This window comes from Proteobacteria bacterium CG1_02_64_396, from assembly GCA_001872725.1.
GTDB lineage: Bacteria > Pseudomonadota > MNWR01 > CG1-02-64-396 > CG1-02-64-396 > CG1-02-64-396.
In genome coordinates, this window is the sequence record MNWR01000102.1 from 1 (window position 1) to 56898 (window position 56898).

At 63.4% G+C, this 56898-nt stretch carries 55 protein-coding genes and 1 pseudogene; 37 read left to right on the forward strand and 19 right to left on the reverse strand.

What is annotated here, in order from left to right:
* On the forward strand, positions 1–184 hold a 184-nt coding region (locus AUJ55_11905), incomplete at its 5' end, for an IS5 family transposase (protein OIO54231.1).
* A 783-nt stretch (positions 185–967) separates the two neighbouring features.
* Positions 968–1273, forward strand: coding sequence for a hypothetical protein (locus AUJ55_11910; GenBank protein ID OIO54232.1), 306 nt, complete (start codon positions 968–970; stop codon positions 1271–1273).
* Positions 1274–1495: 222 nt separating this feature from the next.
* On the opposite strand, the gene AUJ55_11915 is transcribed toward AUJ55_11910, so the two are convergent.
* Positions 1496–2734, reverse strand: a complete 1239-nt coding sequence (locus AUJ55_11915) for a peptidase M48 (protein ID OIO54233.1) — start codon at positions 2732–2734, stop codon at positions 1496–1498.
* Between the two features lie 298 nt (positions 2735–3032).
* Between AUJ55_11915 and AUJ55_11920 the strand changes: the two genes are divergently transcribed.
* The 7 genes from AUJ55_11920 (at position 3033) to AUJ55_11950 (ending at position 9125) form a co-directional block, all read left to right on the forward strand.
* Complete coding sequence (locus AUJ55_11920) at positions 3033–3674, forward strand: demethoxyubiquinone hydroxylase family protein (protein ID OIO54234.1); 642 nt, start codon at positions 3033–3035, stop codon at positions 3672–3674.
* 316 nt (positions 3675–3990) lie between these two features.
* Positions 3991–4572, forward strand: a complete 582-nt coding sequence (locus AUJ55_11925; protein OIO54235.1) for an electron transport complex subunit RsxA — start codon at positions 3991–3993, stop codon at positions 4570–4572.
* 48 nt (positions 4573–4620) lie between these two features.
* Positions 4621–5220: an electron transport complex subunit RsxB gene (locus AUJ55_11930; GenBank protein OIO54236.1), complete on the forward strand. Its 600-nt coding sequence runs from the start codon at positions 4621–4623 to the stop codon at positions 5218–5220.
* Positions 5221–5224: 4 nt separating this feature from the next.
* Positions 5225–6760 (forward strand): hypothetical protein, encoded by a 1536-nt coding sequence (locus AUJ55_11935; protein ID OIO54237.1) that lies wholly within the window; start codon positions 5225–5227, stop codon positions 6758–6760.
* Positions 6757–7854: a hypothetical protein gene (locus AUJ55_11940; protein ID OIO54238.1), complete on the forward strand. Its 1098-nt coding sequence runs from the start codon at positions 6757–6759 to the stop codon at positions 7852–7854. The genes AUJ55_11935 and AUJ55_11940 overlap by 4 nt, the downstream gene beginning before the upstream one ends.
* On the forward strand, positions 7851–8450 hold the full coding sequence (locus AUJ55_11945) for a hypothetical protein (GenBank protein OIO54239.1): 600 nt from the start codon (positions 7851–7853) through the stop codon (positions 8448–8450). The genes AUJ55_11940 and AUJ55_11945 overlap by 4 nt, the downstream gene beginning before the upstream one ends.
* A 12-nt stretch (positions 8451–8462) precedes the next feature.
* On the forward strand, positions 8463–9125 hold the full coding sequence (locus AUJ55_11950; protein OIO54240.1) for an electron transport complex subunit RsxE: 663 nt from the start codon (positions 8463–8465) through the stop codon (positions 9123–9125).
* A gap of 108 nt (positions 9126–9233) precedes the next feature.
* Here AUJ55_11950 and AUJ55_11955 read toward each other — a convergent pair whose 3' ends face one another.
* Together AUJ55_11955 and AUJ55_11960 are read right to left on the reverse strand one after the other, a co-directional pair.
* On the reverse strand, positions 9234–9446 hold the full coding sequence (locus AUJ55_11955; GenBank protein ID OIO54241.1) for a DNA gyrase inhibitor YacG: 213 nt from the start codon (positions 9444–9446) through the stop codon (positions 9234–9236).
* Complete coding sequence (locus AUJ55_11960; protein OIO54242.1) at positions 9443–9841, reverse strand: hypothetical protein; 399 nt, start codon at positions 9839–9841, stop codon at positions 9443–9445. The genes AUJ55_11955 and AUJ55_11960 overlap by 4 nt, the downstream gene beginning before the upstream one ends.
* Before the next feature lie 53 nt (positions 9842–9894).
* On the opposite strand from AUJ55_11960, the gene AUJ55_11965 reads away from it, so the two are divergent.
* Entirely contained in the window at positions 9895–10473 is a 579-nt protein-coding gene (locus AUJ55_11965) for a hypothetical protein (GenBank protein OIO54243.1), read from the forward strand.
* 232 nt (positions 10474–10705) lie between these two features.
* Here the strand turns inward: AUJ55_11965 and AUJ55_11970 are convergent, their stop codons facing one another.
* From AUJ55_11970 to AUJ55_11980, 3 genes are read right to left on the reverse strand one after another with little or no spacing between them, the layout of a single operon-like run.
* A complete protein-coding gene (locus AUJ55_11970; GenBank protein ID OIO54244.1) occupies positions 10706–12310 on the reverse strand; it encodes a hypothetical protein in 1605 nt (534 codons plus the stop codon).
* Between the two features lie 12 nt (positions 12311–12322).
* Positions 12323–12823 (reverse strand): 2-amino-4-hydroxy-6-hydroxymethyldihydropteridine diphosphokinase, encoded by a 501-nt coding sequence (locus AUJ55_11975; GenBank protein OIO54245.1) that lies wholly within the window; start codon positions 12821–12823, stop codon positions 12323–12325.
* A 4-nt stretch (positions 12824–12827) separates the two neighbouring features.
* The gene (locus AUJ55_11980) at positions 12828–13193 is read right to left on the reverse strand and encodes a dihydroneopterin aldolase (protein OIO54246.1); all 366 of its coding nucleotides are present in this window, start codon (positions 13191–13193) and stop codon (positions 12828–12830) included.
* 491 nt (positions 13194–13684) lie between these two features.
* Between AUJ55_11980 and AUJ55_11985 the strand changes: the two genes are divergently transcribed.
* The 12 genes from AUJ55_11985 (at position 13685) to AUJ55_12040 (ending at position 27448) form a co-directional block, all read left to right on the forward strand.
* Positions 13685–15409, forward strand: a complete 1725-nt coding sequence (locus AUJ55_11985) for a proline--tRNA ligase (GenBank protein OIO54247.1) — start codon at positions 13685–13687, stop codon at positions 15407–15409.
* 10 nt (positions 15410–15419) lie between these two features.
* Positions 15420–15899, forward strand: coding sequence for a hypothetical protein (locus AUJ55_11990; protein ID OIO54248.1), 480 nt, complete (start codon positions 15420–15422; stop codon positions 15897–15899).
* A 25-nt stretch (positions 15900–15924) separates the two neighbouring features.
* Positions 15925–16422, forward strand: coding sequence for a hypothetical protein (locus tag AUJ55_11995; GenBank protein ID OIO54249.1), 498 nt, complete (start codon positions 15925–15927; stop codon positions 16420–16422).
* A 39-nt stretch (positions 16423–16461) separates the two neighbouring features.
* Entirely contained in the window at positions 16462–17070 is a 609-nt protein-coding gene (locus AUJ55_12000; protein ID OIO54250.1) for a hypothetical protein, read from the forward strand.
* Entirely contained in the window at positions 17071–18234 is a 1164-nt protein-coding gene (locus tag AUJ55_12005) for a hypothetical protein (GenBank protein OIO54251.1), read from the forward strand.
* A gap of 21 nt (positions 18235–18255) precedes the next feature.
* Complete coding sequence (locus AUJ55_12010) at positions 18256–19374, forward strand: DNA protecting protein DprA (protein OIO54252.1); 1119 nt, start codon at positions 18256–18258, stop codon at positions 19372–19374.
* A 70-nt stretch (positions 19375–19444) separates the two neighbouring features.
* On the forward strand, positions 19445–21784 hold the full coding sequence (locus AUJ55_12015; protein OIO54253.1) for a DNA topoisomerase I: 2340 nt from the start codon (positions 19445–19447) through the stop codon (positions 21782–21784).
* Positions 21778–23148, forward strand: a complete 1371-nt coding sequence (locus AUJ55_12020; protein OIO54254.1) for a methylenetetrahydrofolate--tRNA-(uracil(54)-C(5))-methyltransferase (FADH(2)-oxidizing) TrmFO — start codon at positions 21778–21780, stop codon at positions 23146–23148. Before AUJ55_12015 ends, AUJ55_12020 begins: the two co-directional genes overlap by 7 nt.
* On the forward strand, positions 23141–24472 hold the full coding sequence (locus AUJ55_12025; protein ID OIO54255.1) for a hypothetical protein: 1332 nt from the start codon (positions 23141–23143) through the stop codon (positions 24470–24472). The genes AUJ55_12020 and AUJ55_12025 overlap by 8 nt, the downstream gene beginning before the upstream one ends.
* 192 nt (positions 24473–24664) lie before the next feature.
* Positions 24665–25597 (forward strand): hypothetical protein, encoded by a 933-nt coding sequence (locus AUJ55_12030; protein OIO54284.1) that lies wholly within the window; start codon positions 24665–24667, stop codon positions 25595–25597.
* Between the two features lie 3 nt (positions 25598–25600).
* Complete coding sequence (locus AUJ55_12035; GenBank protein OIO54256.1) at positions 25601–26227, forward strand: hypothetical protein; 627 nt, start codon at positions 25601–25603, stop codon at positions 26225–26227.
* Positions 26228–26326: 99 nt separating this feature from the next.
* Entirely contained in the window at positions 26327–27448 is a 1122-nt protein-coding gene (locus AUJ55_12040; GenBank protein OIO54285.1) for a succinyl-diaminopimelate desuccinylase, read from the forward strand.
* 1387 nt (positions 27449–28835) lie between these two features.
* Here AUJ55_12040 and AUJ55_12045 read toward each other — a convergent pair.
* Positions 28836–29615, reverse strand: coding sequence for a hypothetical protein (locus tag AUJ55_12045; GenBank protein OIO54257.1), 780 nt, complete (start codon positions 29613–29615; stop codon positions 28836–28838).
* Positions 29616–29654: 39 nt separating this feature from the next.
* Here AUJ55_12045 and AUJ55_12050 point away from each other — a divergent pair, with 39 nt between their 5' ends.
* The 3 genes from AUJ55_12050 (at position 29655) to AUJ55_12060 (ending at position 31758) form a co-directional block, all read left to right on the forward strand.
* On the forward strand, positions 29655–30125 hold the full coding sequence (locus tag AUJ55_12050; protein ID OIO54258.1) for a tRNA-specific adenosine deaminase: 471 nt from the start codon (positions 29655–29657) through the stop codon (positions 30123–30125).
* A 185-nt stretch (positions 30126–30310) separates the two neighbouring features.
* Positions 30311–30943 (forward strand): hypothetical protein, encoded by a 633-nt coding sequence (locus tag AUJ55_12055; GenBank protein ID OIO54259.1) that lies wholly within the window; start codon positions 30311–30313, stop codon positions 30941–30943.
* Entirely contained in the window at positions 30943–31758 is an 816-nt protein-coding gene (locus tag AUJ55_12060) for a hypothetical protein (protein ID OIO54260.1), read from the forward strand. The genes AUJ55_12055 and AUJ55_12060 overlap by 1 nt, the downstream gene beginning before the upstream one ends.
* Positions 31759–31791: 33 nt before the next feature.
* On the opposite strand, the gene AUJ55_12065 is transcribed toward AUJ55_12060, so the two are convergent.
* From AUJ55_12065 to AUJ55_12075, 3 genes are all read right to left on the reverse strand, one after another.
* Positions 31792–34179 carry a hypothetical protein gene (locus tag AUJ55_12065; GenBank protein OIO54261.1) on the reverse strand — a complete coding sequence of 796 codons (2388 nt, stop codon included), beginning with the start codon at positions 34177–34179 and terminating at the stop codon, positions 31792–31794.
* Between the two features lie 143 nt (positions 34180–34322).
* A complete protein-coding gene (locus AUJ55_12070; GenBank protein OIO54262.1) occupies positions 34323–35078 on the reverse strand; it encodes a hypothetical protein in 756 nt (251 codons plus the stop codon).
* Between the two features lie 122 nt (positions 35079–35200).
* On the reverse strand, positions 35201–36145 hold the full coding sequence (locus AUJ55_12075) for a hypothetical protein (protein ID OIO54263.1): 945 nt from the start codon (positions 36143–36145) through the stop codon (positions 35201–35203).
* Positions 36146–36194: 49 nt separating this feature from the next.
* Here AUJ55_12075 and AUJ55_12080 point away from each other — a divergent pair, with 49 nt between their 5' ends.
* Entirely contained in the window at positions 36195–38096 is a 1902-nt protein-coding gene (locus AUJ55_12080; GenBank protein OIO54264.1) for an ABC transporter ATP-binding protein, read from the forward strand.
* A gap of 178 nt (positions 38097–38274) precedes the next feature.
* On the opposite strand, the pseudogene AUJ55_12085 reads toward AUJ55_12080, so the two are convergent.
* Positions 38275–38513 (reverse strand): annotated as a pseudogene (locus AUJ55_12085) (antitoxin).
* 89 nt (positions 38514–38602) lie between these two features.
* Between AUJ55_12085 and AUJ55_12090 the strand changes: the two are divergent.
* Complete coding sequence (locus tag AUJ55_12090; GenBank protein OIO54265.1) at positions 38603–38968, forward strand: hypothetical protein; 366 nt, start codon at positions 38603–38605, stop codon at positions 38966–38968.
* A gap of 232 nt (positions 38969–39200) precedes the next feature.
* Here AUJ55_12090 and AUJ55_12095 read toward each other — a convergent pair whose 3' ends face one another.
* The gene (locus tag AUJ55_12095) at positions 39201–39389 is read right to left on the reverse strand and encodes a hypothetical protein (protein OIO54266.1); all 189 of its coding nucleotides are present in this window, start codon (positions 39387–39389) and stop codon (positions 39201–39203) included.
* Between the two features lie 421 nt (positions 39390–39810).
* Here AUJ55_12095 and AUJ55_12100 point away from each other — a divergent pair, with 421 nt between their 5' ends.
* Positions 39811–40623, forward strand: a complete 813-nt coding sequence (locus AUJ55_12100; protein OIO54267.1) for a prolipoprotein diacylglyceryl transferase — start codon at positions 39811–39813, stop codon at positions 40621–40623.
* A gap of 88 nt (positions 40624–40711) precedes the next feature.
* Complete coding sequence (locus AUJ55_12105) at positions 40712–41209, forward strand: hypothetical protein (GenBank protein OIO54268.1); 498 nt, start codon at positions 40712–40714, stop codon at positions 41207–41209.
* 222 nt (positions 41210–41431) lie between these two features.
* Here the strand turns inward: AUJ55_12105 and AUJ55_12110 are convergent, their stop codons facing one another.
* Genes AUJ55_12110 through AUJ55_12120 form a run of 3 tightly spaced genes read right to left on the reverse strand, consistent with a single transcriptional unit; the run spans position 41432 to position 45669 of the window.
* The gene (locus AUJ55_12110; protein OIO54269.1) at positions 41432–42547 is read right to left on the reverse strand and encodes a hypothetical protein; all 1116 of its coding nucleotides are present in this window, start codon (positions 42545–42547) and stop codon (positions 41432–41434) included.
* Complete coding sequence (locus AUJ55_12115) at positions 42544–44307, reverse strand: hypothetical protein (GenBank protein ID OIO54270.1); 1764 nt, start codon at positions 44305–44307, stop codon at positions 42544–42546. The genes AUJ55_12110 and AUJ55_12115 overlap by 4 nt, the downstream gene beginning before the upstream one ends.
* A gap of 51 nt (positions 44308–44358) precedes the next feature.
* Positions 44359–45669, reverse strand: a complete 1311-nt coding sequence (locus AUJ55_12120) for a hypothetical protein (GenBank protein OIO54271.1) — start codon at positions 45667–45669, stop codon at positions 44359–44361.
* 437 nt (positions 45670–46106) lie between these two features.
* Between AUJ55_12120 and AUJ55_12125 the strand changes: the two genes are divergently transcribed.
* Together AUJ55_12125 and AUJ55_12130 are read left to right on the forward strand one after the other, a co-directional pair.
* Positions 46107–46940, forward strand: coding sequence for a hypothetical protein (locus AUJ55_12125; GenBank protein OIO54272.1), 834 nt, complete (start codon positions 46107–46109; stop codon positions 46938–46940).
* 62 nt (positions 46941–47002) lie between these two features.
* Positions 47003–48034 carry a hypothetical protein gene (locus tag AUJ55_12130; protein ID OIO54273.1) on the forward strand — a complete coding sequence of 344 codons (1032 nt, stop codon included), beginning with the start codon at positions 47003–47005 and terminating at the stop codon, positions 48032–48034.
* 155 nt (positions 48035–48189) lie between these two features.
* Here the strand turns inward: AUJ55_12130 and AUJ55_12135 are convergent, their stop codons facing one another.
* From AUJ55_12135 to AUJ55_12150, 4 genes are all read right to left on the reverse strand, one after another.
* A complete protein-coding gene (locus AUJ55_12135) occupies positions 48190–48597 on the reverse strand; it encodes a hypothetical protein (protein OIO54274.1) in 408 nt (135 codons plus the stop codon).
* A 9-nt stretch (positions 48598–48606) separates the two neighbouring features.
* A complete protein-coding gene (locus AUJ55_12140) occupies positions 48607–49026 on the reverse strand; it encodes a hypothetical protein (protein ID OIO54275.1) in 420 nt (139 codons plus the stop codon).
* 159 nt (positions 49027–49185) lie between these two features.
* Positions 49186–49701, reverse strand: coding sequence for a cupin (locus AUJ55_12145; protein OIO54276.1), 516 nt, complete (start codon positions 49699–49701; stop codon positions 49186–49188).
* A 275-nt stretch (positions 49702–49976) separates the two neighbouring features.
* Positions 49977–50345 carry a hypothetical protein gene (locus tag AUJ55_12150; protein OIO54277.1) on the reverse strand — a complete coding sequence of 123 codons (369 nt, stop codon included), beginning with the start codon at positions 50343–50345 and terminating at the stop codon, positions 49977–49979.
* A 206-nt stretch (positions 50346–50551) separates the two neighbouring features.
* Between AUJ55_12150 and AUJ55_12155 the strand changes: the two genes are divergently transcribed.
* The 6 genes from AUJ55_12155 to AUJ55_12180 all read left to right on the forward strand — a co-directional run bounded on the left by AUJ55_12155 (position 50552) and on the right by AUJ55_12180 (position 56650).
* Positions 50552–51229: a DNA-binding transcriptional regulator gene (locus AUJ55_12155; GenBank protein OIO54278.1), complete on the forward strand. Its 678-nt coding sequence runs from the start codon at positions 50552–50554 to the stop codon at positions 51227–51229.
* Positions 51230–51445: 216 nt separating this feature from the next.
* The gene (locus tag AUJ55_12160) at positions 51446–52558 is read left to right on the forward strand and encodes a DNA alkylation repair protein (protein OIO54279.1); all 1113 of its coding nucleotides are present in this window, start codon (positions 51446–51448) and stop codon (positions 52556–52558) included.
* Positions 52559–52590: 32 nt separating this feature from the next.
* Complete coding sequence (locus tag AUJ55_12165) at positions 52591–52953, forward strand: hypothetical protein (protein OIO54280.1); 363 nt, start codon at positions 52591–52593, stop codon at positions 52951–52953.
* 113 nt (positions 52954–53066) lie between these two features.
* Positions 53067–54821, forward strand: a complete 1755-nt coding sequence (locus AUJ55_12170; protein ID OIO54281.1) for a hypothetical protein — start codon at positions 53067–53069, stop codon at positions 54819–54821.
* A 93-nt stretch (positions 54822–54914) separates the two neighbouring features.
* A complete protein-coding gene (locus AUJ55_12175) occupies positions 54915–55325 on the forward strand; it encodes a hypothetical protein (GenBank protein ID OIO54282.1) in 411 nt (136 codons plus the stop codon).
* 332 nt (positions 55326–55657) lie between these two features.
* A complete protein-coding gene (locus AUJ55_12180; protein ID OIO54283.1) occupies positions 55658–56650 on the forward strand; it encodes a hypothetical protein in 993 nt (330 codons plus the stop codon).
* The last annotated feature ends 248 nt before the right edge of the window (positions 56651–56898 follow it).

Here is a 56898-nt window from a genome sequence, read left to right on the forward strand (position 1 = left end):
CCAACGGGGCCGGGATCTGTACGCGCTGCGAAAACAAACCGTCGAACCGGTTTTCGGCATCATCAAACAGGTGATGGGATTCCGGCAGTTTTCGCTGCGCGGCCTGGCGAAGGTCAGTGGCGAATGGATCCTGGTGGCGTTGGCCTGGAACCTGAAACGGATGAATGTGCTGCGCATGGCCTGAATAAGGCTCGCTGTCCACGGGGCAACGCCGTTTCAGCCCCTCAATCGCGCACAAAACAGCCCCCCGTTCACTCAGCCCTGCTCGCCGACTCGGGTACGACAATCAACGACGGTTTAGCGCTCCCCCAATAGGGGGATGGGGCAAGTCCGACAGACTCCTAGGAGTCTGTCGGACTTGAGGTTCGGCCACGGGGAGGCCTCCTACGCGCAATGGCTTTTGCGTCGGTCCAGGCCTTGAAGCCCCCATCCCGGCGTCATCCCCGCCTGCGCGGGGATGACGCCGTGGGGGGGGCGGGACGCAATCGCGCCGGGGGCGGCGCTCCTACCACATTGCCTGCGCGGGGATGGCGCTTCGAGGGGGGTGGGGTGGTGGACCGGTAAGTCCGACAGGCTCCTAAAAACAGCGCTCCGACTTGCCACGAACGCTCGATCCTATGGTAGGAGCCCGGTCTCCGGGCGATTCACGGTCAACGCAGGATTGGATTTGGAGGGAAAGACCATCCGCAAGAGCGGTTCGACGGAGGTTGGGGCACCGGCTGCATCGCCCGCAGACCGGGCTTCTACTCCTGCCACAGGCCGCTTTCCCCAAAAAACCCGATCATCCCGAGCTTGTCGAGGGATGGCGCGAACAACCCCCGCCCCCATTCCACCCTCGCTTTTATAATCTGCGTTCATCTGCGTCATCGCTGAAAAAAGCTTTTGAAATCCCCCCCATACCCCTTCCCGCCCATTCGGGGCAAAATCCCCCCACGACGTTTGATCCTCAACCTCCAGCGAGACCGCCATGCGCCACGTCCACGAAGAACCCAACACCCCCTACGACCTGGCCGCCCAACAATCGGTGGAGCTGGCCAACCAACTCGCCGACGCCGACCAGGAGGCCGACATTTGGGACATCGCCGACGGCCTGTTGGCCGGAGCGATCCATTACTGGCTCTACAGCCGCCAGCCCTGCGAAGACCCCAAATGCAACGAATGTCTGCACACCGCCGAGGAGCGGATGGGTGATTTGATGCAGATGGCCAAAGAGATGGCCGAGAACAGCACCTATTACCACACCCCGAACGACCGCAACGTCGGGCGAGCTTGAGGGGGTTGATCGCAAAAGGGAAAGGCGTCATTCCGGAGCCCCGAAGGGGAATCCTGAATCCACCCGAAACCCCGCCTGCACCACAAGATGATCCCACCCCACGTCGAGGCGGCGTTGCAGGAGCACACCGAGTATGTGCTGCGCGGCCAGGGGCGCTCGAATACCCCTATCGGGGGAGCGACGAGGTATTGCAAGGCGGCCCCTGAAGCGGCGGAGTTTTCCTTACTCCCCCTCCAGCCGCGCCACTCGAATCGGCGCGGGCGGATGGCTGTCGTGAAACGCCGAATAAAGGGGATCGGGGGTGAGGGTGGCGGCGTTGTCGGCGTAGAGCTTGACCAGTGCGGTGACCAGGTCGTGGCGGTCGGTTTGCTGTCCGGCGTAGCGGTCGGCCTCGAACTCGTGTTGGCGCGAATAGAGCGCCATCAAGGGATCAAGGAAGAAGCTGAAGACCGGCATCGCCAGCAAAAACAGGGCGATGGCGCCATGGGGGGAGGGGGTGGCGACGCCAAGACTGGCGTAGAACCAGGGTTCTGCAGCCAGCCAGCCCAGAATCCCCAGTGCCGCCAGCGAGGTGAGCCCCGTTAGCACCAGACGACGGCGGATGTGGTGCAGTTTGAAATGGCCCAGCTCGTGGGCCAGGACCGCCTCGATCTCGTCGGGGCTCAGCCGTTCGATCAGGGTGTCGTAAAAGACGATCCGCTTGCTTTTGCCGAAGCCGGTGAAGTAGGCGTTGCCGTGGCTGGAGCGGCGGCTGCCGTCCATGACGAAAATCCCCTGGCTGGTGAAACCGCTGCGGGCCAGAAGCGCTTCGATCCGGCGTTTGAGTTCCCCATCCTCAAGGGGGTTGAACGTGTTGAACCAGGGGGCGATGAAGGTGGGGTAGATCCAGATCATCAACACGATGAACCCCATCCACACCCCCCATAGCCACAGCCACCACAAGGGGCCGGCGGCGCTCATCAGCAGCAGGGCGACCCAAGCCAGCGGCAGGGTGACCGCCAACATCACCACCGCGTTTTTCAGGGTGTCGCTCCAAAACAGGGCCGGTGTGGTGCGGTTGAAGCCGAAACGGCTTTCGACCTTGAAGGTCTTCCACCAAGTCATCGGGATCTCCAACACCGTACCGATCAGCGCCAGCGACATCAGCACCCCGGTCCCGGTGACGACCGGCCCCAGGGCAAAGGTGCGCCAAAGTTGGTCGAGGCTGTTCAGCCCGCCCCCCAACGTCCACCCCAGCACAATCAACGCGCCGATGCCCACCTCCCACATCGACATTCGGGTGTTGACCCCGGTGTAACGGGCCGCCTTGGTGTGCTCGGCGAGCGAGATCGCCCCCTCGAAACGGGGAGGGACTTGGCCTGCATGGCGGGCGACAAAACCGATGTGGCGCAGCGCCAGCCACCACTCCACGGTGAGGGAGAGGGCGAGGAGGGCGAGGAAGATCGAGGTGAAAAGGGACATGGGTTTAGCTGTTCCTTTGATGTGCACGGCTTGATGTGGCTTGCCGCACACTGCGACGATTCGGTTATGGGGGGCTACCCTCACCCCGACCTGTCCCCCGTTGGGGGCTTCCTGCCGGTGAGAGGGACAGGTGGGGTTCGGCGGTGCTATCTGCGCCAGCATTGCATCTGGGCCAGGGAAAACGCCGGGGATTGTGGCCCAAATCCCTTCATGCCCCAAATCGGGATTCCCCCCTTGTCCATCCCCAATCTATGGTAACTTCTGCCCCTCGACCGCATTTCGCAAAACCGAGGTGGCCATGAAACGTAGACCCTCCCTTGCCGACCGCTTGATCCCCCATCTCGACCGCGCCCTGCGCACCCTCACCGCGTCGCCGATCCACCACCGCCCCGATCCGGGGGCTGAGGTCGAAGATCCCCAGCCGATGACCGAGGCCGAAAAGCGGCACGTCATCGGGTTGATGCGGGTCAACTATGCCGGAGAGGTGGCGGCCCAGGGGCTCTATCAGGGGCAAAGCCTGACCGCCAACCACCCAGAGCTGGTCGACAAACTCCATCACGCCATGAACGAGGAGGAGGACCATCTGGCTTGGTGCGCCGACCGGGTGCACGAGCTGGGGGGGCGGGTGTCGCTGCTGAATCCGATTTGGTACGCAGGATCGGTGGCCCTGGGGGCGGCGGCGGGGATTGCTGGGGATCGCTGGAACCTCGGCTTTTTGGCCGAAACCGAAAAACAGGTGGTCGATCACCTTCAGGGGCACTTGGAGACCATGCCCGATCAGGCGATGCGCGCCAAGGCGGTGGTCCAGCAGATGCAGGTCGACGAGGGGCATCATCGCGACATGGCCTTGCACCACGGCGGGGCGGAGCTCCCCGAACCGATTCCGTCGCTGATGAAACTCAGCAGCAAATTGCTGACTAAGGGCTCGTACTGGATTTAAGCCCGTGATCGCTTTGGGACCGGGAAGGGGGCTGAACAGCCGCGCTGCCAAAGGGGAAATTCCCTTGACAGCCCCGGTATTTCCGCCCCCTTTTCTTGACCGGTTTTACCCCTGACCGCTAGGATCCCGCCCTCTCAAACAGGGGGGCGTTGGCTTTATGACAAAGCCGTGGTCTTGTCGCCTTTTCGACCGAGGCCGCTTGGAAAAAACCTTTCAAAAATAAGGGCAAAGCGGTTGGTTGCCGGTTGGCCTTACCTTTGCGACGTTGTGATTGCTTCCGTTACTGCTCAACTTGAATTTTTGAATAGGGTCGCTTGTGACCGAGATCGTTCTCATCCTGGTATCGACCGTCCTGGTCAACAACTTCGTGTTGGCCAAGTTTCTCGGCGTCTGCCCTTTTCTTGGGGTCTCCAAGAAGGTAGAGACCGCTGCCGGAATGTCGCTGGCGGTGCTTTTCGTGATGACCCTGGCTTCGGTGATGTCGTGGGTGATCCAGCACTGGCTGCTCGTCCCCTTCGGGCTTGAGTACCTGCAAACGATCTCCTTCATTTTGGTGATCGCCAGCCTCGTGCAGCTCACCGAGATCGTCATCCACAAGGCCTCACCCGTTCTTTATCAATCCCTTGGGATCTTTCTGCCCCTCATCACCACCAACTGCGCGGTGTTGGGCGTGGCGATCCTGAACATTCAGCAGGAGCACACCTTCTTGCAGAGCACCTTTTACGGGGTCGGTGCCGCCCTGGGCTTTGCACTGGTGTTGGTCCTCTTTGCCGGACTGCGCGAGCGGATTGATCGCGCCGACATCCCCCGGGCCTTTCAAGGGCCCGCCATCACCATGGTGACTGCCGGGTTGATGTCGGTGGCGTTTCTCGGCTTCGCCGGTTTGGTCAAGGCTTGAATTTCATGAACCTTCTCAATCTTTCATATAAATCCTGTGGAGTTCCCCATGCTGTCCGCGATCCTGACGTTGGGGGGGCTTGCTCTCCTGGCGGGGCTGGGACTCGGATACGCCGGCAAGCGGCTTCGCGTCGAGGAAGACCCTCTGGTCGAAAAAGTCGACGCGATTTTGCCGCAGACCCAATGCGGTCAATGCGGCTATCCGGGTTGTAAGCCCTACGCAGAGGCCCTCGCCAACGGCGAGGCCGACATCAATCTCTGCCCCCCTGGTGGGGAGCGGGTGATTCGCGAGCTGGCCGAGCTGCTGGGGGTCGCCCCCAAGCCCTTGGATGGGGCGGAGCCCGTCCCCAAGGTCGCGGTCATCGACGAGTCGGCGTGCATTGGCTGCACCCTTTGTCTGAAGGCCTGCCCAGTCGATGCCATCGTGGGGGCGGTCAAGCAGTACCACACCGTGGTGCGCGGCGCCTGCACCGGGTGCGAGCTGTGCCTGGCCCCCTGTCCCGCCGATTGCATCACCATGCAGCCCCTTCCCCCCGACGTGCGCCAATGGCGCTGGAGCAGCCCCGACAAGGTGCCGCCCTCCGCCCCCTCTGCCGAGGAGAACCAAGCCTCGGACGACGCCCCCTCCGCATCGAAAAAGGCGGCTTGATCCCATGCTCGTAAAGCTCGTCAAAGGGGCGTTGGGACACACCTTTGCCCGGGGTGGGGTGCACCCTCCGACCGAGAAAAAGGCGACCCAAGGTTCCGCCATCGAAACCCTCGATCCGCAAGGTGAGGTGATCCTTGCCCTAAACCAGCACATCGGCTCCCCGGCGTTGCCGGTCGTGGCGGTGGGGGACCGGGTCTTTGTGGGGACAACCGTGGCCCGCGCTACCGGTTTTATCTCCGCCCCGCTGCACAGTTCCGTTTCGGGGACTGTTACCGCCATCGAAAACCGTCCCTCGACCCACGCCTCGGGTTTGGCGGTTCCCTGCATCGTCATCGCCTCCGACGGGCAATTCACCCCCGATCTCGGACTCAAGGCGCTGGGCGATTGTGGCAAGCTGGGCCGTGACACCCTGCGCGAGGCGGTGCGGCTGGCCGGTTTGACCGGATTGGGCGGCGCCTCCTTCCCCACGGCGGTGAAGCTTTCCCCCCCCTCGAACCATCCGGTCGAAACCCTGGTGCTTAACGGGGTCGAGTGCGAGCCGTTCCTGACCTGCGACCACCGTTTGATGCTGGAGGCCCCCGAGGCGATCATCGCCGGGGGACGGGCGATGGCCCGCGCGGTTGGGGCGGCCAACATCGTCATCGCCATCGAAGCGAACAAGCCCGACGCCATCGCGGCGATGAAGCAGGCGGCGGCCCCCTACCCCGAGATCGGCGTCGAGGTGTTGCCGGTCCGGTATCCGCAGGGTTCCGAAAAGCAGCTGATTCAGGCGCTGTTCGGGCTTGAGGTCCCCAGCCACGGGTTGCCACTCGACGTCGGGTTGGTGGTGCAAAACGTTGGGACCGCCTGGGCGGTCCACCATCTGCTGACCACCGGCGAACCGTTGGTCAGCCGGGTGGTGACGGTGACCGGCCCGTTGGTTCCGCGGCCGAAGAACCTGCGGGTCCGTTTGGGCACCCCGCTGCGTGAAATCCTGGCCGCCTGCGGCGTCGACGAGAAGGTGATGAACCGCGCCACCGCGATCCTGGGCGGTCCGATGATGGGGACGATCCTGCTCAATCCCGATGCTCCGTTGGTCAAGGGGATCGGCGGCATCCTGGTCATGGACGGCTCCGTGCAGGAGCGCAATCCCGACCCCTGCATCCGCTGCGCCCGCTGCGTCACGGCCTGCCCGACCGGGCTGCTGCCCAACGAATTGGGATGGTTTGCCAAGACCGATCAATTCGAGCGCAGCCAGGAATACGACCTGTTCGATTGCATTGAATGCGGTTGCTGCGCCTTCGTTTGCCCCTCCCGGATTCCGTTGGTCCACTACTTCCGCTACGCCAAGAGCCAGATCTGGTTTGCCGAGCGCGAAAAGCGCAAAGCCGACGAGGCCAAGGAGCGCTCCGACGCCAAGAAGGCACGCATCGAGCGGGAGGAGGAGGAAAAACGGCGCAAGCGCGAGGAGGTCAAGGCCAAGATGGCGGCGGCTAAGCAAGAGGCCGACGCGACCAAGGTGGCACAGGCTGCCGAAGAGACGAGTGGAGAGCAGGCATGAGCGGCCGGGTACTGGCATCCCCCTACATTCACTCCGGCGCTGCGGTCGACACCATCATGTATTGGGTGGTGGGGGCTTTACTCCCCGCCGCCGCCTGGGGTGTTTACTGCTTTGGCTGGCCCGCCTTCTGGACACTCTTTCTCGGAATCGGTAGCGCCATGGTCGCCGAATGGCTGACTTTGCGCGCCATGGGGCGCCCCAATCGGGTGCGCGATGGCTCGGCGGCCCTGACCGGTCTGTTGCTGGCGATGACCCTGCCCCCCTACGCCCCCTGGTGGCTGACGGTGCTCGGCTCGGTGGTCGCCATCGTCATCGGTAAGCAGATCTACGGCGGTCTGGGTTACAACCCCTTCAACCCCGCCCTGATTGCCCGCGTGATTTTGCTGGTGTCGTTCCCGGTCCACATGACGACCTGGCCGACCCCCATTTTTCTGCTCGACGCCGGGCTCGACCCCTACAACTTCATGCAGGGTCTGGCGGTGACCTTCGGTTCGATCCTGCCCCAAGGGGTCACCTGGGATACCGTCACCTCGGCCTCGCTGTTGGGGCAATACCGCACCGAACTCTCGGCTGGGGCAACGGTGGGTGAGGCGCTGACGGCGGGGTCGGGGTATCCCGGCTACAGCTGGGTCGATCTGATGTTGGGCCGCTCGGCGGGGAGCTTGGGCGAGGTTTCGGCCTTGCTCCTCTTGCTCGGCGGCGCGGTTTTGCTATTCAAACGAATCATCACCTGGCACATCCCGGTGGCGATGATCGGCGCGACCGTGGGGATGGCGGCGATCTTTTGGACCCTCGATCCCACCCATTACCTCGACCCCATGCTGCATCTGTTTTCGGGCGGTTTGATCCTCGGCGCCCTCTTCATGGCTACCGACATGGTCACCAGCCCGACCACCCCCAAGGGGCAGCTCATCTTCGGGGCGAGCATCGGCATCCTGACCTACGTCATCCGCACCTGGGGCGGTTACCCCGAGGGGGTGTCGTTCGCCATCGTCATCATGAACATGGCAGTCCCCTTCATCGATCAGTACACCCGTCCCCGTGTCTACGGTCATGGCCGTAAGGTCCAGGGTTTTAAGGGGGGCGCACGATGAAGGATGTGGCGAAGATGGCCCTGATTCTGGGCGCGGTGGGTGTGGTGGCGACCGGCATTTTGGCGGGGGTGGAGCAGGCGACCCGCGGGCCGATTCAAGAGGCGGTGCGGCAAGAGATCCTGGCCGGACTGACTGTGGTGCTTCCCCCCTTCGACAACGCCCCCGATCAAGACACGGTGGAGCTGGCGATTGGCGATCCTGCCGGAGGCACCCGCACCGTTTATCGGGCGCGCATCGGCAAAGAGGTGGTCGGTGCCGCCTTCGTCGAGACCGCCCCCGACGGTTATTCGGGACGGATCGACATCCTCATGGGGGTAACCGCCGCTGGGGTGCTCAGCGGTATCCGGGTGGTGCAGCACGCCGAGACCCCCGGCCTGGGCGATAAGATCGTCCTCGATCATGCCTGGGTCGACTTCTTCAAGGGCAAAGCGCTCGGCAATCCCGACGAAGCGCACTGGAAGGTGAAAAAGGATGGGGGGATCTTCGACCAGTTCACCGGCGCGACCATCACCCCCCGTGCCGTGGTCAAGGCGGTGAAACACGGACTGGATGAGTTTCAGTCGCATCGACTGACCATTCTGGGCATTCACAACTAACCGAGGTCCGAGATGGAAGATAAAAGCTACTCCTCCATTGCCGCCGACGGTTTTTGGAACAACAACGCCGTCTTTGCTCAGCTTTTGGGAATGTGCCCCCTGCTGGCGGTGACCAGCACCGCCGAGAATGGCATTGCCATGGGGCTGGCCTCGATGGTGGTGTTGATCGGGGCCAATTTCGTGGTTTCGCTGATCCGCCACTGGATTCCCCGCGAGGTGCGGATTCCCGCCTACATCGTGGTGATCGCCAGCTTCGTCACCGTGGTCGACCTGACCATGAACGCCTACGTCCACGACCTGCACAAAACCCTGGGGCTCTTCATCCCGCTCATCGTGGTGAACTGCGCCATCCTCGGGCGGGCCGAGGCCTTTGCCAGCAAGACGACCCCGGCGCGAGCCGCCTTCGATGGGGTGATGACCGGGCTGGGGTTCACCTTCGCCCTGTTCGTGCTTGGGGCGGTGCGTGAGGTGATCGGAATGGGGACGATCTTCGGAGTGTCGATCTTCGGGGGCGATTACATTCCGGTGCTGATGATGATCCTGCCCCCCGGCGCCTTCATCGCCCTGGGTTTCATTCTGGCTGGGGTACGGATCATCAACGACCGGCGCGAGGCCAAGAGGCAGGCCAAGCCGCATCCGGTCGAAAACCTACAGGTGCAAGAGGCAAGCGCCTAATTGAAGCGTGATCCCCGCGAAAGCGGGGATCCACCTCCAGGACGGCTCATTGAGTTTGGGTGGATTCCGGGTTCCCCTTCGGGGGCCCGAATGACGCCAACTCGGTGGTTAGTGAAGAACCTTTCCCTCGGGGGACTCATCCCCATCCCACACCGCTTCATCCTCCAGCTTCTCGCCGGGAATCCGGTGCTCTTCGGTCACCCAGGCCCCCAGATCGATCATCTTGCAGCGCTCGCAGCAAAAGGGGCGGAAGGGGTTGTCTTGGCTCCACTGGGCCGGACCGCCGCATTGGGGGCAGCGGACCACTTTCGGTTGACTCATTGGCCGTCGTCCTCCTCGCCGTGAAAGAAGGCCTCGAAGTAGAAATCCCGACCGATCAACGTTTCAATGGCCCCCATGCGGGCTCGTACCCCCTCCTCAATGATTTTGGCCAAAGCGGCGGCCTGGTCGCCGTCGACCAGAAATATGGCATCGAACCACTCCTCGTCGAGTTCGAGCATCGCCTGTTCCATGGCAGTAGGGGGGGCGATGTAGACAAACCAGCTGGCGACCTGGGGATCCTCAGGGTCGACCTTGCGCAGCACGGCGTGGCCCAGCCAGGCTAGGCGTGCGGCAATGTTGAAGTCGGCGATCTCCAGCTTTTTGCCTTGGGTCCAGCGTTTGAGTTGGTTTTTGAGCGTCGCCAGATCGGCGACCGGGGGGAAAAGCGAACCCATGGGGGACTCCTTGAGAATAAGCGTCAAACGAAAGCCCCACGTTGGGGGCGGCATTGAATAACCCGGGCACCCAACCTGTGATCGCCGGGGTGATCCTATGTGGCGGGCTGTCGCGCCGGATGGGACGCGCTAAAGCGGGGGTCGAGCTGGGTGGGCGCTCATTGCTCGCCCACGTTGCCGACCGTTTGAGGCCCCGTGTCGACCGGGTGATCGCCGTGGCCGCCCCTCACACACCGGTGCCCAACGACGCCCATCTCGACCAGGTGTTGATCGACGCGATCCCCGACCGGGGTCCGGCCCGCGCCCTGCTGGCCGCAGCTCGGCGCATCGAGGCCGATTGGCTGCTGGTGGCGGCGGTTGATCTGCCCTTGGCCGATCCTACCGTGTTTTCGTCCCCCGAGGGCGAGGTGGCCCAGGTGGCGGTGATCGACGGCAAAACCCAGCCCTTGTTCGCCCTCTACCCCCGTACAGCGTTGCTCGCCATCGACCTGCCCGGCCCCGAGCGGATGATGGCGCTGCTGGAGCAAATCCCCTGGCAGCCGGTGCCGGTTTCAGGGCCGCGTTGGGAAAATCTCAATGACGAGGCGGCCCTGGCACGGTTGGTTGCGGCGTTGCCTGGGGTGACCGACTGATCGGCCCGAGGGCGGGCCTCCTACAAATTTTTGCAGACATTGAAACCGGGCCCGTGGGGGCGGACAGTCCGGATCATCCTGATCCTGTCGAAGGGCCGCGAATGAAGAGGCAACCCCGGTTCCCTTCAGCCCAACCCATCTCCGACCGCACAACGCAGCTTCGCTTCGGCGACAGAGGTCGCCTCCCACAGCCCAAGGCGAACCGCTTTGCTCTTGCCAAACGCCTGTACTCCTAAGTCCAGGCGATAGCCTGGGCAAATCGCCCCGGCCTCGCCTCGGTCATCCGCCCCTCCTGCGCCACCCGTTCCCCCCCGATCCAGACCCCCTCAATCCCCACCGGCGCCTGGAAAGGGTCGCTGAAATCGCTGCGGTCGGCGACGGCGTCGGGATCGAAGAGCACCAGATCGGCCCGCAGCCCCACCGCCAGCCGTCCCCGGTCGTGCAGTCCGAAGGCGCTTGCCGGTCGATGACTCATCTTCGCCACCGCCTCCTCAAGGGTGAACCACTGTTCTTCGCGCACCAGCTTGCCGAGCACCCGGGGGAAGGTGCCGAAGGCGCGTGGATGGGGCCGTCCTCGCCCCAGCGGCCCCTCGGGGACGATGGGACGGGTGGCGGCGTCGGAGGCGACGAAGGCGTGGGGCGATTGCAGCACCAGGCGCAAATTCTCTTCACTCATGGTGAAGAGGAAGATGGCGATGAAGGTCCCCTCTTCGATGAGCAGGTCGATCAGAAAATCGAGGGGCGCTTGCCCCCGGCTGGCCGCAGCCTCGGGCAGGCGCATCCCGATAAAAGGGCGATTTTGCTCGGTGACCAGATCGGCGATCACCACCGCCGCCCAGTAGTCATCCCCCTTGGGGGCGAGTTCTTCTCGCATCCGGTTGCGGGCGCTGGCGTCGCGCAGCCGGGCAAGCTTTTCTTCCTTGGTTCCCGCGTTGGCCCAGTCCGGGAGCATCACCATGGCGGTGGTGTTCGAGGCGGTGTAGGGGTAGCGGTCGATGTGGACCGCGACCCCTTGTAACCGGGCCTGCTCGACCCGCTCTAAGGCGGTGGCCATCTTGTGCCAGTTGTGGGGGCGGCTGGTTTTCAGATGGCTGATCTGCAAGGGGCAACCGGCCTGCGCGGCCACCGCTATCACCTCGTCGATCGCCTCGATCAGCGCGTCGCTTTCGGAGCGCATGTGGGCGGTCAGCACCCCTCGGCCGCGCAGGCAGCGGGCCAGCGCCACCAGCTCCTCGCGGTGGGCATAAAGGCCGGGGGCGTAGATCAGCCCCAGCGACAGTCCCACCGCCCCTTGGTCGAGCGCTTCGATCAGCAGTCGCTCCATCGTGTGCAGCTCTTCATGCGTCGGAGGACGGTCGTCCCGCCCCATCACCGAGGCACGCAGACTGCCGTGACCGACCAGCAGCGCCAGGTTCATGGCGGGCCGCAGCGATTCGAGGTGGGATCCGTATTCGGCCACCGTGCGGAAAGGGGTGTCGATGCCCAAATGGGTCGAATAATCGTTGCGCCGCTCCTCCCATTCCCTGCCGAGCAGCGGGGCGGCGCCGTAGCCGCAGTTGCCCGCAACCTCGGTGGTCACCCCTTGCAGCACCTTGCTCGCCCCACTGGGGTCGGCCAGCAGGTGGTATTCCGAGTGGCCATGCACGTCGACGAAGCCGGGGGCTAGGGTCAGACCTTGGGCATCGCAGCGCTCAGCGGCCAGAAGATCGCCAGGGGGGTGCCCCTCGCCCATGGCTGCGATCTTCCCACCGTGGACCCCCAACCATCCAAAACAGGCCGGGGTGCCGGTGCCGTCGAGGATCTGGGCGTTGAGGATGAGCAGGTCAAGGGCGGGCATCGGATCCACCAGTCAAAGGGCAAGAGGCTCGGGAAGATGCAGAGGATCACCGAGGCGCAGCGATTGGGTGCGGATGGGGACCATGGCGTAGGGGGGCTGGCGCTCGGGATCGAGCAGAGCCAATGGCCAGCGCACGAAGGGGTAACGCTGCAAGTCGCGGTGGGGCAGTCCCGAGTCGATCAGGTCGCCGAGCAGCAGCAGGTCAAGATCGAGGCTGCGCGGGGCGTAGCGCTCCCCGTCGCGGCGACGTCCCACCAGATGCTCGATCCGCCGTAGCGCCGCCCGAACGGTCGTGGGATTCCACGCGGTGGTGAAGCGCAGCACCGTGTTCCAGAAGTCGGGTTTGCCGTCGGGTTGGTTGTCGGGCCCCAGGGAGGCGGTGACGAACATAGGGGCGACTTCAAGATCGGGCCAAAGACGGCGCAGAGTGGCCAAAGCCAAGGGGACGTGGCGCTGCGGGTCGACATTGCTGCCCAGGGCGACGTAGGCGATACGGGGGATGGGTTCGAACAACCGGTCAACCCTCCGCTCGGCTGCGCTGGATCCGCACCCCGACGTTCTCGGCACCACGCACCGCCCCCGGCTTGGAGAGCTTGAGTTGCAGCCACGCGACGTTGAATTCGCTCAAGACGGTGGCGGCGATCTCCTCGGCCAGCTTTTCGACCAGGAAGAACTCGGCCTCCCGCACCAGGGCGATGATCCGCTTGGAGACCTTCTTGTAGTCCAGGGCGTCGACGATGTCGTCGGAGGCGCCGGCGGGGCGATTGTCCCAGGCCATCTCTAAATCGATGCGGACGTGTTGGCGGATCTCTCGCTCCCAGTCGTAGATGCCGATGACGGTATCGACCACCAATCCTTCGATTAACACGATGTCGCGGGGCATGGGGGCTCCTGTTGGGGTTGAATTGACTGGCAGTAGCCCAGAGGGTAGCGGGGGGCGGCGGGGGGGTGCAACGGCGCTAGAGGTAGGGTCTTTCGGATTTCGTTACCGGGTGGGAGTGTGCTCCGCCAAGTATCCAACAATTTCTGTGGAAAACTTTGTGGAAAAGGGGTGGGTAACGGGAGAAGTCCCTTGCAGGGGTGGGGTGTCTTTCTTGTGCACACAGTTAGGGCAAATATCTTATAAGTCATTGTAATATATTATGTTTCTAAATATTACAAGAGTTTAACCAGTCTGGCTCTTCCATGGGGGTGGGGTAAGTGCCCTAAGTGAAGGCGGTTGTTGATTTCTTCGCTTCACGGCAGTGGTTACGGGTATTTCCGACCTGCAAGTCCGAGTTAGGCGGTCCTCAAGTCAGGTTTCATTGTCTGTCCCCATCGGGCAAGATTGGGGCGCTTTTTCTTTTCCCTCTTTGGTTTGCGACGGACACCCTCATGCAGCTCTCGACCCTTCTGGTCCCCACCCTCAAAGAAACCCCTGCCCAGGCCGAATTGGCCAGCCACCGTTTGATGCTTCGCGCCGGTCTCATCCGCCAGGTCACCTCGGGGCTGTACACCTACCTCCCCCTGGGGCTCAAAGCGCTGCGGCGGATCGAGCAGGTGGTGCGCGAAGAAATGGACGGCATCGGCGCTCAAGAGGTGTTGATGCCGATGGTACAACCGGCGGAGCTGTGGCAAAGCTCGGGGCGTTGGGAACAGTACGGCAAGGAGCTGCTGCGTTTTAAAGACCGTCACGACCGGGAGATGGCACTCGGCCCCACCCACGAAGAGGTGGTGACCGATTTGGTCGCCTCGCAAGTACGTTCCTACAAGCAATTACCACTGGTGCTGTATCAAATTCAAACCAAGTTTCGCGACGAAATCCGTCCCCGCTTCGGGGTGATGCGGGCCCGCGAGTTCGTGATGAAGGACGCTTACTCCTTCCACGCCACCTCTGAGGATGTCGCCGCCACCTACCGAGCGATGTACGACGCCTACGGCCGCATCTTTACCCGGTTGGGGCTGCGCTTTCGGGCGGTGGAGGCCGACACCGGCTCCATCGGCGGCAGCGCCTCCCATGAATTCCAGGTCTTGGCCGAGGCGGGGGAGGATCTTCTTGCGGTCTGCGACGCCTGCGATTACGCCGCCAACGTGGAGCAGGCGGTGGGTCGTCCCCGGGTTGTCGCGCCTTTGGCGGGGGAGGGGGTGCAAAAGGTGCCGACCCCCGGCAAAAGCTCGATTGAGGATGTGGCGGCGATGCTCGGGGTCGATCCGGCCCAGACGGTGAAGGCGCTGGTGTTGCAAGGGGACGACGGCAAGGTGCGGCTGGTTTTCGTGCGCGGCGATCATCAGCTCAACGAGATCAAGCTGGGCAAGGCGACCGGGGTCGACGATTGGATCATGGTCGACGGGGAGCGGGTGGCTGAGCTGACCGGCCAGCCGGCCGGTTTTATCGGCCCCCAAGGTTTGAAGGGGGGGATCGAGGTCTGGGTCGACGAGGCGGCCGCCGCCCTGCCCCGGTTCGCCGCCGGGGCGGGGGAGGTCGACCACCACGTCCGCGGTCTGAGCTGGCGGGACGAGGGGATTGCCCCCCACCACGTGGCCGATCTGCGTCAGGTGGCCCAAAATGACGGTTGTCCCCGGTGTCGTGGCGAGCTCAATCTGGTGCGCGGCATCGAGGTGGGGCATGTCTTCCATCTGGGCAACAAATACAGTGCCGCCATGGGGGCGACCTTCCTCGACGGCTCGGGCGAGGCCCAGGTGATGGAGATGGGCTGCTACGGCATTGGGGTCTCCCGCTTGATCGCCGCTGTGATCGAGCAACACCACGACGAAGACGGCATCGTCTGGCCGGTGGGGGTCGCCCCCTACCGGTTGCATGTGGTTGTTCTGGATGGGGAGGACCCCGAGGTCGCCGCCGCCTGGGCCAGCCTTGAGGGGCAGTTGCAACACGCTGGGATCGAGCCCTTGGTCGACGACCGCGACCTGCGTCCGGGGATCAAATTCAAAGAGGCCGATCTGCTCGGGATGCCCTACCGTTGGGTTCTGGGCAAACGGGGGATCGGCAAGGGGATTGTCGAGGTGGCCCATCGTGACGCCAAGTTGAAGGAAGAGGTCAAGTTGGAGGAGGCGGTGACCCACCTTGCCGCGCTGCTGGCACCCCAAAACGAAGAACCATAAGGAGGTCATCATGAACGTCGATCTGCGTCAGACCTTTTACGAACACATCGCGGTGGCGACCGACTTTTCGCCCCACGCCGATCTGGCCCTCTCTTATGCCATCCGCACCGCCAAGCTGCACGGCGCGGCGCTGGACATCCTGCACGTGGTGCAGGATCTGATCGTCTACCCCGAGGATCCCAGCATGATGGTCCCCCTGGGCGACATGGCCGATCAGCTGGCCAAGATCGCCGAGGCGCAGATGGGGCGGTTGCTGGCCCGATCCGACATGGAGGGGCTTGAGGTTCATCCCCACATCATCCGCACGGTCGATTCCCCCTATGTGGCGTTGGTCGAGGGAGCGACCGAGGCGGGGGCCGATTTGCTGGTGATGGGCAGTCACGGTCGCGGCGGCCTTGCCCACATTCTGCTCGGCTCCACCGCCGAAAAGGTGGTGCGCAAAGCCCCCATGCCGGTGTTGGTGGTCAAAATGGCGGAGGACGAGGACTGACCCTGTGATTCTCTGTCGAGGGATCATGGGCCTTGCCACGGTGTTGCTCGCCGCAATTCTGTTGCTGGGCGCCGCTTCGGCCCAGGCCGACGAGGCCATCCCGCTGACGGCCAGTGACCGGGTTTTTATCGCCTCGGTGGCGACCGACGCCAGGGTGTTCCACGCCGCCGAACCCGAGGGGCTGGCGATTCAGATTCTTCAGGCCGCCCGACGTCACAGCCTCGACCCCTATCTGGTGGCGGCGGTGATTCGGGTCGAGAGCGGTTACAACCCCTATGCAGTCTCCAAGGCTGGGGCGCTGGGGCTGATGCAAGTCATGCCCTTCTGGCGCGAGGTGCTGGCGGTTCCTCGGGCCAATCTGATGAAACCGGCAGTGAACCTCGATGTGGGTTGTCAGGTGTTGGCCCGGTATCTCAAGCAATACGGGGGCAAGGTAACCCGTGCCTTGGGGGCCTACCACGGCTCCTGGCCCTCCCGGGTGTATCCCCAAAAAATCGAAAAAGCCTATGCGGCCCTTTATTGATCGGGGCCGTCGACCCAAAACCACAGGTTTGAACGCTCCATGACCGAGTCCCTTGAACTGTTGTCGATTGCCCTGGCCGCCTACCTGCTCGGCTCGGTTCCTACCGGGGTGGTGGTGGCCCGCGTTATGGGCATGGGCGACCTGCGTCAAAGCGGTAGCGGCAACATCGGGGCGACCAATGCCCTGCGGGTGGGTGGCAAAAAGGCGGGGGCGCTGACCCTGATCGGCGACATGCTCAAAGGGGCTGCGGCGGTGCTGCTGGCGCTCGGGCTGAGCGATCATCCCTTGGCGGGGGTGGCGGCTGCCGGTGCGGCGGTGCTGGGGCACCTGTTCCCCGTTTTTTTGGGATTCAAGGGGGGCAAGGGGGTGGCAACAGGGCTGGGGGTCTTTGCGGTCCTCCATCCGTTGGCGACCGGGGCGGCGGTGGCCTCCTGGCTGGCGACCTTCATGGCGACCAAAATCTCGTCGCTGTCGGCGCTGGTGGCACTGCTGGTGTTACCGGCGGTGGTGTGGTTTTCGGGGGCCGAGCCCGCCATGCGCTGGTTGGCGGTCTGCCTATGTCTGCTGATCGTATTTAAACACCACAGCAACATCAGACGACTCATTCAAGGGACCGAGCCTAGATTCGGTCGCAAAGGGGAGGGGTGAATGTTGGGGATGCGAAAGCCAAGGCGGGGGATGGGGGCGGCGCTGCTCGGTGCCAGCTTGTGTTGGATGGCGGCGGGGGCACAGGCCGACGAGTCCAATCGGGCCGTGGAGGGCGACACCCTACAGGTCGAAGACATGCAGGTGCCGGTCGGGACCGTCTATACCGTGGTGAAGGGCGACACCCTGTGGGGGATCGCCGCCAAGTTCATGAAGGATCCCTTTCGCTGGATGGAGATCTGGGAAGGCAACCACCAGATCACCAACCCCGATCTGATTTACCCCGGCGATCAAATCGCTCTGATTCGGGGGGCGGATGGCCGATTGCATGTGGTGGTGCAGCCAAAACCCACCCAGATTGTGGCCCCGCCGCCGCCCCCACAGCCCAGCTACGCCGATAACGTCGAGGTTCTTGGGCCGCAGGTGGTTGAAGAGGAGGTCGTCCGCCACGATAAGCTTCAGACCAAGGACCGAGCCCTGATGCTCCCCTTCCTGGAGCGTATCGATCTGGTTACCCCCGAGATGTTCGGTTCTGCGGGCGCCATCGCCCGTAGTTACGACGGTCGGATCACCATAGCCACCGGCGACAAGGTTTACGTGCGCCTGGACAACGAAACCCCCCAGGGAACCCGGTTCATAGTGATGCGCCGCGACCGGGAGGTCACCGACCCCGAGACCGGCAAGGTGATTGGTACCGTGGTGCTCAACCTGGGGACCTTGGTGACCGACTCCGAATCGGAGCGGGGTTTTCAACGAGCCGAGGTCACCAACGCCTTTGCCGATATCCACCCCGAAGACCGTTTGATCCCCTACCGCGATCCGATCACCACCTTGACTCCGGTCGACCCCCCCGTCCGGGTGGTGGGCCGCATCGCCGATTTCATGGATCCGGTGAACGAGGCGGGTCAAAACCAGATCGTTATCCTCAATCGGGGAATGGGCGCTGGGCTGGTTTTGGGGGAATACCTCAAGCTGATTCGCCCCGGTGGCACCTTCACCGATCCGGTGACCGACCGGGTGCAGATGTTGCCCAACGAAATCATCGGCACCTTGATGGTGGTGACCCTCAACGAACGTAGCGCGTTTGCCATCGTCGTCGAGACCAAGGAGCCAGTGCGGCGCAGCTACGGCTTCTTGGGCGAGCCCCCCCCGCCACAGCGCCCTTAATCCCCTTCTAGAGTCGCCCCGATGGCCCCCCCGATGCTGCCCCTTTTGGCGCCTGCCCAGGGCACCAGCCGCCGTTTGGCGTGGATCGCCCTGTCGGCGCGGGGGATGGCCCCCGCCACCTTAGCCAAGGGGTTGGCCGCCGAGGGGGGCGATCCGGTGCGGCTGTTGCAGGCTGGCAGCCATCCCCGCTTGCCCCTGAGTTCGCCTGGGGGGGACGGCTGGAAGCTGGCGGCGGGCAGCATTCTCATGTCCTGCCAAAAACAGGGGATCGAGATCATCACCCCCGAGGACGGCGACTGGCCCGAATCGCTGCGCCAACTGCCCGACCCCCCCGCCGCTTTATATGTACGTGGCCCCCTCGCTTTGCTGCACCGCCCCAAGCGGGTGGCGCTGGTCGGCTCGCGTCGGGCCGGGGCGGTCGATCTGAACGGAGTGCGCCGTCTGGCCGAGGGGCTCTCAAGGCAGGGGGTGACGGTGGTCAGCGGGTTGGCGATGGGGGTCGATGCCGCAGCCCATGCCGGCGCCCTTGGGGGCAGCGGCGGTACCATCGCGGTGCTCGCTTCGGGGGTTGAAGCCCCGACACCACGCTACAACGAACGACTCGCCCAACGCATGCTCGACAGCGGTTCCCTGCTGTGCTCGGAACACCCCCCCGGCACCCGTCCCCAGAAGATCTACTTCCCTTGGCGCAATCGATTGATCGCCGCCCTGAGCCGGGGGGTGGTGATGGCGGCGGTAGGGGAGCAATCGGGGGCTTTGATTACCGCTCGGCTCGCCCTCGATCTGGGACGAGAGGTGATGGTGGTGCCCGGTCCCCCCGACGCTGCCCATGCGGGGGGGCACCGTTTGATTCGCCAAGGGGCCACCCTTGTGACCCAGGTGGGGGAGATTCTCGAACAGCAGGGCTGGCCCCTGGAGGACGACCCTCTGGCCCAACCGGCGCTGCCCATGGCGAGCGATCCCCAGATCCTGAAGGTCATTTCGATCCTCGAAAGCGGCCCCGCCGGGATGGACCGTCTGGCCCTGGGCAGCGGTTTGACACTCCCGGAGCTTTCCACCATTCTCGCCCACCTTTCGTTGAGCGGTCATATCGATCTGCTTCCCGGGGACCGCTATGGACTTGCGGCGGGGCCGGTTTAGGAGCCCTTGAGTTTCTCAAACCAAGCCAGCAATCCCCTCCACCCCTCGCTTTAGACCGTTCGAGATCCCCATGGCAGGACCACTGGTTCTGGTCGAATCGCCCGCCAAGGCGAAGACCATCGAAAAATTCCTGGGTCACGGCGCTAAGGTTTTGGCGACCTACGGCCACGTGCGCGCCCTGGCTCGGCGCAACGGATCGGTCCGTCCCGACGAGGACTTCGCCGTTCGGTACGAAATCCTCAAAGACTCCCAAACCCAGCTCGATCGGATCGCCAAGGAACTCAAGGGGCGCGAGCAGCTGATTCTGGCCACCGACCCCGACCGCGAGGGGGAGGCGATTGCCTGGCATGTGGCCCAGTGGCTTGAAGAACAGGGGCTGCTTGAGGGGCGCGACGTCAAGCGGGTCTCCTTCAACGAGATCACCAAGAAGGCGGTGCAAGAGGCGATGGCCGCCCCCCGCGAGGTGGCGGTCGATCTGGTCGACGCCCAGCAGGCCCGCTCCGCCCTCGATTACCTGGTCGGCTTCACCCTCTCCCCCCTGCTCTGGAAGAAGGTCACCCGTGGCCTGTCGGCGGGTCGGGTGCAGTCGGTGGCGCTGCGCTTGATCTGCGACCGCGAGGCCGAGATCGAGGCCTTCAAGCCCCGCGAATACTGGACCATCGACGCCCAGCTCAAGGCGGGCAAGGCCAAACCCTTCCCGGCCAAGCTCAGCCGCTTGGGTGAAGACAAACTCGACAAATTCAGCATCAACAACGGCGACGCAGCGCAGCGCGCCGTGGTCGAGGTGCAGGCGGCGCCGCTGACGGTGCTGACGGTCGAAAAGAAAGAGAAAAAGCGCAACCCCGCCCCTCCCTTCACCACCTCGACCCTGCAACAAGAGGCCAGTCGTAAGTTGGGAATGAGCGCCAAGCAGACGATGCGGGCCGCCCAAGAGTTGTACGAAGGGGTCGACATCGGCGGCGAGACGGTCGGTTTGATTACCTACATGCGAACCGATTCGACCACCCTGTCGCAGGAGGCGCTCGACGGCATCCGCGCCCTGATCGGCGACCGCTTCGGCCCCCCCTATCTGCCCAAAAACCCCAAGATCTACAAGACCAAAGCCAAGAATGCCCAGGAGGCCCACGAGGCGATTCGCCCCTCCGATGTGGCCCGTACCCCCGACGATCTCAAAGGGGTGCTGGGGCGTAATCCACTGCGGCTCTACACCTTGATTTGGCAGCGGGCGGTCGCCTGTCAGATGAATGCGGCGGTGTTCGACGTGGTGGGGGTCGACATCGGCCACGACCGCGCCGTGCTGCGCGCCTCGGGTTCAACCCTGCGTTTCGACGGCTTCCTCAAGCTTTACGAAGAGGGGCGCGATACCCCCAGCGAGGATGAAGAGGACCAACAACGCCGCCTGCCCCCGCTTGAGGTGGGTCAAACGGTCGATCTGGTCGAGCTGCTCCCCAACCAACATTTCACCGAGCCTCCGCCACGCTTCAACGAGGCGACTCTGGTTAAGACGCTGGAGAGTTACGGCATCGGCCGCCCCTCCACCTACGCCACGATCATGTCGACGATTCAAGAGCGGGGTTACGTCAAGCTGGAGAGCCGCCAGTTTCAACCGACCCAGATCGGCAAGGTGGTCAGCGACTTCTTGGTCGCCCACTTTCCTCGCTACGTCGACTCCTCCTTCACCGCCCATGTCGAAGACGACCTCGATGCCATCAGCCGGGGCGAGCGGCCCTGGAAGGGGGTACTCAAGGAGTTCTGGGATCCCTTCGCCGAGGCGGTGAAGGCGACCGACAAGGGGGTGAGCAAGGCCGAGGGGTTGACCGAGAGCTCCGACCGTCCCTGCCCCCAATGTGGCAAACCGTTGGTGATCCGGGTCGGGCGGTATGGCCGTTTCTACGCCTGCACCGGCTACCCCGAGTGCAAATTCAAAGAGACGATCCGCGAAGAGGGTGAAGAGCCCTCGGCCCCAGAAATCTTGGAGGGGACGCAGTGCCCCACCTGCGGCAAGCCGTTGGCGATGCGCAAGGGCCGTTTCGGTCTGTTCAAGGCCTGCTCCGACTACCCCACCTGCAAGACGGTGGTACGCGATCCCAAACCCGAGGCCCGCGATACCGGCATCGTCTGCGACGAGTGCGGCGAGGGACATTTCGTCGAGAAAACCTCGCGGCGCGGCAAAATATTCTTTTCGTGCAACCGTTACCCCAAGTGTAAAAACGCCTTGTGGAACGAGCCGATTCCGGTGCCGTGTCCCAAGTGCAAGGCGCCTTACCTGACCGCCAAGCGGCTCAAACGGGGCGACGAGGCACTGTGCGCCAAAGAGGGGTGCGACTTCAAAGCCCCCCTGGCCGAGGTCTATCCCCAAGGGGTGAATCCCGCCGGGGTCACACCTAAGACGGGAGCTTCTGAATCTTGAGTCGGGTGACGGTGGTCGGCGGGGGTCTGGCCGGAAGCGAAGCGGCCTGGCGCCTGGCCGAGGCGGGGGTCGAGGTACGGCTGATCGAGATGCGCCCGGTGGTCTCAACCGCAGCCCACACCGGGTCGGGATTGGGCGAACTGGTCTGCTCCAATTCGCTGCGCGGGACCGGTCGGGCCAGCGCCGTCGGGGTGCTCAAAGAAGAGATGCAGATGATGGGCTCCCTGGTCATGCAGGCGGCCCAAGCGACCCAGGTTCCGGCGGGCGGCGCCTTGGCGGTCGACCGGGAGGCCTTCTCGGCCTGGATCACCCAAAAACTCGAATCCCACCCCCGCATCGCCATCGAGCGGCGTGAGGTCACCGCCATCCCCGAACACGGCAGCGACGCCCCGGTGGTGCTCGCCTCCGGCCCGCTAACCTCAGCCCCTCTGCACGCCGCCATCGAAACCCTCACTGGCGAGCCCCACATCGCCTTCTTCGACGCCATCGCCCCCATCGTCGATGCCGAGACGGTCGACATGAACGTCTGTTGGTGGGGCAGCCGCTACGGCAAGGGGGGGGACGATTACCTCAATTGCCCGATGGATCGGATGCAGTACGAAACCTTCGTCGACGCCCTGCTCGAAGCCGAGAAGGTGCCGCTGCACGAATTCGAGGACACCCCCTTCTTCGAGGGGTGTATGCCGGTCGAGGTGATGGCCGAGCGGGGGCGGGAGACGCTCCGTTTTGGCCCCATGAAGCCGGTGGGACTGACCAACCCCCGCAACGGCCAGATCTACCATGCCGTCGTGCAACTGCGCCAAGACAACCGGCGTAAAAGCCTGCTCAACATGGTCGGTTTTCAGACCAAGATGACCTACCCGGCCCAGCAAAGGGTGCTGCGCACCATTCCGGGGCTGGAGAACGCCGAGTTCTTCAGAATGGGCTCAGTGCACCGCAACACCTTCATCCGCGCCCCCCGTTTGCTTGACGCTGCCTTGAGCCTCAAGGGGCATCCAGGGCTACATTTTGCCGGTCAGATCACCGGGGTTGAGGGGTATGTGGAGTCGGCGGCGACCGGAATGTGGGTTGGTGAGGTGTTGGCCCGCCGCTTGAGTGGACAAGGCGAGACCGAACTGCCCCCCCCCACCACCGCCCTGGGTTCGCTGCTGCGTCACCTGCTCGAATCGGAGCCCGATCACTTCGCCCCCTCCAACGTCCATTTTGGCCTCTTCGCCCCCCTGGAGGGAATCAAGGGGCGGCGTGGGGTGCGCCGGGCCGCCATGGGGGATCGGGCCATCGCCGAGTTCGCCCCCTGGTTGGGGATCGAGCCGCCTGCCGAGACCTCCGAGGCCGTCCCCGACGAAAGATCGGGCGATGTCTGATTCCCTGCGGCCCCGTTCCTACCTGCACCGCATCCCCGGTTCCACCCCCCCCAGCCGCTGGAATCGCCTGAAGGCAGCCGTCGCTCATCTGCGCCGCATGCCCCGCAAGGTTTCGGTTGCGCTGGTGGTGTTGATAGGGTGGATCACGATTCAGACAGCGCTCCCCTCCGCCCCCGAACCCAAGGCCAAGCGTTGGGTGAGCGACCTTGAAATCGGAGCGGTCGATCCCGAAACAGCCATGAATGTGAGGGGGGGCGACTTGGTGGTGGCGCTCAACGCGGGGCAAAACCTGGAGCAGCTCTTTTCGGCTCAGGGGTGGAGCGTCGCCGAATCCTACGCGGTGGCCAAAGCGGCTAAACCGCTGCTGGCTGTGGGCCGCTGGCAGGCGGGGGTGCCGATCACCGTGGGGCTGGAGGGCAGCCTCCCCGCCTCGTTTCGCTACCCCGACGGGACCCGCGATCTTCTGCTGGAGCGGCACGACGAGGGGTGGCAGGGTCAATGGCAGGAGCACCCCCTTGAGTTACGGGTGACGGCGGCCAGTGGCGAGATCCGCTCTTCGTTGTGGGAGGCTGCCCAAGAGGCCGGATTACCCGAAAACCTGATTATGGAGATGGCCGAGCTTTTCGCCTGGGATATCGATTTCTCAAGGGATTTGCGCCCCGGCGACCGGTTTTCGCTGCTGTTCGAAGAGCGGTTCGATCACGGTAAATCGGCGGGGGCTGGCCCTATCTTGATGGTCCGCTTCACCAACGAGGGACAGACCTACACGGCGGTTCGGTTCGAGGCCAGTGCCGGACAACCCCAGTATTTCACCGAGGAGGGCAAACCGATTGTGCGCGCCTTCCTGCGGGCGCCCCTGAAGTTTTCCCGCATCTCCTCCTCGTATGGCATGCGTTACCACCCCATTCAAAAGACATGGAAACAGCACACCGGCATCGACTACGCCGCCGCCAGCGGCACCCCGGTGCGGGCTGTGGGGGATGGTCGGGTCACCTTCCGGGGCTGGAAGGGGGGGTACGGCAACTTCGTGGTCATCCGCCACAACGCCACCTACGAATCGGCCTACGGCCACCTGCGCGGTTTTGCCCGTGGTTTGTCGGTAGGCGACCGGGTGCAGCAGGGCGAAATCATCGGTTATGTCGGCATGACCGGATTGGCCACCGGCCCCCATCTGCATTTTGAATTCCGCAAGAACGGCACGTTTATCAATCCCCGCAGCATCAAGCCCCCCCCGACTGCCGGGCTCGTCGGCGAACGGGCCCAACACTTCGCCCAGCAACGCGAACACCTGGGGCGAATCCTCGAAAGCCAGCTCGGCGGCTGATGAAAAAAGGTGTATTTTCGAAAAAACAACCTTTTTGTAACGTAGGTTGCAGTTCCCTCTTGATGAATAACTTCAATGCAGTTAGTTTGTTCATTGAGGGGGGAGGGATAACCGATGCAGCTGCGCCAATTCACCAGAAAAACCACCCAATCCGTCGAGGGCATCATGGTCGCACCGCGATCGTGGGATGAAATGTCGGGGGTCTACCCCAACGCCACCGAAACGCAGCCGACCCTGTTGGCCGTCGGGGGTGGCAAGGGGGGGGTCGGCAAGACCCTGGTGACCACCAGTATCGGGATCGCTATGGCCCAACAGGGCAAGCGCGTGGTCCTGATCGACCTCGATTTAGGGGGGGCGAACCTTCATTCCAGCCTCGGGGTACGCGACAGCCGCGCCAGCCTCAACGATCTGTTCGGCAGCGCCGAACAGCTGGGCGATTTGGTGATCGAGACCGGGATCGAGGGGCTGGGGATGGTCAGCGGTGCCCACGACGCCCTGAACATCGCCAATCTGCCGTTCCAGCAAAAAGAGAAGCTGGTGCGCCATCTGCGCAAGGTCGATGCCGACTACGTCATCCTCGACCTGGGGGCGGGGACCACCTACAACACCCTCGACTTCTTCATTGCCGCCGACATCGGCATCGTCACCACCATCCCCGAACCGACCTCCATCGAGAACACCTACTGTTTTATCAAAAGTGCCTTTTTCCGCCTGCTCAACGCCCCCGGCCAGCCTCAAGATGTGCGTCAGGTGATTCAAGAGGCGTTGCTGCGTCGCCACGATGATGCGCTGAGCATCCGTAGCGCCTCCGATCTGGTGCGGGAGATCGAGCGGATCGATCCGGTCTATGGCCGTACCTTGAAGATCCGGCTGCGCCAGCTCGATCTGCGTTTGGTCCTCAATCAGGTGCTCGATACCGCCGACATCCAACTTGGCCGTTCGATGGAGATGGTGACCCGCCGTTATTTCGGGCTGGAGATGCCGGTGCTTGGTTGCATCCTGCACGACCGCTCGGTGCAGCGTTCGGTGCGGGCGCAGCGCCCCTTCATGTTGGAATACCCCAATTCGCGGGCGGCAGCGACCTTCGAACAGATCGCCCGCAGCGTGATGCAGGGCGAGGAGTAAGACGTGTCCTCGAACGAAACGACACCAACCCACTACGAGCTGCTTGGGGTCTCCCGCAAGGCCAGCGGTGTCGAGGTCGCCTCGGCCTACCGTGCCGCCAAGCAGGCCTGGGATCCCCAATCCCTGGCGGTCTATTCCCTTTATTCCCATAACGAGTTGTCGGCGATCAACCATCAGCTCGACGAGGCCTACCGTACCCTCTCCGACCCCTTTTTGCGCGCCCGCTACGACGCCGCTCTGGCGGGACAGGAACCCACCGGCCCGGCCGCGATGGGGACGCCCACCCTCTCCGAGGTCTCGCCGGGGGAGGAGCAAATGGCCCAAGAGGAGGCGCCCCACGAGCTCGATCCCGCCCTATTGGAGGAGATCGAGCAGACCGATTGCTTCGACGGCCCCCTTCTGGCCCGCATTCGGCAAGCCAAGGGGATCTCCATCGAAGAGATCGCCGACCGCACCAAGATTGGCCGCAATCATCTGCGCGAGATCGAGGCCGAGCAGTTCAGCCGCCCCATCGCAGCCGTCTACCTCAAGGGTTACCTCAAGCAGTATGCCCTGGTCATCGGTCTAGACCCCGACAGGGTGCTATCGACCTACCCCTCGCTCCAAAATCACGGCAATTGGGTGGGGTGACGCCGACGGGCCTGTTTCCCCGCAAGGGTCGGGGTACACTGCCGCCCCCAGGTCACCATCGAGGAATTCCCCCTTATGAACTGCGCCCCCACGGCCTCCATGCCCGATTGTTGCGATCCGGTTGCCCTTGCCCAAGCGCTGATCCGCTTTGCCTCCGTCACCCCCGAAGACCACGGTTGCCAGGCGGCGTTGGCCGATTGGTGCATCACCCTCGGTGGTCGGGTGGAGTGGATGCCATTTGGCAACATCACCAATCTGGTGGTCCGCTTCGGCGCCGCCGAAAACCCCCGTTTCTGCCTGGCCGGGCACACCGACGTGGTGCCGGTGGGGCGTCCCGAATCGTGGACGGTTGCCCCCTTTGGTGGGGAGGTGATCGGGGGATTTCTCTACGGGCGTGGGGCGGTCGACATGAAGGGGGCCATCGCAGCCATGGTGGCCGCCATCGCCCGCGAAAAACGGGGGGGGGGTGACCCTGAGGTGATCCTGGTGATTACCGGCGACGAAGAGGGGGACAGCGTCGACGGCACCGACAAGATGCTGCACGCCCTGGCCGCACGGGGCGCGCTGCCGGAGCAGGCGGTGGTGGGGGAGCCGACCAATCCCACAAAATTGGGGCAGACGATCAAGAACGGACGGCGCGGCACCGTCAACGGCACCATCACCATCCTGGGGATGCAGGGGCATGCCGCCTATCCGGCCCAGGCCGACAATCCCATCCACCGGGGTCTTCCTGCGCTGCATGAGCTGGCGAGTTTAAAACTCGACGACGGCTACCCCGGGTTTTCTCCGACCTCGATCCAGATCACCAACCTCAACGCAGGCGTCGGGGCGAGCAACGTCATTCCGGGGCGGATGAGCGCCGTGGTCGACATCCGCTATAGCCCTGCCATCAATTTTGCCGGGATCGAGACGGCGATTTGTCAGGTGCTTGAGCGTCATAACCTGCGCTACGAGCTTGAGTTGGTCCACCACGGCGTCGCCTTCGCCACCCCCCCCGGCCCTTTGGTCGAAAAGGTGCGGCAAGCGGTTGTTCGCCATACCGGCATGGAGCCGGAGCTTTCCACCTCAGGCGGCACCTCCGATGCCCGATTTTTCAAGGTTTACGGGGTCGAGGTGGTCGAGTTCGGTTTGGTGGGGCAGAGCATGCACCGGGCCGACGAGCGGACCGCTGTGGATGACCTGGAGCGACTGACCGAGATCTATCGGGCGTTGTTGCGGTAGGAGATTTTCAGAGGCGGGGGTCGAAAACCAACCGTAGGCGCCACGAGGCTGCGTGGCTTTCGCCCCCCTTTCATTTCAGGCGCTTACGCCCTTGATATGCGCACGCATCCAGCGCTCGTCGGGGATCTTAGGGAAGCGCCGATTGATGTGGCGCTTCCGAGTGGCCCAAGGATGGGCTGCCAAAATAGCGCTGTCGTAGGAGGCGATAGCGCTGTCGTAGGAGGCGACCCCGTCGCCGAAGCCCTGCTGAAAAAGGCAGTATGCCTCTAATCAGCGCTTCCTTAGAGATGCCCGCTGGGTTCCCCCGCTGGGTGAAGGGGCAGGGTTGGGGGGCGTGGGTAAGTTGAGATGCGCCTGTTCTCAGAAGATTGCGACGGCGTTTGGCGCATGACAGTGTCGGCGATGATCGACCCATGCCGTTGTTGGGCGCAAAGTAACGCGGTCGGCTTGGAGCGTTAGCATCCCCCTTGGCGGGGGTGTGGCTCCTGGGGTCGGTGGCCCTTGGCTCGCTCGACCTTGAAATGCCGCCCCCGACTGCAACCTTATTGAAGAGCCGAAGTTGTAGGCTCGGACCCCGTTCGCGAACGGCGGGCCAAGGGTTGCCCACAGGCACGGATGTTCGGTGACAGGAGCGGTGGGATTATGCGGCAGGCAGCAAGGAGGACACATTCCAGATGGTTTCAATCCACACGGACTTAATCCTGGATTGCAATAATGACGAAGTTTTCTCGCGTAGGACCTTTTGCTTTTGTGGCCCTTATGAGCGCGTGGACTGCTATTTTTAGTGCGGCTATCGTTGCCATATATTATGTAAAAACGGCAGATCTTATGATGAAAATATCAATACCAACATTTGCTACTATCGTTGTGCCCATAATCATGGGATGCGCCATTGGCTATGGCGGTGCAATTGTAGTGACTGCTTGCACCGGAAACAAAATAGCCAACAACTTGATAATTGTAATGTCGGGAGGACTGGGGAGCATGATTACCCCGTTAATAATTTGGTGGCACCTCTAGGAGTCTGTCGGACTTGAGATCGTCCTACTCGGCAATTGCTCCTGCATTGCTCTACCTCCTGCATCCATGCGGTCGTGCGCCGGCGGGTAATCGGTCCAAATTTCCCCGGTTTTTCGTCACATAGCCACCACTATGATCCTCAAAACCGTGAAAATTTGGCCTCGATTCCCCACTCGGCTCGCTACGGACGCTCAAGCCCGACAGACTCCTAGGAAGCGCTGATCGAAGTGGTGCCCTCTCGATGGAGAAACAATAAATAATCGACGTTCCAGTCGTGGCTGAGTGGCCTAGGCATCTTTCTACTTCAACGAATAAAAAAACCGGCACTAAGGCCGGTTTTTTTTGTTACAAACGCCCCCTCAAACCGCTATTTATCTGCCAACCACTTCATCAACTCCTCTACCGTAAAATGACCCGCATGAATCCGTCCATCGGGGGCGATCAGGGTGGGGGTGCCCATGATCTCTTGGCTGTCGGCAAATGCCACTACCTTGTCGATGGGGGCGGTGCAGCCGGGGCGGGGGGCGGGGGGATTCTTGCCGAGTAGCATCCAGTCTTCGAACGCTTTCAAGGGATTGGGGGCGCACCAGATGGCGCGGGCATGTTCGGGCGCCTCCGGGTGAATCTGCTCGATGGGGCGCAGCAAAATGTGAACCCGAACCTGCTTGGCCTTGACCAGCTCCTGCTCCAAAGCCTTGCAATGGGGGCAGTCGGGGTCGGTCAGCAGCGCCACCTCAGGAGCATCTTTGGGGCCCCGGTCGATGGCGGCATCGAGTGGTACTGTCATCCATGCGACCCGTTTGATCTCCTCTCCACGGCGGCTGGTGATGTCGATTTTCTCTTGGGTGTCGACGATCCGGCCCAAGAAGAGGTAGCGACCCGTTTGGTCGCAATAAGCCAGTTTGCTCCCCACCACCAGCTCGAAAATCCCGGGTACCTCGGGCATTTCGCGGATTGTGTCGATCTTCAGATCGGGTAGGGCGGCCCGGATGCGCTGCTCGGTGGCTTGATCCACCGCTTGGGCAATGCCGTGTATCGACATGAGCAGAACAAGGGCTGCGAGCAGGGTGCGTAGGGGGCGGGGGGCGAGAGGCATGACTTCTCCATGGTCGTTTTTGGATTGAAAATCGGTCGGCCGTGCCATCATACCGATCTTTGCCCCCCTCCATACCCCTGGAAACCCGCCATGAGCCACGAAACCTTCATGCGCCGCGCCATCGAGTTGTCGAAGCAAAGCCTGTCGCTGCAAGGCAACGGTCCTTTCGGGGCGGTGATCGTTCGGGAGGGGGTCATCGTTGGGGAGGGGGTCAATCAGGTGGTGACTACCCCCGATCCCACCGCCCATGCCGAGGTGGTTGCCATCCGCGCCGCCGCTGCTGCGCTCAACCGCTTTGATCTGAGCGGCTGCACCCTCTACACCAGCTGCGCCCCCTGCCCGATGTGCCTGGCCGCCGCCTGGTGGGCCCGGATCGAGACGATCTACTACGGGGCCGAGCCGGAGGATGCGGCAGCGGTGGGGTTCGACGATGCAGCGTTTTTCGAGCAGATGCGTCTGCCTGCCGCTGGTCGGGCTGTCCCGGCCATTGGGCTGTTGCGGGGCGAGGCCCAAAGGGTGCTCAAGGCCTGGGGCGAGGCCGAGGAGCGGGTTCTGTATTGACAGCGGGTACGAATGAGAGCCTCTAAGGAAGCGCCGATTGAATAGCGCTTCCGAGCGACCCAGGGGTGGGTCGCCACAATAGCGCTGTCGTAGGAGGCGACCTAAGTCGCCGAAGCCCTGCTGAAAAAGGCAGGAGGCCTTTGTTCAGCGCTTCCCAAGTTTCAATCCGGCCATTTGGAGCCTTCATGAATGCCCTTCCCCCCGTCCGTGCGACGGTGTTTTACGACGTGATTTGCCCCTTTTGTTACATCGGTGACCGCCGTCTGGGACAGATGCACGACTACTTCGACCTAAGCGTCGATTGGCGCCCCATCGAGATTCATCCCGACACCCCCGAGGCGGGGCGGGCGGTGGCCGATTTGGGGTATCCCCTTGAGCAACTTCAGGCGATGCAGGCCCATCTGGCGCGGATGGGGCGGGAGGAGGGGATCGACCTGATGCAGCTGGAGCGGGTCTCGAATTCCCACCGCGCCTTGCTACTGCTGGAGGCGGCGCGGGATGAGGGGGAGGGGTTCTTTGCCGCGCTGCAAGAGATCCTCTTTCACGCCTTTTTTACCCTGGGGCGCGACATCGGTGATCCTGCGGTGCTCAAAACGTTGGCCGCCCAGGCGGGACTCCCCCTCGAAACGGTCGAATTGGCCTGGAACGATCCCATTTATGAGGAACGACTGGCCGAAAACCAGCAGTGGGCCAAGAAGATAGGGGTACGCGGAACCCCTACCGTCATCTTCAATGACCATTTGGCGGTGGCGGGGGCGGTCCCCCTGAAAACCTTGATGCAGGCCGCCGCCGAGGCGCTCGGCCAGACGGCCAACTGATGGGGTTGTCTCCGGCGGTTGTGGGCGGCTATGAACCCTGGAACACCCTGGGGCGGGGTCGGATGCTTCATTTTGGGGATGACGGCGACACCAGCGTCGAGGTACGGGAGGAGGGGCGCTACCGCTGGCTGACCTTCTCGGGGGGGGCGCCCCAAAGTGCGTTGGACCGGGAGGAGCCGGGGCGGCTGGTCTTCGAGCACCTGCACTGGCTCCAGGGGTGGATGCTCTTTCGCGACCTCCCCAAGCGGATGTTGATTCTGGGGCTCGGGGGGGGCGATTTGGTCCGCTTTGCCCTGACGGCGCTGCCCGAAACCGAGATCGTTGCAGTCGAGTGGAGCCAGCCGGTGATCGAGGCGGCCCATCAGTTTTTTCATGTGCCCCGCGTTGAGCCCCGGTTGCGGGTGGTGCAGGCCGATGCCTTTGGCTGGGTTGAGCAATGCCAAGAGCGGTTCGACGTGGTGCTGATGGATCTGTTTGCAGGCGACCTAAGCCCGGTCGACCGCTTGAGCGTCACCTGGTTGACGGCGCTGCAAACGATTCTGACCCCCGATGGGGCGGTGGCGCTGAATTTGATTCCGGGGCGGGCGGGCGACACCCAGACGGTGGCGCGGCGGCTGCGCATTGTGTTTGGGGGCGAGGCCTACACCCTGACCGCCCCCCGCAGCGGGAATCTGGTCATGCTCGCCTTCCCCTGGCTCGCACGGCGGGCGGCGCAGTCGATGGAGCGGCGGGGCAAGGTGTTGCAGGTGCGGTTGGGGATCGACTTCAAGGCGATGGTGCGAAGGTTGCGGGCCGACAACCCCGGACTGAGCTGAGGTTGTGATGGGTCGTGGTGGAGGGGCGCTGGGTTAATCCACCGGCCAAACAAAGTGCTCTTCTTGGAACAATCGAACGCAGGCCGCCACCACCTCGGCGTCAAAGAGGGTGCCTGCCCCCTTTTGAATCTGCTCCAGCGCCGCCACCTGTCCCAAAGAGGGGCGGTAGGGGCGGTGGGACGAAATCGCCTCGACCACGTCGGCCACCGCCACAATGCGGGCCTCTATGATGATCCGATCCCCTTTTAAGCCTTGCGGATAACCGCTGCCGTCGAGCCGCTCGTGGTGTTGCCGGGTGATGTCGGCGATGGGCCAGGGGAAGTCGATCCCCTTGAGGATCTGATACCCCGCCTCGGGATGAGCCTGAACCAGTTTTACCTCCAACTCGTTTAAGCAGGCCGGTTTGCTCAGGATCTCGGCGGGGATCTGAATCTTGCCGATGTCGTGGATCATCGCCCCGATCCGAATCCCCTCCTGTTGTACCTCATCCAATCCCAACTCTTGAGCAATGGCACCGGCCAGCGCAGCCACCCGCCGTTCGTGACCGGCAGTGTAGGGGTCGCGCAGCTCCACCATGGCCGAGATCGCCGCCACGGTGCCGTCCAAGGTTTGGTCGATACGGGCCAGGGTTTGCTCCAAGGCGTGTTTGCCGGCGACCTCGGCGGCCCGCAGCCGCTGTCCGGCGATGCCGAACGCCAGGTTGTTGGCCAGTTCTTGCAGCAGGGGTTTGGTGTTGGGGGCGAAGGGGTCGGGGCTATTCGATAGCAACACCAGGGTGCCCAGCTCCTGCCCGTTGTGGCGCAGCGGCAGTAGCCCCAATGCGCCGTGGGGGCGTGCGGGGACGAGACAGGTGGCAAACCCCTCTTGCAACGGGGAGGGGTGACAGTTGTGCAGAAGCCGGGCCGCCTGCTGGGGCTCGATTCCGGCGGCGGTGCGCACCACGCCCCAGAGGGGCTCGGCCCCGTCGTTCGAGGGGGGGACGGGGGCACAGACCCAGGCGGCCTGAAAAACATTGGATTCGACCACCACCCGACAAACCGTGGCGATCAGGGCCGATTCATCCTCGGCCTGGACCAACGCGAGGTTGCTGCCGCTGAGGATCCGTAGCGCCAGGGTCAGTCGGTCCCGTTCATGCTCGGTGGCGAGCCGTTCGGTAATGTCTTCGCTGTAGGCCACCCCCACCGATTCCGAATCGGGCAGGTCGAGGGGGGCGCCGCTGACCAGGATGTGGCGCACCAGCCCATTTTTACAGCGGATGGAAACCGGGACGTCACTCATTGGCTCACGCCCCATCAATACCGCCTTCATCGCCTGCTGCGCCCGCTGGCGGTCGGCATCGTCCGCGAGCAAATCGAGGAGCGACATCCCCACCAGCTCCTCTTGGCTGTATCCGTTGTGCCGCGAGGTGGCGCGATTAACCAAGGTAAAACGGCCCTGGCGGTCGAAGGTGTAGATCGGAATCGTGGCGTGGTCGAGGACGGCTTGTAGGAAGGTGTTGCTGGTTTGAAGGGCACGACGACTGCGGTCGCGGGCGAGCCGGGCGCCGATCATCCCGGCGGCGGTGCGCAGCAGCTCGGCCTCGGCGGAACTCCAGCGCCCGGTTTGCCGGGTATCGTCAAACCCCATGAAGCCGTCGATTACCCCGTCGGGGGCGACCAGGGGGACCACCACCAGAGGGCGAATGTGCTGCCGACGCAGCAGCGCCTGTTCCGCCCGGGCCTCTTCGGGCATGGCGTCAACATCGGCGATGAAGAGCGTCCGTTTATTGAGGATGTGCGCCATCCACCAGGGGAAAGGCTCAAACGATTGCCTTTGCATTTGATCGATTTGGGGCGTGACTCCCGGCGCGCACCACTCGTGGGTGTTGCTGATCGTGTTGCTGTCGGCATCGAACAAAAAGAGGTAGGCCCGGTCGGCTTGGGACGCTTGGCCCAAGGCTGCCAAGCCGGCATTTAGGTCGAGATCGGTCTCGGCCAGAAGAACCGACAGGCGGTTAAGCGCCTGCTCCAAACGCTGGTGTTGCCGCAGGGTGTTCTCGGCCAGCGTGCGCGGTGAGATGTCGCGCAAAATGCCCAACGCATAATGAATGCCGTGGTGATCGAGGGTGGAGAGCGACAACTCGATGGGGAGGGGCTGGCCGTTTTTGTGGATGGCGGTCAGTTCCAAGGTTCGCCCCAACATGGGGCCGAGCCCCGAATGGCGAAAAGCGGCAAGCCCTTTGTGGGCCTGGGTGCGTTGCATCGGGGGGACCAGGGTGTCGTGCAGGTGGCGACCGAGCAATTCGTCGGGGGTGTAGCCGAGCAGGGTGGTCAGGGCGGGATTGGCGTAGACCACCATGCCGTCGTCGTCCATGAGGATGACGGTATCTCGGGCTGCGTCGGCCATGCCTTGAAACAAAATAGGGTCGAGGGTGGAGGGCAACGCAGACTCCTTGTCGATCGGGGGGGAAGCTCCATCCTCTCTTTTTCAGAACCGCTTGGGAATCTCTTTTGAAACAGGGGGTTGAGACCGGTCGTTCGAGGGGGGGGCTGAGGCGGTGGGGTTGAACCCCTAAAAATCGGGGATTAAACCAGGAAGGGGCGTCCGTCTCGCCAGACCGCGATGCGGTCGCGCCCCCGATCTTTGGCGGCGTACATCGCCAGATCGGCCTGACGCAGCAGATCGTTCAAATCGCGCCCCCCGCGTTCACATTCGGTCACCCCGATACTCACAGTCAGGTGAACCTGCCCCTGTTCGATGGCAATGGGGGCCTGCTTGAGCCCTTGGGCGATACGCATGGCCAGGGTTTGCCCCCCTTCGAGCCGGGTATGGGGCATCAGGATCGCGAACTCCTCCCCCCCCATCCGCCCCACCACGTCGACCGCACGAACCTGCTCACGCAGCACCTCGCCAAAGACCCGTAGCGCCCGATCCCCCGCCTCGTGGCCGTGCAGATCATTGATCCGCTTGAAGTAGTCGATGTCGAGCATCAGCAGGGTGATCGGGAAGCTATAGCGACTTGCCTGATGCATCGCCTCCTCGGCCAGCTCGAAGAAGTGACGACGGGTTCGGGCGCCGGTCAACTCGTCGGTGGTGGCCAAGGTGCGCAGCTCGCGATTGAGCTTCTCTAACGCCAGCAGGTGTCGATAGGTTTGATAGGTGTGGATTGGGGCGAGCAGCAGGGGGATGGCGATGGCCAGGGTGACCCCCATAGCCCAATCCTCGACCTCCATGATCTCAAGGGTGAGGATGGTGATCGTCACCGATAGGGTCACCATGAGGGTGGAGATCAGAACCAGGGATCGGGCCATGCCGAGTCGCAAAAGGAGGGAGGGTTTCATCAATGGTGCGTCCCAGAGAAACGATGCCGAATCGAGGGAGGCACCCTAGGCGATTGGACCGCTACACTAAACGGGTAATTTGTATGCAGATAATAAAGAGGGGAGGAGGCTACGCAGGGGGGTTATGCCAGTGCGATACGATCCCGGCCCTCATTTTTGGCGCGGTACATCGCCTGATCGGCATCGCGCAACAAGCGCCCCAGGTCGGCCTGCCCCCCTTGGCTGCCGGCGATGCCGATGCTGACGGTGACCACAACCGAGCCGTGATCGATGGGCAGGCTCAGATGGCGAAGCGCCCGGCGAATTCGCTCCCCCGCCACCCGTCCCCCCTCTTGATCGGTATGGGGCAGCAGCATGGCGAACTCTTCTCCGCCGATTCGACCGATCAGGTCGCTTTCCCGTTTGACGTCGGCCAGCAAGCGTCCCAAAGCGGACAAGGCCACATCCCCCGCCTCGTGGCCGAAGTCGTCGTTGATCTGTTTAAACCGGTCGATGTCGATCATGAGCAGGGCGACGGGGAAGCGGTGCCGCCGGGCCTGGGTGAGCACCGTTTGCGCCTGTTCGAGGAAGTTGCGCCGATTCAGGCACCCGGTTAGATCGTCGATGGTGGCCAGTTGTTGCAGGGTTTTTTGGGTCTGGTCGAGTTGATGGATGACCGTGTAGGTCAAGTAGGTGTGGGGCGGAGCCAACGTCAGGGGGATGACGGCGGCAAGGCTGAGCCCCAATTGCCAGTCTTGAACGCCCAACATCGACAAAATGGCCGTTGTTAGGGCGATGGAGGCCAAAATCGCGGTCGTAGTGGCTGCGGCGATGGAGCGCCCCAGGCCGTGGTGGGTAAACAGTGAATGCAGCATGAATGACCGTGGTTTGGGGGGAATGCTTGACCGGATGGGGGGCTGGGCGGGCAGGATAAAAAAAAACCCTACGGAGCTGAACTTGCAATGTTTGGGTGTATTTAACGCCAATATTTGTTGGACGCTGCCCCCGACGAGGTTCAAAACAAGCCATCCTCCCCCCCCAAAAATCTGCCCGAAAAACCATCCATCCCCCCCCGCGATTATCCCCATCCCCCCTGTTACACTCCCGCCCCCCATCCATCATCTGCCCGGACCCTCCATGATCGAACTACGCAATCTCGAACTGCGCATCCAGGGCCGCCCCCTGCTCGACAAGGCCAGCGTCATCTTTCACCCCGGCTGGAAGGTCGGGGTGGTAGGGCGCAATGGCTGCGGCAAATCGACCCTCTTCAAATTGTTGCTCGGCCAGTTCCACGAAGAGGGCGGCGAGGTGCGGCTGCCCGCCAAACGCAACATCGCCCACGTCGCCCAGGAGACCCCCTCGACCGCTCAGGCGGCGCTCGACTATGTGCTCGACGGCGACGTTGAGCTGAGGGAATTGGAGCGCTCCATCGCGGCGGCCGAGCAATCGGGGGACGGTGCCGCCATCGCCGGACTGCACAGCCTCATGGCCGCCATCGACGGCTACGCCGCCAAGGCACGCGCCGCCAAGATCCTCAGCGGATTGGGCTTTGCCGGTGATGCCATTGAACGCCCGGTGGCCGACTTTTCCGGAGGCTGGCGGATGCGGCTGAATCTGGCCCGCGCCCTGGTGTGTCGCTCCGACCTGCTGCTGCTCGACGAGCCGACCAACCACCTCGATCTGGACGCCGTCATCTGGCTCGAAACCTGGCTGCGGCACTACCCCGGCACTCTGCTGTTGATCTCGCACGACCGGGATCTGCTCGACCGGGTGGTCGATCACGTCGCCCACTTCTTCGAAACCAAACTGACCCTCTACACCGGCAATTACGGCGATTTCGAGCGGATGCGCGCCGAAAAGCTGGCCCAGGAACAAACCTTGGCGGCCCGCCAAACGCGGGAGGTCGCCCACCTGCGCAGCTTCATCGACCGTTTCCGGGCCCAGGCGACCAAGGCACGCCAGGTGCAAAGCCGGATCAAGGCGTTGGAGCGGATGGAGATGGTCGCCATCAGCCGCGCCGACTCCCCCTTCCACTTTACCTTCTTCCCCCCCGAGGGGTGCCCCAACCCCCTGCTGCACCTCGAAAAGGTCAGTCTGGGCTACGGCGCGACACCAACCTTGAGCGGGATTGAGCTGCCGTTGGAACCGGGGCAGCGGATCGGGCTGCTGGGGCGCAACGGGGCGGGTAAATCGACCCTAGTCAAGGGGCTGGCGGGCGATCTATTGCCGCTCAAAGGGCTGCGCAAGGAGGGTCCGGGGCTGGCGATTGGCTACTTCACCCAGCACACACTAGAAAGCCTCGACCCCGCCGCCACCCCCTTCGATCACATCGCCCGCATCGCCCCTGGCGCGCTGCCCCAGCAAATCCGCGATTTTCTCGGTTGTTACGGCTTTACCGGCGACGACGCCCTGCGGCTGGTCGGCCCCTTCTCGGGGGGGGAGAAGGCAAGGCTTGCCCTGGCCCTGGTCGTCTGGCGCCGCCCCCACCTGCTGCTGCTCGACGAGCCGACCAACCACCTCGATCTGGCCATGCGCGACGCCCTAACCCTGGCGCTCCAGGAGTTCGAAGGGGCGCTGGTGGTGGTTTCGCATGACCGCCACCTGCTGCGGGCGGTGACCGACCAGTTTTATTTGGTCGACAGCGGAGCCGTGACCCCCTTTGAGGGAGATCTGGACGACTACGCCCGCTGGTTGAGCGAGGGGGGGACACAAGAGAGGGAGGGTGATGAACCGAGCACCCTGAGCCGCAAAGATGAAAAACGGCTGGAGGCCCAGGCGCGGGCGGCGCTGGCGGCCAAAACCAAGCCGCTCAAGCAGAGGTTGGTCAAGCTGGAGGCGAGCGTCGAACGGCTCTCGACCCGCAAGGGGGAGATCGAGCAGGCGTTGAGCGACCCGGCGATCTACGAAGGGGCGGGGGGCGCCAAGCTGCCCGATCTGCTCAAAGAGCAAGGACGGATCGTCAAGGAGTTGGAGGAGGCGGAGGTGGCGTGGATGGAGGTGAGCGAGGCGCTTGAGGTGGCGGTGGGGGAGGGGGGCTAGCCTTCATGTTGTCGCCATTCCGGGGCGGCCTTGCCGAATCCGGAATCCCCCCGATGTCGAGACGCTTCGGGGGGAGCCACATCCACAACGGGGTTGGATTGTTACGATTCCAAATCGGCTCGATTCACATCCAGGCTTTTGTGCAAAACCCGCACGATTCGGCTTGAAAAATTCGGCATCAGCCCGGTTCTTGATCCCTTTCGGCCACAAAGCGCTCGTCGTTGTATTGCGCCGTATCGCTTTGACGCCCCTCCGCGATCATTCGCCGCAAGAGTTCGAGTTTGCGTTCGTCGCTTTCAAACAGGCGCAAACCTGCACGGACCACCTCTGGCGCCGAGCCAACCCGTCCTTCGGTCGTTGGCTGGCAATGAATGGATTGAAATGTTCACCCAAGCTGACGCTGGTATTTTTTGCCATGACGATCACCTCGCGGTACCAATAAATACCAAACACATTCAGATCGCAACGCAGGTTCACCGCGATGCCATCCAACAGGAGGAGTGGCCATGCGCAAATCCCCAGAGGTCGATGCCTACATCGCGGCGCAACCGCCCCAAGCGCGGCAGGCGCTCGAAACGTTGCGGGCCTGCATCCGGCGGGCGACGCCCGATGTGCATGAACTCATGAACTACAACATCCCCGCTTTTGCTCTGGTCGAGGGGGGTAAGCGCGACCAGCAAATCATGATCGCGGGGTACGCAAAGCACGTCGGGTTTTATCCCCATCCCGACACCATCGAGGCCTTTGCCGACCGGCTGGCCGACTTCACCTTCGCCAAGGGCTCAATCCAGTTCCCGTTGAACCGGCCGATTCCCGAGGACTTGGTGGAGGCGATGACGCGTTACCGGTGGTTGCAATTGCACCCGCAATGACCCCGCTTTGAAGGGCCGCGACGAAGGCAGGGCATGTCCCGCTTCCCCTGTTTCATGACCCCCCCGCAGCCGGATCCCCGCCGCGCAGCAGAACACCGCCGAGATCGAGGGGTGTTTTTTCAAGGGGATGACGGCGGCCAGATGGCCTTTTGGGAAGCGCAGGATTACCCCCCAACGACCATCTCGACCACCCGGTTCTGACCGTCGCCGACATCGAGGCCACCTGCCTCTTTTACACCCGGGCGCTGGGGATGGGGGTGACCACCTTCGGGGCGAGGCGCAAGGCGCTGACCTTCGGACGGCAGAAGATCAACCTGCACCAGCAGGGGGGGAATTCGAGCCCAAGGCGGCGCGCCCCACCCCCGGCAGCGCCGACCTGTGTTTCATCACCCCAACCCCACCGGAGGAGGTCGCCCGTCATTGGGACGCGCTCGGGCTGACGGTGGAAGCGGGGCCGGTGCGACGCAAGTGGGGCGACCGGGCCGATCCTTTCGCTCTACATCCGCGATCCCGACGACAACCTGATCGAGGTGGCCAACTCGATCGAGGGGTGAGCTGGGTGGTGGATGCTTGGGAGGGGCGGATGAAACACCCGCCCGCCGGGTTTGAGGGCAGCTGATGACGACGGGATTGCCCCTTCATATCGCGGCGAGGGCGCCGCTCCGACAAGAAAACCGACCGTTGCCCCATCGTCACGACCCGAACCCCGCGCATTCATCGGGTGCGTTGAAGGCAATCGGCCCTGCAAGCGCTGGCGGGGCGATGTATCCTCCCTCGGTCGATTGAGCGCTCCTATTCCACCTCGACCCGATCTTTGATGGTCGCCGCGAACCGGGTACCCCATGCTGCTGCACTGGAAGTTCGATCCCATCCTCATCTCCTTCGGTCCGGTCGCCATCCACTGGTACGGGCTGCTCTTTGTCGGGGCGTTTTTGCTCGGGCAGACCATGCTGATGCGGTTTTTCAAAGCCGAGGGGGTGCCGCCGGAGTATGTGGAGCGGCTGCTGCTGTATGCCCTGGTCGGCACCATCGTCGGCGCCCGTTTGGTCCATTGCCTGTTCTACGACCCCGACTACTACCTGAGCCACCCGCTGGCGATCCTGCGCATTTGGGAGGGGGGGCTGGCCAGCCATGGGGGGACGGTCGGGCTGATTTTGGGACTGTGGTGGGGCAGCCGCCCCATGCGGGGTGAGGTCCCCTTCCTCTGGCTGCTCGACCGGGTCGCGGTCGCCACCGCCTTCAGCGTCGTCTTGATCCGCATCGCCAACTTCCTCAACTCCGAAATCCTCGGCATTCCCACCTCGGGCCGTTGGGGGGTGGTGTTCGAGGCGGTCGATGGGCTGCCCCGCCATCCGGTGCAGCTTTACGAAGCGACCGCCTATCTGCTGATCGGGGTGATTCTGCTGACCGTCTACCGCCGCCTGGGCAAACACACCCCCCACGGACTGCTCTTCGGTTGGTTCATGACCCTGCTGTTCTCGGCCCGCATCGGCCTTGAGTTTTTCAAGGTGCATCAGGCCGCCTACGCGGGCGGCATGACCTTCAGCGTCGGGCAATACCTGAGTTTGCCCTTTGTTGCGTTGGGGGTGTTCATGATTGTTTGGTCTAAAAAGCGCCCCCCCCTGAGCGACGAGGCGGGGGGCGGAAAGGCCTGATCCCCCCTCGATGGAACGCTGAGTTCGGTCTATTTTGGCGGGGCGCTTCAACCCCGATTGAAGGACAGCAACCCAACCAGAGCCCCCCATGCCGACCTTTCAAAACCCCACCACCCAAACCATCGTCGACTTCATCCGCGGCATCGGCATCGAGGTCCGCCAAGAGCCCTTGGGGGAAACCTTCCTGCCCGGTATCCGCATCTTTGCAGGGGCGCTGTTGGTGGACGAACCCAAGCTCGCCCATCCCGGCGATCTGCTCCACGAGGCGGGCCATCTGGCGGTGGTTCCCGCCGCCATCCGCCCCCTGCTGACCGACAACGTGCGCGAAACCCACCCTGATGGGGCGTCTGGGGAGAGCGAGTCGATTGCCTGGTCCTTTGCTGCCGCCTTGGCCGCCGGGATCGATCCCGCAGTGGTGTTCCACAGCAACGGCTACCACGGCGCCTCGCAGGGGTTGCTCTTCAATTTTCAGATGGGGGTCCCCATCGGCCTGTCCCCCCTGCTGGCGGCGGGGATGACGGTGTTTCCCGGCTCCCCCGAGGGGCCGCCGCCGTTTCCCCATATGCTGGAGTGGGTGCGGGGGTGAGGGGCGGTTTGGTGGATGCGGTCAGCCAGGGGTGCATGTGAATCAGAGCGGTGCGGTGGGGATGGCGTATCCCTGGGGAAGCGCCGATTCAAGGCCCTCTGCCTTTTTCAGCGACGCTTGGCAAAAACCCAAAGCTTCGGCGACTTAGGTCGCCTCCTACGACAGCAGAGCTGGGCCGCTCGGAAGCGCCGATTCAATCGGCGCTTCCTTAACCCCCAGCCCCTAACCCGCAAACGAAATCCCCCGCCGCGTCCAAAATGGCTCCCCGGCCCACCGCCGTTCTTGTTGGTAGTAGTGGCTCCGCTCGTGCAAATACCGCCCCACCGCCCCATTCAGCCGCTGGGCATGGTCCCGCAATCCCGCATCGCTACCCTCCAGCCATTGCCGCATCGCTTGAGCCCCGGCGATCCCATCGGTCAGGGCAACGTTGATGCCCGACGAGGTCAGGGGATCCATGCCGATGGCGGCATCGCCCAGGGCGATCCAGCCCGGCCCCGAGACCCGATCAGCAAACCCGGAGTGGGCTGGATAGGCCAGAACCGCCTCCCCTGCACAGCCCCTGTCACTTGGTAGCATGCGGCGCAACTCCTCGGTTTCATCGATTAAAACCGCCAGATTTTCGGGGTGGGAAAGTTGGTGGGTGTGGATCAAATCGGCGTCCGACATGAAGGCGGTCAGCAGTCTTTTGCCGGGGATGGCAGCGGCGTACCACCACCCCAGGGGGTGGGACTCAATCAACGATAGGTGGGTCAGGGGGTGGCCATCGGGAGCGGGATGAATCTGGGCCAGCGCCGTTAATGTGTCGATGCGACGACGTTGGGCCCCCAATCGGGTCGCCAAGGCCGAGCCCCGCCCGGTGGCGTCGATCAGCCCCGTAGCCGCCAACACCCTGCCCCCCTCCAGCCGCAATCCCCAACCACCATCGGGCAGTGAGCCCACTTCGGTCACTCCACCTTCGATCGCCACGGCGCCGCGCATACGGGCTTGATCCAGCAACCAGCGGTCGAAGGCGGCCCGGTCCAGATGCCAGCCGTGCCCCTGCGCGTGGACCAGATAATCCTGCTCGGTCACCGCGCCGCCCCCCCACACCGCCCGGTTGCCATGGCAGGGCAGGTGGCCCAGGGGGCGCAAATCGCCCGGCAAACCGAGCCGTTCCAATAGGGAGGAAACCGAAGGGGTCGCCGATTCCCCGATCCGGTAACGCTCCGGATCGGGGGGGCGATGGATCAGTGCAACCTTCAACGCAGTCGCGCCGCCGCCCAACAAGGCCAGGGCGGCGGCGCATCCAGCCGGACCACTTCCGGCAATCGCCACATCGAAGCGGTCCATGGGGGTCATCGGGGATTGGCCCTGGCCACCTCAACCAGCAGCGGCCTGGTTTCATCCCCTTCGTTGTAGATAAAGCCCAGATCCATCCACTTGACCACCATCTCGGTATCCTGAGAAAACTGGATGAAATCGGCGGCGTTCATGTTGTAGTCGGTGCCGATCCAGGGGACCTGTTCGATCTCTTTGGCCTGGACCGATTCCCAAATCGAACCCCTGGGTTGGGCATTGGGCACAAGTTTGCGGTAGACGAACAGGGGACGCTGAGCGGGCCACCACCACACGGTGCGGTCGCCGACGTTTTGGGCCGAACACTCGTTGAAATCGGCCTGCCAGGGGATCGCCATGAATTTGGTGACATCCCCGGGCTCCAGCCCCTGAAGGGGATCCCAACCCAGGCTTAAGGGGAAGGGGATCTCTGCTTTGGGACGAATGCGGAAAGGGGAGGCGTAGATCTGGGTCAACCGCGACACCCAGGTCATCTCGATCCCCGGCGAGAAGGCGCCCCCCACACAGTTTTCGAGGACTGCTTGAGTCAACGCCTGCCCCGCATGGGGGGAGGGGGGCGTTTCGTCATCGAACCAGCCGTTGGCCCACTGCGCCAGCATGAAGTACTGGGTGTCGGTCAAACGCAGGAACTTCGAGGGGGTTTTGTCGACCGGGCCAATGCTCGAATCGCCCGCCAGGTAGGGCATCATCGTCCCCCCGGTGGCGCCGCCAATCAGGGTGTTCACATCGTTGGGGGCCCGCATGTAGTCGAGGATGCGCCGCCGCATGCCGTTCATCCCCGGCGCGGGGTCGCCCAGCATCCCCATGTCGAAGGTGTGGGGCTTGGGGGGGATCGCCACCACCCAGGGGTAGGTTTGCCCACGGTCCAGAATCGGTTTGATGTCGCGGGCGAAATTGGGCCTGAAGCCATTTGCGCCATCCCGCCACAAGCCATCGGCGTACATGTCGGGGCGGTAGCCCATCTTGCGCACCGCCACGTCGAAGATGGTGTCGTGCAGGCTGACCAGGTTGAGCACCTGGGGGGCATACGAGGGTGGACCCACCAAGACCCAGGCGGAGGTCGCCTCAACGGTGGTGCCATTTTTGAAAACCACGGTGGCGGTCACCGGACCATCGGAGGTGTCGTCGAACCAGCCGTCGTTGTTGGCGTAGGTGTCGATGTTCTCGTGACCGGGCATCGCCCCGGCATGGCCATGGCCACCCAGGACCAACAGTCTTCCCACGCTGTCGGTCCGTAGTCCCCCCAGGGTGTCGATGATGAAGGGTTTGATGTTCTCGGGAGGGAAGCGGTGTTTGGCATGTGGCGTCGAGTTGCGGTCGAACTCGGCGCTCTGATCGGCTCCTGAAACGGTGCGCGGGCCGGGATCGGCGATGAGCCGCTGCCGTGCGGTCGGGTCGGTGATCCCACCATTACGCAGCGGGTGGTTCGAGGCGTAGCCGTCTTCCCCCAGGTTGGTTTGAAACTCGTACCAAATGGGCTTTTTGTTGGCCAGATGGACCGTCCATCGGATCTCGGCAATCTCGCTGTCTTCCAACGAAACCGGGGTGCAGGAGCCGTCCTTCTCGGTGCGCATGATTTGAAAGCGGGCCGCCTGGCGTTTGAGCGCCCCATTGGCATCGCGGAAATCCCCAGGTTTGAAGGGGGTGCCGTCGGCATTGATGGGTAAACCGGCCACCGTTTCGGGGCCGATGTAGAAATCGTCGCTGATGCCCACCCGGGCCACCCCGATGGCGGGGTAAATCGCATACGTCGTTTCAGCCATGGTCGTTATCCCTCTTGTCCTTTTTGCTTTTTGTGGTTGTGTGGGTTGGGCTCAGAGGTGCAGTCCCAGGCGTGTGCTGGTCTCTTCGATCCTGGCGACGTGAGCGGTGACCTGTTGCAACGTTTGCAACAGCGCTTGGTCGCGGCTTGCGGCGGTATCGGCGCCCCGCTGAAGCAGGGCCTTTTTACCCTTACGCAGATCCTTCTCGACCGCATGTGTCAACGTTTCAAACCCCTTGAGTTGCTCTTTCAGGGAGCGTTTGTCGTACTGCCAGGTGGGGGCGGCGTTGGGTCCGATGTTGCCGCTGCCCTCCTTCCAAATCGGGGTCTGCATCAGGTGGACGGCCAGATTGGGCAGATGCTGGTGCATGATCGGCACCACATGTTCGAAGAACAGGCGATGGAAACCCTCCCCCTTCTGGAAGGAGTGTTCGAGGCTACGCAGCATCAGCGAATACAGGGCGTTGAATCGTTCGGCCAGGGCCAGCGCCCGGGGATTGGTTTGGTAATCGTCAAGATTGGGCACCGCGACGATGGGGTAGACATCGGGCAGGGGGGCGACCCCGTCGGCGACCTGCTTGAATTTGAAGTAGTGGGACTGCTCCAGTGGTGTGCCGATGATCGGGCCATACTGCCCGTCCACCCTTTGGCCGTAATGGTTGTAACTCCCCCACGGTTGCAGCGGGACCAGGGGATGCCCCGGTCGCTCCCCCCCTTCGCCCTGTTGCACGATCTGGCGAATGCCTCGCTTGGCCGATTCAAGATCGCGCACCTCGACGATCTGCCCGCCCCCCCTGCCGAAGTAGTAGTCCTGGTACTGAGCGTAACCCTCGGCGTCGGCAAATATGGTGGTTCCCCGCTGCTGAGCCTGCGCCTCCAGGTACTCGATGCCGTCCTGAATCGCTTTATAGAACTGCCCGATGGTCTGGATGTTTTGGTTCTCGGGGGGCGACTCAAAGGTGGCGGGGGTTTCGATCCCCATGAAGACCTCTTGGTAGACCGAGACGGTGGCCTGCCGCAGCCCGATGTAGGGGGTGGTTTTGGGGTCCCCGTTGGGAATGTAGGTGGGGTAGACCGGGGTGAAGGGGCCGGTGAAACGGGGAATGCCCCCCACCGCCACGAGCAGGTTGGCCGCTTGGTAGACGTGGTACATCTCCTCCATCGCGACACTTGCCGTCAGTCGGAAGGCGTTACAGGAACGGTCGGTCATCGAATACAAGGCGGTGGAATAGGCGGGGATGGTCGCGAACTCCAGCGTGACCGCGTTTTGCAGGTAATCGCGCAATTCCTCGATGGTCCGGATGGGTTTGTAGTGGTAACTGCTGCTCAAAAACCTCAATTGTTGCTCAAGCTTGCGATCCATGGGGCTCTCCTGTAGATCCTGGTTTTGGGGGAAACTGCCGAAGGAATCCAATGACAGGCAGGTGGGGCGGTGGGCATGACGGACCACAGGATGGCGCGCCAGGGGGGGCGCCCGAATGATCGGGTCGAGGGGGGGATCAACGGGGGGAAGGTGTGATTCATGAAGAGCCTCGCTGTCCGTGCGTTGCAGATTCAATCCATCGATTGTTCAGTCTTTGATGAAAAAACTTATAAAGCAACAGTTTAAATGCACATTTAATCTTGCCTCCTGCCTGAAGGTAGGGAGGATGTTCGAATCTCGTCGACAGGAGGTCGCCCCCCCCCCGCATGCCCACCTTCCGCCGAATACCCCGGGTTTAATAGGACGATTGTCGTGCCTTCATACGCGGTCGCATCGTGCGACCGCGTTTCACGCAGGGATATCAAGGAGAGCGCACCATGAACACAAGCTTCCGCGCAGCAGCCCCGTCCGTTCAGGTTCAAGAGGGGCTTGGCCCCCTGGCCGAATTGCCCGGTACCTGGGTCGGTTCGGGATTCAACCTGATCGCCTTGCCCAATTTCGAGGGGGGGAGCGATTTTCGGCTCAAGCTCAACGCCACGGCCGAAAGCCTGAGCTTCACCGTCATCGGGGCGCCGATCCCGAATCGGGGTTCGGCACAGAGCGACATCTCGTACCTGGGGCTGCACTATCTCCAGCAGGTCAACGATGCCCAGACCCACGAAGGGCTGCACATCGAGCCGGGTTTATGGCTCAACATTCCGGCCACCACCGATCCGGATCAACCCCCCACCCTGGTGCGTCAGGCCAGCGTCCCCCACGGCGATTCGCTCCTGGCCCAGGGGTCGACCATCACGATTCAAGAGGGACCGGTATTCGAGCCGGTCTCCACCACGCCGATCATCATTCCGCCCAAAACGATTCCCACGCTCGGCTACTTCGATCCCTACAGCAATCCGAACCTTCCCCCCGGCATCTCCCGGGCTGCCGTCGCCAATCCCAACCTGATTTTGGAAGAGGCCATCCAAGGGCAGACCATCACCTCGACCACGGTCATCTCGGTTTCGACCGAACCTGTGGGGGGTATCGTCAACATCCCCTTCATCCAGACCAACGCCAATGCCACCCGCATGGAATCGATCTTCTGGGTTGAAACGATCCAAAATCAGGACGGCAGTCAGACGCTGCAATTGCAGTACAGCCAGACCGTGATCCTGAATTTTCTGGGTATCGACTGGCCCCACGTTTCGGTGGGGACGTTGTTGAAGCAATAACGAAAAAAGACCGGGGCTTGCGCTGCCTGCGAGCCCCGGTTTGCCATTCAAAGGAGCGCCTCATGCCCGAAGCCCTCGCCGCCGTTACCTCCCGAGACCTCGGTGCCCTGGGCATCCTCCACCTGCGTCGCATGTGGGCCCGCACCCGACTGACGGTACAGGGTTCTGCCGTTGAAAAGGCTGACGAGGAGTGGCTCCTCGACAACCTGGTTTTCGACGGATTGGGGTTGGGTCTGGAGCCGACGATCCAGTTTCTGCATGGCGGTGCCGCGTCGTACGAGGATTTCGAGCGCTGGATTTTGGAGCAGGGCGATGGCGGACTCGATCCGGCCCGGCGTGAACGGATCAACCGGGCAATCCGGGCGGTGCTCGATCCCGAGGTTGTCGGTCCGACCCTTGAGACCTTGAACAACCACCCCGAACCGGTTTTGAGCCAAGAGGATCTGGCCCACTTCGAGGCGCACGGCTACGTCGTACTGAAAAACGCGGTGCCCACAGGGGGGGCTGCGGCGGCGGCCCAGGCGGTGTGGGATCACCTGGGGGCCAGCCCCGATGATGTCGAGAGCTGGTACCGTCCCAAGGTGGCGCAGCAAAAGATCATGGTGCAGCTCTTTCAACACCCAGCGCTGGAGGCCAATCGGCAATCGCCCCGCATCCACCGCGCCTTTGCCCAGTTGTGGCAGACCGAAAAGCTCTGGGTCACCACCGACCGGGTCAGCTTCAATCCCCCGGAGCGGCACGACTACCGGTTCCCTGGTCCCGACCTGCATTGGGACGCCTACTTCACCATCCCCTTTGCATTCGGGCTGCAAGGGGTGCTCTACCTGACCGATACCGAGGCGGAGCAGGGGGCCTTCACCTGTGTGCCCGGTTTTCATCACCGCATCGACGCATGGCTCGCCGCGTTGCCCAAGGGGAGTGATCCGCAGATGCAGGATTTACATGCCCTGGGGCCGAAGCCGATCCCCGGCAAGGGGGGCGACATGGTCATCTGGCACCATGGCCTCCCCCACGGCAGCCGCCCCAACCGCGCTTCGGTGCCCCGGTTGGTGCAGTACATCAAGCTCTATCCGGTGCATCACGTCGGGTTGTAGAGGGCGCTGAGCCGCGCTGTATTACCTGCGATGTTGCCAACGGCTGCGTGCCCGAAAACCGGGTTCCCACACGCAAGACGCATGTTCCCAGTCACGTGTGGGGGCCCGGTTTCCGGGCGCTGCCGGTGGGTTGACTCCTCAAGCAACAACCGCCCCTACGAAAACCACCTTAAAAATGCCGCCGCCGTCAAAGCGGTCGCCCCGAGGGCCAGCGATACCCCCCAAACCGTGCGGGGGTGAACCAGGGGGCCGACCGCTTGGCGCCACCAATACAGGGCGGCGATGGCAAAGCCCAACCCGGCGCAAACCACCTTGATGCCCAGCGCGGCGACGGCGATGCCGTGGATGTCGGGGAAGTGGCCGTAGTAGTAGAGGCTGGTGGCTCCAAAGGCCCCCCCCGCAGCCACCTGCACCGCCCAGGCGATTGCCAGCCACAGCGCCAGGCGCCGATGGCTGGAGATCGAAGCCTGGACCCGCCACACCCCGATGGTCGCCAGCCCCACAATCGCCACCGCTCCGAAGTTATGGATCACCTGAATCAAGGCATAGAGAAGGTTCTGCATGGCGGCCCCCTACTGCACGGTGAACGATACGGAGGTTTCGATCCCGGTCAGGGTGTGGCTGGAGGTCGCCTCCTTGACCGCCACGGTGTGTTTGCCGGGGGTCAGGTCGGGCAGCGGCACCTTGCAGGGGCAGCGGGTCACGTCGTGGGTAATGATCGGGTTTTGGTCGTCGACGTAGACGTGCAGGTGGTTGCCGTTGGGTCCCAACGTCACCTCGTAGCGCAGCACGACGCCGCTGCCCCCCATCAAGGTTTCGCCCTGCTTGGGCGAGAGGAGGGTGATCGCTCCGCCGCCCTCGCCCCCCTGCGCCATCGGCATCGTTGGGACCTCTTTGGGGCCATAGCCCGAGGCCGAGGCGCCTGAGACCATCAGCAGCAGCGTGCAGGTCATCAACGCGGTGGGAATCGCAGCGAAAGGTCTGTTTTTCATGGCCGTCTCCTTTGTGGGAACACCCGCGGGGCATGGAGGGATCGATACGGGCATCGTCCTCCACTTTGGGGTTATGGAGACCTTGATTATTGAAATAAGTGCCTGATTTCATTGTTGAAAATATGGGGTTCATCCGTGCGAGCCCGACCCGACCCCCGGTTACTCCCCCTCCCAATACCCCAACGACTGACCCTCCCGACCCAGGTGATAGAACATCCTCGGTTTGCCCTCGGGGTCGGTGCCCAGGTTGGCCAGAATCCCGAACTTGCCCGAATCGGGGTATTCGGCAATTTCGGGCGACAACTTGGTGCTCACCGCCAGATAGCGCAGCTCCTCCACGCCGGTGTTGAGAATTTGATGGGCGGTTTCGGGGCCTCCGGGGGGGCAGGCGACGATGTCGCCTTGGCGGATGGGGTAGGTTTGCTCACCCATGCGCACCTCGCCGCACCCCTGCAACACGAAGAACATCTCTTCGTTGACGTGGTGGTTGTGCAAGGGAAAAGCCCGTTTACCGGGGGGGACAGCGGTGATGTTGTAGCCGAGCTTTTGAGCCCCCACCTTGGGGCCGATCATCCCGATTTGGGCGTCGAAGCGCTGCGCCGTCTCGCCGGTGGGGGCAAGGAAAGGGGGACGGGGTTCGAGGACAACATCGGCGATGTTGAGGATCGGTTTCATGGCAGGCTCCTTGGGGGATGGAATGGTGGAGGGTGGATGTTGGGGCATCCCTGCCCCCGGTTGGAATCCCTTGGGAAACGCTGATTCAAGGCCTCCTGCCTTGAATCAACACGCCTGGCAAAAACCAAAAGTAGGCGCCCTGAGGCGGCGATGGTTTTTGCTTCACGTTCAAAATCAGCAGGGCTTCGGCGACTTAGGTCGCCTCCTACGGACGTTCCTGATTTTGGCGGCCCATCCCTGGGCCGCTCGGAAGCGCTCATCCATCAGCGCTTCCCTTACCCCATGCTGTGCAGGCCGATGTGGTTGCCTTCGCAGTCCTGAAAGATGGCAATCGAGCCGATCTTCTCGCTGAGGAAGGTCTTGGGCATGACCACCTTCCCCCCCGCCGCCTCGACCCGTCCCAGCGGGGTGGCCAGATCGTCGCCGCCGTTCAGGTAGATCAGGCTCCCCCCTGGGCCTGGTTGCATATGCTCCGCCTTGCAGAGCGCGCCTCCGGTGGCCGGCTCCTCATTGGGGAAGAGGCCGAACTGCATCGGCCCCATTGCCTCGTGCCGCAGGCTGACGCCAAAGACCTCCTCGTAAAAGCGGGTGGCCCGCTCGTAGTCGGCGACGGGGATTTCGAACCAGTTGATCAGGGTGTTCATGACTGCCTCCATAAAGGTGGAAAAACAACGAGGCGAACAGGATGAACCGGGGCTCCTGACAGCGTGGTGTCAGCAGGGGATGTGGTGGGGGCGAGCGGGGGAGGGGTATCCTGACAACGGGGTGGCGGGAGGGCGGTGGCCAGAGGTTTTTTTGTAGGCCGGACCTCGCCGCGCTCCTCCGGCCTACATTTTTCCTGAGGTGTTTCATGCGCCGCGCCGATCGCCTTTTTCAGATTGTCCTTCTGCTCGGTCGTGGCCGGGCGGTGACCGCCCATGAGCTGGCCCAGGCGTTGGAGGTCTCCGAGCGCACCATCTACCGTGACATCGCCGACCTGTCGCTGACCGGGGTGCCGGTTTCGGGGGAGGCGGGGGTGGGGTACATGATGCGCGGTGGGTATCAGATTCCGCCGTTGATGTTCGACGCCGAGGAGCTGGCCGCCCTGGCGCTCGGGGGGCGGATGGTGCAGGGGTGGGGCGATGCCGACATGGGCAAGGCGGCGCAGCGGGCGCTGCTCAAGATCGAGGCGGTGATCCCCGAAGCCCGTAGGGATCAGCTCACCAGGCAAGCGATGTTGGTCCCCGATTTTCATGTTCCGACCAACATGGTCGCCCCTTTGAGCACCCTGCGCCGCGCCATCGAGGCCAGTCGCAAGGTCCGCTTCGACTACACCCGCGCCGACGGAAGCCCCTCCACCCGCACCGTCTGGCCCGCCGGGCTCTTCTTTTGGGGCGGCTCCTGGACCTTGGGGGGGTGGTGCGAGCTGCGCGGACAGCTGCGCACCTTTCGCCTGGACCGGATGGGTACCCTCGAAACCCTCACCGAACGCTTCGACAGTCGGGGGGGGGAGCTGCTGGAGGATTACATTCGGGCCGCTTCGGGGTAGGGAGGGGGGCGGTTTTGTGTGGGCGCGGCTCCTCCGGTCATTCTGAGTTTGTCGAAGGGGGCGCAATTGAAGAGGCAACCCGCTTCGTCATGCCCCCCTGAGCGATCCATCGCCATTCGCCACCGCGCTTCGCAGCCAGAGGTGGCCCCCTCCGCGTTTCTGGGCACCCCGTGAGTCCTTCGCCCCCGAACCCAACCCCCACAACCAAGGTTTCCCATGGCTGAACCGCTCAAAAACCAATACGGCCCCGAGATCCCCGCCCGCATCGCCGCCATGATTGCGGCGGTCCACCCCTCTTTTGCAACCGAACTTTTCCTGGTCGACGCCCTGGACGGCTACGACGACCTGTCGCTCACTCAGCGGGGTTGGGCCATCGCCCGGGCGTTGCACCGCCATTTGCCCGACCCCTACCCCGAGGCGGTTGAGATTCTGCTCGGTAGCCTCGGCCCCAAAATCGAATCCGTCGAAGGGGCGGGGATGGCCCCCTTTGTCTACCTGCCCCACGTCTTCTTTGTCGCCGAATACGGTCTTGGGGATTTCGAAACCTCGATGCGGGCGCAGTACGAACTCACCCAGCGCTTTACCGCCGAGTTCTCGATCCGCCCGTTTTTGCGGCAGCACCCCGAGGCGACCCTGGCCCGGCTGACCACCTGGACCCAGGACCCCAGCCACCACGTCCGCCGCCTGGTATCGGAGGGGAGCCGCCCCCGCTTGCCCTGGGCGCCACGTTTAACCCATTTTCAGCGCGACCCGGCTCCGGTGCTGGCCCTGCTCGAACGTCTCAAGGACGATCCCTCCCTCTACGTGCGCCGCTCGGTGGCCAACAACCTCAACGACATCGGCAAGGATCACCCCGATCTGCTGGCCGCCACCGCCCGGCGTTGGCTCGTCGAGGCCAGCCCGGAACGGCAATGGCTGGTCCACCATGCCCTGCGTTCGGCGATCAAGCGGGGGGAAGTGGGAGCGTTGGCGGCCCTGGGGGCGGGGCAGCAGGCCGATGTGGTGGTGGAGCGGGTCACCATCGACCCTGCTGTGCCCCACATCGGCGGAGGGGTGACCATCACCTTCGATCTGGTGTCGAGCGCCGTTCAGCCCCAGGATCTGCTCGTCGATCTGAAGATTCACTTCGTGAAAAAATCGGGTCGAACCACCCCCAAGGTGTTTAAAATCAAGCGGTTGAACCTGGCGCCGGGGGGGCGGGCGAGCCTGCGCAAAACCGTGGCATTAACCGCGATGAGCACCCGCCAACACTACCCCGGACGGCACGAGGTCGAGGCGGTGGTGAATGGTCGCAGCTACCCCATTGGGGCGTTCAATCTGCGGGACTGAACCTCCTGCATTCAATCCACGCGAGGTGTGCCATGGCATCCGACCGCTCTTTTGTTCAATACGTGTGTGACCAAATGGGGGCCGCTGGGCAGATCACCTTCCGCGCCATGTTTGGGGAGTACGCCCTCTACTGCGGCGGCAAGGTGGTGGCGCTGGTCTGCGACGACCGGGTGTTCCTCAAGCCGACCGCCGCCGCGCAGACGCTGGTGGGGGCGGTGGAGCAGGCTCCCCCCTATCCGGGGGCCAAGCCCCACTGGGTGATCGATGCCCTGCTCGACGATGCCGAAACCCTGGCGCAGTTGATTCACACCACCGCCGACGCGCTGCCCATGCCCAAGCCCAAAAAACCCAGGGCCCAAAAGAGGGCGAAGAAAGAGCCATCCGGGGGGGCGTAAGGCTCGACCCCGGTTTTGGCGTTGCATCCAAGCGCCCCGGATCAAGGCGGGGCCTCTTCGGTTGCAGAATTCCCCCGCACCACGCCACCGGCCCACCCCCAAAGAAGGTCGCCATGAGACACCTCGTCACCACCGTTACCACCCTAGAAGGGTTTGAGACTTGGCTGCGCGAGTCGCTACCGACCGACGCCGGGGCGGTGTTGATCCAGCTGTTTGTGGGTCAACAAGATCGGGTTTGGATGGAGGGCCTGGCCGCCGTGGCGACCCAGATTGCGCCTTGGGCGGTGGTGGTCGGGGCGACCTCGGCGGGGGAGATCGACCGGGGGTTGGTGCGGCTTAAAACGACGGTTGTCTCGGCACTGGTTTTCGATTCCAGTCACCTCAAAGGGGTGATGATCGAGGGGGATCGGGGACTGGAGGTCGGCAGGCAAATCGGCGCCGCCTTGGTCGACATTCCCGAACTCAAGGGGGTTTTGCTGCTCGCCCCGGTGACCCGAATCGACGCCGCCCAGGTGGCGCTGGGGCTGGGCGAGGTTTTGCCCGACACGCCCCTGTTCGGCGGCGGGGCAGCGGGGATATTGGGCCAGGACGACGATCCGGGTTTGCTGCTGGGCACCCGCATCAGCAACCGGGGCTGCGTCGCTGTGGCCTTGTCGGGCGCCGATCTGCACCTTGAAACCCACCTCTTCATGGGTTGGAAAAGCCTCGGCCCGGTGATGCAACTGACCGGGGTTGAGGGGTTCGACATCCGCACCATCGACGACGCCCCCGCCATCGAGGCCTATCGCAAATACCTGGGGATCGATCCCAGCGACGAAGAGCTTTTTTTGTTCGAATTCCCCCTGCTCATCCAGCGGGGCGAGCAAGCGGTGGCCCGCAACCCGGTCTCCTCCAGCCGTGGGGGGGCAGTGCGGTTGGTGGCCGATGTGCATCAAGGGGAGGAGGCTCGGCTCGGCTACCTCGATGTGGATGCCATCGCCGAGCGGGTGCGGGCGGTGCTGACGGTATTGTCCCGGTTTGCCCCCGAGGCGGTGCTGCTGTACTCCTGCATTTGCCGCCGATTTACCCTGCAAAACGATGTCGCGTTCGAAATCCTTCCCTTTCAGGCATTGGCTGCAACCGCCGGGTTTTTCACCTATGGGGAGTTTGCGCTCAGTGGTGGCGCCCCCCAGTTGCTCAACTCCAGCCAGGTGGTGGTCGCCTTGCGAGAGGGGGCGGCGGCGGGGCCGGTCACCCTTGCCGAGGATGCTCAAACGGTCGATCCCATCAGCCTGCGCCACGCCCGCACCACCAGCCGTCTGTTCCGGTTCATCGGCTCGTTGAGCGAGGAGCTGGAGCTGGCCAACGCCAGGCTGCGGTATCAATCGGAACACGACCCCCTGACCGGCGCCCGCAACCGCCGCGCCCTCGACGATGACCTGGAGCGGGAGATGGCCCGAGCCCATCGCTACGGTCGACCGCTGGCGCTGGTGATGTTCGATTTGGATCACTTTAAACGCTTCAACGACGACTACGGCCATGCGGCGGGGGACTTGGTGCTGGTGCGGTCGGTCGAGGCGGTGCATGCAGCCATACGGAGCAGCGACACCCTGGTCCGCTTTGGAGGCGAGGAGTTTTTGGTGTTGCTGCCCGAGACCGATCTTGAGGGGGCGTTTGAATTGGCCGAAAAGCTGCGCCACGCGATCCGGGGGCTTGTATTAAACCTGGGCGCCACCCCTTTACCCCCCGTCACCGCCTCCTTTGGGGTGGCCCTCTTCCCCCACCATGGCCACGATGGCGACACCCTGCTCAAGGCGGTTGATGCGGCGACCTACCGAGCCAAAGAGGGGGGAAGAGACCGGGTGGTGCGGGCCGAGGCAATCCCGTAACAACCCTGGGAGCGACACCAAGGGCGATGCGACCCCTTTTAAATGAGACCCTGTTCAAACCGGTCATTTCCACCGTCGATGAAGGAGCACCCCATGAGTCAGCACCAAGGGCAATGCCACTGCGGCGCAATCCGCTATCTGCTCAAGATGAAGCCGATGCGGGTGGTGAACTGCCACTGTAACTTCTGCCGGAGCCACACCGGCGCCCCCTTTTCCACCTTTGCAGCGGTTGCCCAAACCCGTTTCGAAATCGAGATGGGGGAGGAGCACCTGAGTCGGTACAAGGTGGGGGAGCGGGGGATCAAACACTTCTGCAGCCAATGCGGCACCCCTTTGTTCAACCAGAACCACAAGTTTCCCGGTTTGAACATGGTCTACCTCGGCACCCTGGCCAACGCCCACAACTTCACCCCCGCCATCAACGTTTGGTGCGATAGCAAACTCGACTGGGTTGATGGGGTTGGAACGATTGAGTCGAAGGGGCAGGGGGTGGAAAGGTCTTAAGGAAGCGCTGATGGATGAGCGCTTCCGAGCGACCCAGGGATGGGCCGCCAAAATAACGCTGTCGTAGAAGGCGACCTAAATCGCCGAAGCTCTGCCGATTTTAAAAGCGAAGCAAAAACCATCGCCGCCTCAGGGCGCCTACTTTTGGTTTTTGCCGGGCGTGCCGATTCAAGGCAGGATGCCTTGAGTCGGCGTTTCCTTAACCTGTTGGAGCGCCCCCTTCCCGCGTATCCCGCTGGCGTCAAGGGGATTCAACAGTCCGACACCTGTGGAGGCGGCTTGGTTGGCGTATCCTGACAGGCATTCATTCAACGCACCTTGAGGAGTCGTCGATGTACAGCGAAGAGGATCTCGATGCCGCCATCGCGGCGGGGGTACTGACCCCCGAGGCGGTTCATGATTTCAGGGCCCATGTGGCTGCACAGCGCCGCACGGTGGCGGTCGACGAGGAGCATGTGAGGCTGCTGAGCGGGTTCAACGACATCTTTGTGGTCATCGCCTGCCTGCTGCTGTTGCTGGCGGTCGGCTGGATCGGGTCGGAGGTGCTCGGTGCGCTCGGGCTGACCCTACAAGCGGCGACCGCCTGGGGGCTGAGTGAATTTTTTGTGCTCAAGCGGCGCATGGCGCTGCCCGCCATCGTGCTGCTGCTCGTTTTTGTGGGCGGCGTCTACCTGACCGGATTGGCCCTGCTGGAGGGACACGAGGGGTACGACATCATTCTGGCCGGGGGACTGGCGAGCGTGGCGGCTTGGCTGCACTGGCGCCGTTTCAAGGTGCCGATCACGGTAGCGGCGGGTATGGGGGCGCTGTCGGTGTTGGTGATCGGGACGCTCCTGCAAATGATTCCAGCGATCCGCGAGTGGGTGCTCCTGCTTGTCTTGATCGCTGGTGTCGGGGTGTTCGTGCTGGCGATGCGCTGGGATTTCAGCGACCGGGTCCGCGAGACCGGACGCTCCGACGTCGCCTTTTGGCTCCACCTTCTGGCTGCGCCGATGATGATCCACCCGGTCTTTACCGTGGCGGCCCACGGCGGCGAGCCCTCGTTGGGGCAGGCGCTGGTGGTGGTGGGGCTCTACCTGCTCATCGCCTGGGTTTCGCTGCTGATCGACCGCCGCGCCCTGATGGTCTCGGCCCTCGGCTACGTGCTCTACGCCTTTTCGAATCTGCTCAAACTCTACGGGGTGGTCAGCCTCGGCTTTGCCTTCACGGCGCTGGCCATCGGCGGCTTGCTCTTGCTGCTCTCGGCCTTTTGGCATGGCGCCCGGCAGGGGGTGGTCAGCCGGATGCCAGTGGGGTGGCAGGAGCGGTTGCCGCCTTTGCGGTGAAGACAGCGAAGTCAAGGAGCCCCTATGGCCGGCGTCCTGATCGAAGTCGGCAAGTCCTACACCCCGGCGCAAGAGATCGCACTTATGGAGGCGGTGATGGGGCGCTGCGGGAGGCGCTTCAGCTGCAGCACAACGACCGCAACGTCCGCCTCGTCGCCCACGAGTCCTACCGTTTTTTCTGCGCCCCCGAGCTGAACGAACCCAAACACTTCACCCACATCACCACTGACCTCTTCGCCGGCCGCTCC

Coding starts and splice junctions, on each gene's coding strand:
- AUJ55_11910 (OIO54232.1), top strand. CDS start 968: ATGCGCCACGTCCACGAAGAACCCAACACCCCCTACGACCTGGCCGCC.
- AUJ55_11915 (OIO54233.1), bottom strand. CDS start 2,734: ATGTCCCTTTTCACCTCGATCTTCCTCGCCCTCCTCGCCCTCTCCCTC.
- AUJ55_11920 (OIO54234.1), top strand. CDS start 3,033: ATGAAACGTAGACCCTCCCTTGCCGACCGCTTGATCCCCCATCTCGAC.
- AUJ55_11930 (OIO54236.1), top strand. CDS start 4,621: ATGCTGTCCGCGATCCTGACGTTGGGGGGGCTTGCTCTCCTGGCGGGG.
- AUJ55_11935 (OIO54237.1), top strand. CDS start 5,225: ATGCTCGTAAAGCTCGTCAAAGGGGCGTTGGGACACACCTTTGCCCGG.
- AUJ55_11940 (OIO54238.1), top strand. CDS start 6,757: ATGAGCGGCCGGGTACTGGCATCCCCCTACATTCACTCCGGCGCTGCG.
- AUJ55_11945 (OIO54239.1), top strand. CDS start 7,851: ATGAAGGATGTGGCGAAGATGGCCCTGATTCTGGGCGCGGTGGGTGTG.
- AUJ55_11950 (OIO54240.1), top strand. CDS start 8,463: ATGGAAGATAAAAGCTACTCCTCCATTGCCGCCGACGGTTTTTGGAAC.
- AUJ55_11955 (OIO54241.1), bottom strand. CDS start 9,446: ATGAGTCAACCGAAAGTGGTCCGCTGCCCCCAATGCGGCGGTCCGGCC.
- AUJ55_11960 (OIO54242.1), bottom strand. CDS start 9,841: ATGGGTTCGCTTTTCCCCCCGGTCGCCGATCTGGCGACGCTCAAAAAC.
- AUJ55_11970 (OIO54244.1), bottom strand. CDS start 12,310: ATGCCCGCCCTTGACCTGCTCATCCTCAACGCCCAGATCCTCGACGGC.
- AUJ55_11980 (OIO54246.1), bottom strand. CDS start 13,193: ATGCCCCGCGACATCGTGTTAATCGAAGGATTGGTGGTCGATACCGTC.
- AUJ55_11985 (OIO54247.1), top strand. CDS start 13,685: ATGCAGCTCTCGACCCTTCTGGTCCCCACCCTCAAAGAAACCCCTGCC.
- AUJ55_11990 (OIO54248.1), top strand. CDS start 15,420: ATGAACGTCGATCTGCGTCAGACCTTTTACGAACACATCGCGGTGGCG.
- AUJ55_11995 (OIO54249.1), top strand. CDS start 15,925: ATGGGCCTTGCCACGGTGTTGCTCGCCGCAATTCTGTTGCTGGGCGCC.
- AUJ55_12000 (OIO54250.1), top strand. CDS start 16,462: ATGACCGAGTCCCTTGAACTGTTGTCGATTGCCCTGGCCGCCTACCTG.
- AUJ55_12005 (OIO54251.1), top strand. CDS start 17,071: ATGTTGGGGATGCGAAAGCCAAGGCGGGGGATGGGGGCGGCGCTGCTC.
- AUJ55_12010 (OIO54252.1), top strand. CDS start 18,256: ATGGCCCCCCCGATGCTGCCCCTTTTGGCGCCTGCCCAGGGCACCAGC.
- AUJ55_12015 (OIO54253.1), top strand. CDS start 19,445: ATGGCAGGACCACTGGTTCTGGTCGAATCGCCCGCCAAGGCGAAGACC.
- AUJ55_12025 (OIO54255.1), top strand. CDS start 23,141: ATGTCTGATTCCCTGCGGCCCCGTTCCTACCTGCACCGCATCCCCGGT.
- AUJ55_12030 (OIO54284.1), top strand. CDS start 24,665: ATGTCGGGGGTCTACCCCAACGCCACCGAAACGCAGCCGACCCTGTTG.
- AUJ55_12040 (OIO54285.1), top strand. CDS start 26,327: ATGCCCGATTGTTGCGATCCGGTTGCCCTTGCCCAAGCGCTGATCCGC.
- AUJ55_12045 (OIO54257.1), bottom strand. CDS start 29,615: ATGATGGCACGGCCGACCGATTTTCAATCCAAAAACGACCATGGAGAA.
- AUJ55_12050 (OIO54258.1), top strand. CDS start 29,655: ATGAGCCACGAAACCTTCATGCGCCGCGCCATCGAGTTGTCGAAGCAA.
- AUJ55_12055 (OIO54259.1), top strand. CDS start 30,311: ATGAATGCCCTTCCCCCCGTCCGTGCGACGGTGTTTTACGACGTGATT.
- AUJ55_12060 (OIO54260.1), top strand. CDS start 30,943: ATGGGGTTGTCTCCGGCGGTTGTGGGCGGCTATGAACCCTGGAACACC.
- AUJ55_12070 (OIO54262.1), bottom strand. CDS start 35,078: ATGAAACCCTCCCTCCTTTTGCGACTCGGCATGGCCCGATCCCTGGTT.
- AUJ55_12075 (OIO54263.1), bottom strand. CDS start 36,145: ATGGGGATAATCGCGGGGGGGGATGGATGGTTTTTCGGGCAGATTTTT.
- AUJ55_12080 (OIO54264.1), top strand. CDS start 36,195: ATGATCGAACTACGCAATCTCGAACTGCGCATCCAGGGCCGCCCCCTG.
- AUJ55_12090 (OIO54265.1), top strand. CDS start 38,603: ATGCGCAAATCCCCAGAGGTCGATGCCTACATCGCGGCGCAACCGCCC.
- AUJ55_12095 (OIO54266.1), bottom strand. CDS start 39,389: ATGACGGGCGACCTCCTCCGGTGGGGTTGGGGTGATGAAACACAGGTC.
- AUJ55_12100 (OIO54267.1), top strand. CDS start 39,811: ATGCTGCTGCACTGGAAGTTCGATCCCATCCTCATCTCCTTCGGTCCG.
- AUJ55_12105 (OIO54268.1), top strand. CDS start 40,712: ATGCCGACCTTTCAAAACCCCACCACCCAAACCATCGTCGACTTCATC.
- AUJ55_12110 (OIO54269.1), bottom strand. CDS start 42,547: ATGACCCCCATGGACCGCTTCGATGTGGCGATTGCCGGAAGTGGTCCG.
- AUJ55_12115 (OIO54270.1), bottom strand. CDS start 44,307: ATGGCTGAAACGACGTATGCGATTTACCCCGCCATCGGGGTGGCCCGG.
- AUJ55_12120 (OIO54271.1), bottom strand. CDS start 45,669: ATGGATCGCAAGCTTGAGCAACAATTGAGGTTTTTGAGCAGCAGTTAC.
- AUJ55_12125 (OIO54272.1), top strand. CDS start 46,107: ATGAACACAAGCTTCCGCGCAGCAGCCCCGTCCGTTCAGGTTCAAGAG.
- AUJ55_12130 (OIO54273.1), top strand. CDS start 47,003: ATGCCCGAAGCCCTCGCCGCCGTTACCTCCCGAGACCTCGGTGCCCTG.
- AUJ55_12135 (OIO54274.1), bottom strand. CDS start 48,597: ATGCAGAACCTTCTCTATGCCTTGATTCAGGTGATCCATAACTTCGGA.
- AUJ55_12140 (OIO54275.1), bottom strand. CDS start 49,026: ATGAAAAACAGACCTTTCGCTGCGATTCCCACCGCGTTGATGACCTGC.
- AUJ55_12145 (OIO54276.1), bottom strand. CDS start 49,701: ATGAAACCGATCCTCAACATCGCCGATGTTGTCCTCGAACCCCGTCCC.
- AUJ55_12150 (OIO54277.1), bottom strand. CDS start 50,345: ATGAACACCCTGATCAACTGGTTCGAAATCCCCGTCGCCGACTACGAG.
- AUJ55_12155 (OIO54278.1), top strand. CDS start 50,552: ATGCGCCGCGCCGATCGCCTTTTTCAGATTGTCCTTCTGCTCGGTCGT.
- AUJ55_12160 (OIO54279.1), top strand. CDS start 51,446: ATGGCTGAACCGCTCAAAAACCAATACGGCCCCGAGATCCCCGCCCGC.
- AUJ55_12165 (OIO54280.1), top strand. CDS start 52,591: ATGGCATCCGACCGCTCTTTTGTTCAATACGTGTGTGACCAAATGGGG.
- AUJ55_12170 (OIO54281.1), top strand. CDS start 53,067: ATGAGACACCTCGTCACCACCGTTACCACCCTAGAAGGGTTTGAGACT.
- AUJ55_12175 (OIO54282.1), top strand. CDS start 54,915: ATGAGTCAGCACCAAGGGCAATGCCACTGCGGCGCAATCCGCTATCTG.
- AUJ55_12180 (OIO54283.1), top strand. CDS start 55,658: ATGTACAGCGAAGAGGATCTCGATGCCGCCATCGCGGCGGGGGTACTG.